Genomic DNA, 57,671 nt, shown 5'->3' with positions numbered 1-57,671 from the left:
TTTATAAACCCCTTGATCAATGGCTTCCTTCAGTATTTGTTTTAATTGGTCATATAAAGGTGTTGAAATTGAATTGTTTAATTTCATCGATAAAATTCCTTTCGAGCCAATAGGTCATTATATAATATTATATAATAAGTATACTTCGATGTATAGAAATATTTGATAACATTTATCATATTTATAAAATATTGGATTTAATAATATCCCGTTCACAGCAAATTTGGCAAACCGCTAGTCAACTTTGATTAAACGTTTGTTTTAATTTAAACTAAGTAAAAATGGAGAATTGTGTGTGGTGAGATAAATGGAAAAACCAGAAGAACAAACATATGAAGTTATGGAGGTCTGCTTATTAGCTGGGAAAATCATGCTTCAAAGCGGCGGGGAGACCTATCGGGTAGAAGATACGATGATGCGCATAGCCGCAGCCTTTGGTATTGAAAGGACGCATAGTTATGTAACTCCAACCGGAATTATTTTTTCAGCAGAAGGAACAGAGCCAACGAAGACCAAGCTTATTAGAATATCGGAGCGGTCAACAGACTTGAAAAAAGTCTCTATGGTAAATAGCATATCTAGAAGTATTAGTAGTGGTGAGGTCAATTTAAAAGAAGCCCTGGAGCATTTAAAGGAAATTGACTCTTTAGATGTAACATTTCCATTTAGGTTCCAAGTGGCCGCTGCGTCACTCGCCAGCGGTTGTTTTATGATTATGTTTGAGGGGGGCTGGAATGATTTTATTCCAGCGATGATTTCAGGCGGAATGGGTTATCTAAGCTTTGTATATTTTCATCGCTTTGTCCCAATCAAGTTTTTCTCGGAGTTTTTAGCATCGTTCGTGATTGGATTGCTTTCATTTTTATTTGTGAAAATTGGAGTCGGTCAGCAATTAGATAAAATTATTATTGGCTCGGTGATGACCTTAGTTCCTGGACTCTTAGTGACCAATGCGATTAGAGATTTAATGGCGGGACACTTAGTATCGGGGTTATCAAAGGGTGCGGAAGCTTTTCTAACGGCCTTTGCGATTGGGACAGGGATTGCGGTCGTATTATCTTTTATGTGAAGTGAGGTGTATTTATTGTGGCTGTTCTTGCTCAGGCACTAACAAGCTTAATTGCAACAGGTGCCTTTGGAATTCTATTTAATGCACCGAAAGAATCCTTAGTGAAGTGCGGACTGATAGGAATGGGTGGCTGGTTAATTTATTTCCTGCTAGAAGACTACTCAAATAACGCCATTTTAGCAACATTAGCTGCGACCATTTTTATTGCCGTCATCAGTCAACAATTAGCAAAGTTCTATAAAACGCCAGTGATTATTTTTAGTGTAGCAGGAATTATTCCGCTTGTGCCTGGAGGTCTGGCCTATGATGCGATGCGGAATTTTGTTGAGAACGATTATAATTCAGCGATAGCATTGGCGGCAAAAGTCCTCATGCTGGCTGGATCCATCGCCTTTGGCTTAGTTTTTTCAGAAGTAATCAATCAAGTAATTCGAAAAATTAACGATAATAGGGTACGAATCTAAACCTATTCCCTTTAGTGCAAACTACTAAAGGGAATTTTTTAAGGAAAACTTAAGCTTTAAAGATTATCATTCATTGGAAAATTCTTTCCTTTATTGTTTTTTAGTAAGGTAATATAGTAGTATATTACTATTACCAATTGTCATTCAGCAAAGTCTATTACAAGGAATGGTACATTCATATATGAAAAAAATACTAATTGCGATTTTAGTTGTCTTACTATTATTTATTAGTGCTAAAACGATTTTAGCTGTAAAGTTTGATCGTCAAGAAGCGATACAAGTCACCGAGGCTGCTCCATTAAAAACCCGGATAGTGGCACTTCTCGCAAAAGAGGCACCGAGTATTCCAGATAGTATCATCCTAGATGTACCATTAATAAATCAAATGGATCAACCCATACTTTACAACGGCTGTGAGGTAACAAGCCTTGCGATGATTCTTAATTATCACGGTGTAAAAGTGACTAAAAATGAGTTAGCAGAAAAGATTAAAACAGTTCCGTTAAACTATAGTAACGGTAAAAAGGGTAATCCGAATGCCGGATTTGTAGGCGATATGGCACATGGACCAGGACTAGGAGTTTATAACGGTCCCGTATTAGAACTCGCCCAAAAATATGTCGGTGATAAAGCAATTAATTTAACAAATCATTCGTTTGATGATGTATTAGAAAAAGTAGGTCAAGGACTTCCTGTTTGGGTCATTACCACGTCCAGCTTTGCTCCAGTTTCTGTTTTTCAAACGTGGAATACCCCGCAAGGACAAATCAAAATTACCTTTAGTGAACATAGTGTAGCGATTACAGGTTACGATGAAAATTATATTTATATTAACAATCCTTACGGTGAAAAGAATCAGAAATTAAATCGCGCCAGTTTTATTAAAGCTTGGGAGCAGATGGGTAAACAAGCGATTGTTATCGAAAAATAAAATGAAAAAGGCCTGATACCGATTCAGGCCTTTTGTTTTGGACTTTTTGGAAGTAAAATTAGTAAATATGTTCTAAAATGGGCGAAGGCAGAGGAATGAAATATCCCTCTGCCTTCTTAGTTTTATTCATTTAATGAATACGTATCGTAACTTGTGATTGGTTGTACTTCTTGTTAGCAATCGCAAGGTAAAAACTTATATAATAATCATTGTTTATAAAAACAAGTTTGCCGCGGTTATTTTTCCACCTGAAGGTTTTATACCTAAACGACGTAAGCCCTACCTCTCTTACATCCTAACGGCTCCGAAGCCGATCCAGTGTGAATAAGTTTTAATTTTAAAACATAAGCAGAATGCCAGAAAAATTCTTACTTTGCGTTATCTTATCATTTACAAGTTACAATTAAATATGAAGCACAAATATTAATATTACAGGACTGGTTCCTATTTGTCAACAAAAATAATAATACTATTTTCTTTAAAGGAATAACCAAAGAGATAACAGAAATATAATTCATAGAAGTTTTATTTAATCACGCTAAGAAAGAATGGAGGATATCCATGATACTTTTTCGAAGGTTGTTTCTTACAGCAGCTAAGTATCGGTATCGTACGGTGCTGTTATTTACGACATTTTATATTTTTATAAACGCTGGGGTTATGAGGATACTAGAGCCTAAAACATTTGAAAATACTTTCCATGCTATTTGGTGGATTCTTACCACGATGACCACGGTTGGCTACGGAGATGTGTACCCAACAACACAGCTAGGGAGAATTTGGGCGATGGTCATCGTCTATACTCTGGGAATTGGGCTTTTTGGTGTGGTAATTGGGATGATTGTCGATGCTGTGTCACAGTACAAACGGATGAAGGAGGAAGGAAGAATGTCTTTTAAAGGAGAAAATCATTACGTTATTATCGGCTGGACTGCCAAAAGCAAAAATACGATAAAAGAGCTGTTTATTGGAGATGAAAAAACAGAAATCGTACTAATTGATGAATTAGAGAAGACGCCATATGAACATGAGCGGTTTTTATATATCCAGGGGAGCCCCACAGATGAAGAAACATTGAAAAGAGCAAAAATTGAAAGATCAAAAGCAGTTTTGCTCTTTGCCCCAGATGGGATCGACAACCCAGATTTAGCGGATGGTAAAACGCTTTTAACCGCTTCCTCCATCGAGCGCTATGATGAAGGTACGGAAAAAAATATTTATACGATTGCAGAAATTCTAAATGAAAAGCATGTCGGCAATTTTAAACATGTCAAAATTGATGAATTTATCCTTTCTCATGAATCGGTGTCCAACCTGATGGCAAAATCGGCGCAGACAAAAGGGGCAAGTCATCTTTTTACTCAGTTATTAAGCCGAAAGGATGGAGACGGGGGCAGTGATTTATGGGAGGTTGAAGTTAAATCCGACTGGAAAACATACGGAGATGCGTACGAGCACTTAAAGAAAAAAGGGGCCCAGCTCATTGCGGACCGGAGTGACTTAAATATATTGAAGAAATGGAATGAACCCATTCCAAAAGATGCTCGCTTATTTGTGATTTGCGACAAGAAGACATATCAATCGCTTTGAAGTAAAAAAACGCATCTTGAGGATGCGTTTTTTTAGTAGGTTAAGCAACCAGCAATGACGATACCGATGGAAACCGACAGCAGCATTAGAAAAAGGCCGACTGCCTGGTTATCTTCCTCGATGCTTTGACTGACGTTAAAACGAGGTGTAAGCCATTCAGCCAGGTAAAAAACCACAATTTGAGCCACGATTCCGATGGCACCCCATATGGCCATATCCGTAAGAGAAATAGAATTGGCAGCAGTAGAATACAAAACAATGGCAAGACCTAGAAGCCTTCCCCCAAGGACATAGCTTGCTGCCTTATTTCCTTTTGCCATTAAGGAGAACTCTTTGACCTTTGTTGTTACTTCCATAAGAAACAGTCCTACGAATAAAAGACCAAGTGAAACTGCTAAATATAATAAGAAATTCGTCATTTCCATTCCCCCTTGTTTTTTATACCCACTGGTAAGAAATAAGATTCGTTGCCAGTGATCTTTCCACCTGCACGAATGCCGATACCTCCGGCCTTTCCGGCAATAAGAAAAGATCCGAATACTAATGAAAGTTCCTCGATTCCCTTTTCTGTTTCCAATGTAACAGTAGGGAGAGGGACGTACTGTTGAAAGACCGAAACTTCCTCTTTATAGGTTTGAAAGGAATTTTGAGCGGTAATATTGGAGTGTTGATCCCAAATTGTCACCGTATCTCCTTCTCTGCCGAAGGATGGTTTTTGAACATAGTCAAGCTGTCCCTTAAATGCATCTGCTTCAAGATAGGTAGGCAGCATATATTCCATAATCCATCCTTGCTCTTCTTTTGTATAAAAAGCTCCCTGTTCTGCTAATCCCCAAATTAAACATTGAATGGATTTCGGCTGCAACAAAAAGGCTGAGACAGGATTTAAAATAGAGAGTTTGCCTTCTTTGACTAGTTGCAATAATTCGATTCCAACCGGGTCACCTGTTATAGGATCCCGATCGTCAACCAAATGTTCAAGAGGATAGGTTTGGCGGTACAACACATCAATAGGTATACCCTCATCGTCGACAAGGGTACCGTCTGTAATCCGGAGAGTGGACAATGGAACGATCCGATTTTTAACCTGACATAACTTACTTAAATATTTAATGGTATTCCAGTCTTCGGTATGATCATTGTGGGCTGTGAACACAATGTTAGCCTTCCTTTTTCCTTTTGATGCTTCGATTACTGCGCGTGTAATACCGGAAGAAAGCAGGCGTGCTCCTCCTTCATTTGGGTCCAAGTAACCAAACTCTGAACAAACCATTCCGTTCATATGAAAACATTCCACAATAAATGTCGGTGTATCACTATTGAATTCAATTAATTTGAATCCAGCCGCGGTCAACACAAAATCGAACCGAGCGATAATGGTTTCAGGGGAGAAGTTTTTCAACCTTAAAAATGGAAGACTTACAGGTGGATACCCAAGTTCAAGGAGTTGTTCATCAGTAAGACTCCGTAACAGGCGGGCGGTTTTGAAAAAAATGTGACCCATGCGTTCTGTTGCTTCTTTTAAAAGGCAGGATGTATGTTTCGTTATCGAATAAACTTGGTAAAGACTATATTCGCTCTCGTATAAATCTGACCAAAAGGTTGGGAATTGCGAATAAAACACCTTTCGATTCGTTGAATAATTCGACATTTCTAACCTCCAAATCCACCCTTTGAACCACTGCCGAATCCTCCTTTAAAGCTTGAAGAGGATTTGTATGACTTGTAAGAGGAGGATTTCAAGAGTGATGATTTATTTCGATAATAGCTTCCCCCGTAAAAAAAATGGCCATAATGAGACGAGTGAGTATCATCACATTGCCATACCCCTTGGTCATCATCCCAGTCCCAGTCTCGGCACCTGCTGTCATCGGGCTTTGGGGGGCGGTCGTCTGAACAGGCAGAAAGTGTTCCGGCTATGAGGGAAGTGATAACACCAGTCACTAACCATTGGGTTTTCTTCACCGTTTCACGCTCCTTATTGAATTTATATTTTAATTATAAAAGTAAACCTTAGGAAAACAATGATAAAATGAAAGAAAAAATGAAAGAGGGATGAAATTTGAGGTTGGAATATCGATTGGATGATGAATATCAAAAGTTTCCTGCCCTTTGGAGCTATTTAGATTTAACAGTTAGTGAGGCAGTAGCAAGAATGACATGCGAATACTTCGTCAAAGAATCCGAAACGTATGTGGTAACGGCCACAGCCATAGATCCAGACGGGACGACAGTCCTTTTCGTGAAAAAAGAAAAGTCATCCTATGACGACATAACTGATGAACAGTATTCCCATATTGGTTTTGAAGTTAGAGAGCTTCAGAGAAACAGGTCCGTCCTGATCGAGAAAAAAGATGTTTGGAATCATGAAGAAGTTTTGGTTGTCCTTCACTCCGATATTATTTACATTCAGAGAGACGGAAGGTTCCTAGAATTCGCCCTTGATTCAAGGGAAATTGACGAAGACCGAAAATGTTATGTGTATTATGGGAGTTTTACAGGGGAAAGTCGACAATAATGATTAATAAATGTAATAGCCGAAATTTGAAAAAATAGAAGAGTTTCATAAAAGATACGGGAACAAGGCTAGGTACATCCGTTTCCTTAAGAATTATTGAAACATGAACGGAAAAGTCTTTTACAAGAGCAAGCCGGGAGTTGGGACGGAGGTAAGGATGGTCCTTCCTGGCAGTCAAAAAACAGCATTGGTAAATTTTTAATTCAAGGCTAACCGATTGCTAGGATGGTTGGCTTATTTTTTGATATAGTAGTAGGGAAAAGTAAAGACGAAAGGTGAGATACCATGGTCGAATTATTGCCTCTCATGCTTGAACGTGTCGGTATTCTTATCATTGTAGCGTTTCTTCTCTCGAGGATGAAATCATTCCGTCAAATCATTCATAACGAACACGGTATTACCGCAAAAATATTTATGATCGTTATTTTCGGAGCTTTTGGAGTTATTAGTAATTATACAGGAGTAGAGATTGGACATGGAACAATTACCTCCCAGGACTGGTTGACAAATATGGACAGTGAAAGTGCGATCGCTAATACTAGAATTATGGGTGTAACGATAGGCGGTTTACTTGGCGGACCCATTGTTGGAATTGGGGTCGGTTTAATTGCCGGTATACACCGATTGACCCTAGGTGGTTTTACAGCAGCTGCTTGTGCCCTGTCAACGATTATGGCTGGAGTTGTCACAGGAATCTTAAGTAAGCGCTTTAAGATTCAAGAGGGGAATTCGCCTTGGAAGGCTGTTGTCATGGGGATATTAATGGAATGTGCCCAGATGGGGATTATTCTTTTACAAGCCAGACCATTTAATGAGGCTCTGCATCTTGTGGAGGTAATTGCCTTCCCGATGATTGCGATTAATGGGTTTGGGACACTTCTTTTTGTATTAATAATCCAGGAAATTCTGCAAGAACAAGAGCGGATGAAAGCACTCCAAACACATAAAGCCTTATACATCGCCAACCAGACTCTCCCTTTTTTTCGTCAAGGATTAAATGTGGAATCTTGTACAAAAGCAGCGGAGATTATTCTCCATTGGACCAATGCGGATGCCATTTCGATTACAGATCAATCCCATGTTCTTGCCCATGTCGGTACAGGTTCAGACCACCATATTCCATCAGGAAACATGGCGACGGAATTAACGAAAAAGGTGCTGGAACAAGGGAAGATCACAATTGCAAAATCGGTTCATGAAATTCAATGTTTTAACCCAAACTGCCCGCTGAAAGCAGCCATTGTATTACCTTTACAGGTCCATGCAAAAACAGTGGGGACACTGAAGCTGTATTTCACTGATACTAGTAAACTAGACCGGGTTGAACAAGAGTTGGCAGAAGGTTTAAGCAACTTATTTTCGGTCCAATTAGAAATGGCGGAGCTGGAAATGCAAAGAAGATTATTAAAAGATGCGGAGATTAAGGCTTTGCAAGCCCAAGTCCATCCACATTTCTTATTCAATGCTATTAATACGATTTCAAGTCTTATTCGAACAGATGCCGATAAAGCTAGGAGTCTATTAATCAAACTAAGTACCTTCTTCCGAAGTAATCTACAGGGAGCAAGGCAAATGTTAATACCGCTTGAAAAAGAACTCGAACATATTGAGGCTTACCTAACCATTGAGCAAGCGCGCTTTCCAAACCGTTATAATGTGGAATTGGATATTTCACCACCGCTAGAAAGGGTACTAGTTCCGCCTTTTACATTGCAGCCGCTTGTTGAAAATGCAATTCGTTATGCTTTTCCAAAGGCGAAACATGGAACCGTAAAAGTCCGTGCCTTCCAGGAAGGGGAGAAAATGGTCCTTTTAACTGAAGATGATGGAAGGGGTATCTCAGCAGAGCTGCTTGGAACACTGGGAAACCAAACAGTGGATTCATCTGGAGGGACAGGAACAGCGCTCTGGAATATCAAAAAAAGGATTGAAGAAATTTATGGTCAAAATGCTTCTTTTCAAATTGAAAGTAGCCTTAATAAAGGAACGAAAGTATCGATTATACTTCCGTTAACACAACAAAAGTGGGGTGAGGATGTTGTTAAAGGCTTTTATTGTGGATGATGAGCCGTTAGCTAGAGATGAGCTGACCTATCTTCTTAAACGAAGCAAACAGATTGAAATAGTGGGGGAATCTGATAGTGTAGAAAGCTCATTTGAAAAAATAAGCAATCTAGAACTTGATGTTATTTTTTTAGATATCCAGCTCGCTGATGAAAGTGGAATCGAAATTGCAGCTCTTGTTAATAAACTTGATCACCCTCCATTAATTGTATTTGCGACAGCGTTTGATGAATATGCCCTTAAGGCTTTTGAATTAAATGCTGTTGATTACATCTTAAAACCTTTTGATGAAAAAAGAGTCTTACAAACAATTGAGAAGCTTTATAAACTTATCGAATATAAAAAACAAGCTATTCCCTTTTCAATTCAGAAAAATAATTTTGTTAACGAAAGGTCTGAAAAGCTTGCGATAACAATTGATGAAAAAATTGTAATCGTAAACATAAGTGACATACTCTATATCGGTACAAATGAAGGGAAAACAGTCATTGCGACAGGGAACTCAAAGTACTCTGTCAGTGATACGCTAATCACTTTCGAAAGGAAGCTGCATCATTCGTCGATCATTCGTGTCCACCGCGCTTATTTAGTTAATGTCGATGCCATTGTTGAGATAGAGCCTTGGTTTAATTCTACCTACAACTTAATTATGAAGGATGGAGAAAAGGTTCCAGTTAGCAGAACCTATACAAAAGAGCTAAAACAGCTTCTTGGTTTTTAAGAAGCTGTTTTTTGCATTTCATTCTATTATTCTTGTTATTCATCGTCTAATCCTTGCATTTTAGCTTGAAAACCCAATGTTGGCGTTTTCTTTCGCTAAGATAGAGACAAGTGAAGTATGAATATAGGAGGTTAGAATAATATGAATGCGGTTTCAATTGTAATTGGTTCGATCTGTATTTTAATGATTGCTTATCGTTTATACGGAACATTCATGGCGGCAAAGGTTTTAAAATTAGATGATTCAAAGCAAACACCGGCACATGAATTAAACGATGGTAAGGACTATGTCCCAACCAATAAATGGGTAACATTTGGTCATCACTTTGCAGCAATCGCTGCGGCAGGCCCGCTTGTAGGTCCAATTCTTGCAGCGCAATTTGGTTACTTGCCTGGTCTGCTCTGGCTGTTGATTGGGGCTGTTATTGGTGGGGCAGTTCATGATGCGGTGGTACTATTTGCATCGATGAGAAAAAAAGGAAAGTCCTTATCAGAAGTAGCGAAGGATGAACTTGGACCTGTTGCAGGTTTTTGTACGGGTCTTGCCATGTTGTTCATTATTACCATCACAATGGCAGGTCTTTCAATGGTTGTTCTTCATGCACTTGAACACAATCCATGGGGAACCTTCTCAGTGGGAATCACGATTCCAATTGCGATGTTTGTTGGGATCGCTTATAAAAAAACCGGCAACTTGAAATTAACATCTACTATAGGTTTTATTCTCGTTATGGTCGGAGTGTTTGTTGGTCCGTCCATTCAAAATACGGTATTAGGTGATTGGCTGACATTAGATACAAAAACATTAGCTATTATTCTACCAATTTACGCTTTCTTTGCAGCAGCGTTGCCAGTATGGCTTTTACTTGCACCACGTGATTACTTGAGCAGCTTTATGAAAATTGGCGTATTTATTGCACTTATCATCGGAGTATTCATTATCAATCCTGCGATTGAGATGCCTGCTTTCACAAAATTCACATCAGGCGGAGGTCCGGTATTAGGTGGTCCTGTATGGCCATTTATCTCAATTACGATTGCCTGTGGAGCGATCTCCGGTTTCCATGCCTTCGTAGGTTCAGGTACGACTCCTAAAATGCTTGATCGTTGGTCTGATATAAAAGTGGTTGGTTTTGGCGCCATGCTTGTAGAATGTGTGGTTGGAATCATGGCATTGATTGCAGCAACAGCCCTTCAGCCTGCAGACTATTTTGCGATTAACTCAACACCTGAAGTCTTTAAAACACTTGGCATGCAAGTGCAGGAGCTGCCGAAACTTGCCAATGAAATTGGCATTAATCTTGAAGGTAGAACCGGTGGTGCGGTGACATTAGCAGTAGGTATGACCTATGTCTTCACAGCCATTCCGTGGTTTGCAAAATTATCATCTTACTTCTTCCAGTTTGTTATTATGTTCGAAGCTGTATTTATCTTAACAGCCATTGACTCTGGAACACGCGTTGCTCGCTATTTAATCCAAGACTTTTTCGGTGAATTCTATAAGCCATTGAAGAAAACAGATTGGCTTCCGGGTTCAATTTTTGCCAGTGCATTAGCATGTTTTATGTGGGGTTACCTACTCTTCTCGGGTGATATTGGCTCCGTTTGGGCGCTGTTTGGTGTTTCTAATCAACTAATGGCATCCATCGGTCTAATTATCGGTGCAACAGTAATACTGAGCATTGCTGATAAACGACGATATATGCTTACATGTTTGGTACCGCTCGCTTATCTCTTTGTAACTGTAAACTATGCGGGCTACTGGATGGTGAAAAATGTTTATTTAAATTCTGAAGCAGCAGGCTATAGTGTTTTAAATGGGGTTTTATCCATCATTATGTTAGTGCTTGGTATGATTATTATGGTGACTGCTATTAGAAAATGGATCACTATGTGGAATTCACCGCGGATTAAGCTTGAAAGAAATGTAGCTTAAAAAAACGAAACAGATTACCTCGGAAGTCAATTTCTTCGAGGAATCTGTTTTTTTGTTATATAGGAAATGAATATTCGTCAAAGTGGGAATTATAATAATTATATCAGAATAGTAGAAACCTTTGAATAAAATGTTTCTGCTAGTTAATTAAAGATTAAGGTGGAGCATTTCCATTACCTTAATTTCCATGGAATAATCTTCAAATAGTTTTATTTTTCGAAAAATATTGCTTTTTTGATAAAATAATTATATTATTTCGATATACATTTTTAGCGAACTGTTTTTTCAGAACATTCCGTCATCATTTCGTGGAGGTAAACCAATGAATTTATTTAGAAAAAAATCAATAAAGGATCTTATACAAGAAGCTGGGCAAAAAGATGTAATTTTAAAGAAAGATTTAGGTGCCTTTGATTTATCCATGCTTGGAATTGGAGCTATTATAGGTACTGGAATATTTGTATTAACTGGTGTAGCAGCAGCAGAACATGCAGGACCCGCACTTATTTTATCTTTTGTTTTATCTGGATTGGCGTGCGTATTTGCTGCCCTATGTTATGCGGAATTCGCTTCCACTGTACCGGTTTCAGGGAGTGCGTATACGTATAGCTACGCTACCTTTGGTGAAATAATTGCTTGGATATTGGGCTGGGATTTAATCCTTGAATACGGGTTCGCATCATCTGCTGTTGCTAGTGGTTGGTCCGGGTATTTACAAGGCCTTCTCGCTGGCTTTGGTATTCATTTTCCTAAAGCAATCACAAGTGCATATGATCCAGCAAACGGCACATTTATCGATGTTCCGGCAATTCTTATCCTAGTAATCATCACGTTGCTATTAACACAGGGTGTTAAGAAATCTGCTCGCTTTAACACGATTATGGTAATTATAAAGTTAGTCGTTGTTTTGTTATTTATCGGTGTGGGCGCTTGGTATGTAAAGCCTTCAAACTGGACGCCATTTATGCCGTTTGGATTTTCAGGTGTGACAGCTGGTGCTGCAACGGTATTCTTTGCTTATATTGGCTTTGATGCCGTATCAACTGCAGCTGAAGAAGTGAGAAATCCGCAAAAGAATATGCCAATTGGTATTATCGTATCTTTACTAGTATGTACGGTTTTATATATTACTGTCTCTGCCATTCTAACAGGAATCGTTCCTTACCAAGAGTTAGGCGTAAAAAACCCAGTTGCATTTGCTCTTAATTATATCCATCAGGATTGGGTGGCTGGTTTTATTTCACTTGGTGCAATTGCAGGTATCACAACAGTATTATTGGTTTTACTTTATGGACAATCTCGTTTATTTTATGCGATTAGCCGTGATGGCCTATTGCCAAAGGTATTTTCAAAAGTTAATAAGAACAAGCAAACACCAATGGTGAATTCATGGATTATTTGTTTACTAGTATCTATTTTTGCAGGTTTAGTTCCATTAAACAAACTTGCAGAACTAACAAATATCGGAACTCTCTTTGCCTTTATGACGGTTTCAGTGGGGATTTTATATCTTCGAAAAAATAAACAAGCACCTAAAACAGGCTTCCGGGTTCCATTTGTACCTTATATTCCAATTCTTGCTTTTGTGTTCTGCGGGTATTTAATTATTCAGTTACCAAAAACAACTTGGATTAGCTTCGGAGTTTGGCTTGTGATCGGACTTTTCGTTTATTTCGGGTATGGGCGTAAACATTCAACCTTGAATAAAACAGTGGATTTGTTGAAAAAAGTTAACTAATTGGATCAAACAAAGAAGGGGCTTACTCTAGGTAAGTCCTTTTTTGTTTGGTTTATCGAAAAATGTCGAAATTTATCACTTTTACAAAAATAATGTAATTTAAACATAAGAAAGATGATAAAATAGGAGCAGGTTTTTTATCTAATTTAATACAAGATGATCAGATTGAGGAGAAAGTAACATGAAAGAAGGCATCAACAATACGAAGCTTTTATTTGAAGAGAGAAAGGCAATAACACTGTTTTTATGGTTATTTTACTTTATGTTTTATTCGTTTGATATTTTCTATAAATATATTAGACCTCACTTAAATGACCAGGAAAGTCAATTTAATACAGAGAGAGTTGGTCTGGGAATTTGGTTATATATATTAATCCTTGCTTTGTTGCCGATTGCTATTTACTTTATTAAAAAGGGAAATCCTTACATTGTTAAATATATCTACATCATTAGCTATATTGGTATTGATATTTTGGACACCCTTTTAGAAATTTTAGGAACGACAGCTTCTTATGCTGCAGGAAATATCGTGGAAGTATTATTTGTTCTATTTAGTCCTATTTTTGTAAATAAAAAATACTTCTGGGTTGTTTCGTTGGGGATGATAGGGAAGGAATTATTGTTAGGAATAATTTTACAAGATTTAAACGTATTAATTCCAACAGTTATCTATGTCATCTTATCAGTGATAGCCTATATTTTAGTGATACGCTTTAATTCCTATATTCAAACCTTGACAACCGTTTACGAAGAACTACGACAAAAAGAAAAGCTGGCTGTTATTGGTCAAATGGCTGCGGCAATCGGCCATGAAATACGTAATCCCCTTTCATCATTAAAGGGCTTTACACAGCTACAGCAGGAACGATATCCAAATACGAACGATTTTTATCCAATTATGATCCAAGAAATAGACCGGATTAATTCAATTGTCAATGATTTGATGTACATTGGCAAACCTAAAGTAATTAAATTTGAAAAAGCAAGTATGGAAGAAGTAATTGCTTATACGTTATCAATCACGCAACAACAAGCTGAGAGACAAGGAGTCACTGTTGAGACCATAATGGCGGGGCCATTACCACCTATTGATTGTGATGAAAAACAATTAAAGCAAGTGTTTATTAATTTGATAAAAAATGCAATCGAAGCAATGCCTGAGGGCGGTAGGATAGAAATACGTGTTAATGTATTAGAAAAACACAGAATGTCCGTTTCAATACAAGATGAAGGGGATGGAATTGCAGATGAGAACATTCTTAATCTTGGAGAACCGTTTTTTACTACAAAAAAGGATGGAACTGGTTTAGGTTTAATGGTTACAAATCAAATCATCAAGGATCACAAAGGTGAAATGAAAATAGATAGTATTATTGATAAAGGAACAAGTGTAATAGTAACATTACCGATACTACAAATAGATAAATAGTTCTACAATTATACAAAATTCATCAAAATAAAGTGTTTCAAGGGTATTCCCGATGATATATAATGTAGAGGAATACTGAAAATTAATAGATTTTGTAATTTCTTATTGTCTGGCTAATGAGATAAAGTCTTTTTTAATCTTTTCCTATAATTATCACAAAATTAGTTAGGCACCTGTGTGTTATACACCTGGAGGATTATATGATACCGAAAGAAGAGCAACGAACCGTAAAATGGTTTCTATTATTTTTTTATATAATTTTGATTGGTTATGATTTTTTTTATTATTATATTTTACCTGTTTTTATATCGGATAAGAAAAGTGGTTTCCCTAGCCACTTTTGGTTTCTCATCTATTTCGTATTATTGATATTGATACCAGTCACAATCTACTTAAATAAGGTGAATAAGCAATATTGGGTTAAATATGTGTTTTTTATAAGTTATGTATTAACTGTTTTTATTGTTGATATTTTAACCTATTACGGTAGTGACATTCATTACTCTAACGGGAATGTGGTAGAAGTGTTTTTGATTTTATCATTGCCGCTTTTCCTTAGTAGAAGATTTTTTTGGACAGTCAGTCTAGGTATTATTACAAAATACATTTTAACTGGAATGATATTAAATCTCTCATATGTTGCTATTGCGAGTATATTAATTGTTATTTTATCTGCTATGTCATACTATTTATTAGCCCGTTTTCAAGGATATGTTCGAGCGATTAGTGCTTTGTATGACAACCAGTTACAGGGAATTGTAAAAGGTGTTATTGCCACGCTAGAATTGAAAGATCCATACACAAGGGGACATAGTGAACGTGTTGCTAGCTATGCCTTATTATTAGTCCAAGAATTAGGTGGATATTCAAAAGAAGAACAAAAATCTTTCTATTATGCATGTTTATTACATGATATTGGCAAAGTTCATATTCCCGATCAAATATTAATGAAACCAGGGAAACTAACAAACGAGGAATATGAAATCATAAAATCCCATCCCGTGGTCGGTGCTGATGCCGTAAAGGATGTGGAGGGAATAAGCGACAGTATCTGTGTCATCCGTTCACATCATGAGCGCTGGGATGGTAAAGGCTATCCTAATCAATTTAAAGAGGAAGAAATTCCTTTATTAGCCAGGGTTACTGCAATCGCAGATTCTTTTGATGCAATGACCTCTTCACGATCATATCGAGCAGCAATGCCGGTTGAAGAAGCTTATCAAAGAATAATTGAGGGAAAGGGTTCACAATTTGATCCAATGTTGGTTGATGTATTTAAAAGGGTCTACCCAGCATGGGTCAAATTTCATGAAAAATATCCATGGACAAAAAAGTGGGAATTACTTAAGGAGGTAGAATGATGAAAATTCGTAAGCTAAAGAAAGTAAAAACAACATGTTGGTGGTGTTCTTGGGTAGGATATACACCATGATTGAATGGGATGCTAGCGTTAAGCTATGCATCCTTCTTTAATGGTAATTAATTTATAAGGTAAAGGGTGTTAAAATGAGGCTTACACTCGATTCGATTCTTTCGTTAGTTCCAATCAATGTTCACAGAGATAAAAAAAACTATATTGTTGAAGATAATGCATCTGGTGACTTCTATGAGATGCCTGTGGTATGCATTGAAGCAATCAAAATGATTAATAATGGACTGAAATTAGAGGAAATTGAAAAATTCTTAATAGAAAAGTATCCTAATGAAGAAATTGACTTGATTAATTTTGCCGAACAACTACTTGAGTTGAAGTTAGTTGCAAAAATTAATGGGGCAAACATTGATAGTGAGATAAAGAAAGAGAAAAATATATCCTTAGGTTTTTTATGGATTTCTCCCAAAATAGGAAATTTCTTTTTTAATAAGTATTCTTACCCTTTGTATATTGTTTTATTTGTATTAAATATCCTCCTTTTTATAATGAATCCCACTTTATTTCCTCAGCATGAAGACATATTTGTGTTTGATGTTATGGTTCTGAATGTCTTTTTGTGGATGACGTTTACGTTTCTTCTCGTGCTAATCCATGAGTTTGGTCATATTTTGGCCATGAGAGCACACAATCTTCCAACAAAAGTAAATGTTGGACACCGTCTGTTTTTTGTAGTCCTTGAAACGGATATGTCGTCGGTTTGGAAATTAGCACCTAAAGACAGAAATATTCTTTTTTTAGCAGGTATTTGTTTTGATACAGTCCTCCTTTTTATGGCCCTTATATATTTGTTTATGTTTCCAAACGGACCAGAGCTTGTCATCGGTTTGATGAGCCTTGCTGTTTTTGATATCGTTTTGAGGATAATCTTTCAATGCTGTTTTTATATGAAAACTGACCTATATTTTGTCTTTGAAAATATGTCCGGCTGCTACAATCTAATGGAAAATGCACTTCAGACAATTTTAAAGCGACTTCCATTTTTAAAAATCAAAATGCAGGAAGACGTTGTCTTTTCTGGCGAGAGAAAAACGATTTTCATTTATTCTATTTTTTATTTGCTAGGGATTGCAGTAACCATTGCTCTATATTCGATTTATTATATCCCGGAAGTTTCTCATGCAGGAAAACAGCTACTTCCTGGTTTTGTAAAGGGTCCAACAAGTCTTGCTTTCTGGGATGCAGTAGTTTTCTCACTTCAGGTCTCAATCTTCCTGCTGTTACTTTTGTATTCCTGGCGAAAAAAGTACACTCAAAGATAGGTCTTAATACTAGATGTGACAAACATTTGTCTAAAATAATATTTCTAAGGGTTTTTCCCTTCCATGATAGGGGAACTCCCTGATATTTATAACACCACCGTTTTTCTTACAATAAGAGTAAGAAAAACGGTGGTGTTATTTTTTTAGGAGGGACTAGAGGATGCAATCAAATATTGCTACAAATAAAAAAACAGGAAGCTCGGTCAATGATGCCTTTGCTTCACATTTTGCTAAATCAATGTTTTTAACTATTGCCGGACTGGCCATTTTAACGTTTATTGGCACAAGAATGTTCACGCACGTTGACTTGAATCTTTATGGATATATGGTTGGAACAATCGTCTTTATCGGCGGATTTTTCTACCGCTTTATTGCTTGGGGCGAGAGACCACCGACCAAGATTTTTATTAAAAAAGGCTTGAAGCTTTTATTTCGAAAAAGTACTCCGAAAACGGCTGTTAATCATTTAGCCATTTACGATTTTATCCGAAATCGCGGGATTTACCGATGGGTACAGCATATTTTAATCGGTTGTGGCTGTGTCCTTGCGTGCTTGGTGACCTTTCCGCTCGTATTCAGCTGGATGTATTTTACGATGGAAGACAATGGTTACTATACGATCGTGTTATTTGGAATGAACGTCATGCAGGTTAAAGCCGAAGGAATTATTGCATGGTTCTCCTATAATGCACTGAATATTGCAGCTATCATGGTGACTGCGGGTGTGTGCATGGCACTTTACCGTCGCTTAGGTAACATGCAGGCGAGAGCAGAACAAAAATTCATGTATGATTTTTTACCACTTTATCTATTGTTATTTATCTCTGTAACCGGGCTTTTACTAACCTTTCAAAACATTGTCATGCATGGCTGGATGCAGCCGCAAATGTCACTGATTCACCAATTTTCCGTAATCGTCACGTTAATTTATCTACCGTTTGGAAAGTTAGCACATATTCCATTCCGTCCAATGAGTGTATTCGCAAGAAATTACCGTGAACATTATGCTGAGCAGCAAATGAAGAAATGTAAGGTGTGCGGCGATCATTTTGTATCAGTGGAACAATCTAGTGATGTTATTCAAGTATTAGGCGCTAACGAGATCGATTTCAATATGCAAGATGGCTTTAATCTTGCTGAACTATGCCTGCCATGTCGCAGAAAATATAGAATTTCAAGATTCTCAGGCTTCGCAACTCATCAAGTGAAGGTCAAGGAGGCAAACCAGAATGCAAAAGGATAATTTTCGAAACCCAAGAGATAAATTTTTCAAAGAAGTCGAAAATGTTCGTCATCCGAATGAAACGCTCGTAAAAACGCATTGCAGTTATTGCGGGATGCAATGCGGGATGAATTTACGGGTAAATACAAAAACAAATAAAATAATTGGGGTGGAGCCTCGATATGACTGGCCAGTAACCGTTGGAAAAATGTGTCCCAAAGGGGTTACTGCTTACCAGCAAACCAACCATGATGATCGGATTTTAAAACCACTAATTCGTGATGATGCATCACTAAAGGGAACAAAAGATGGATTTCGTGAGGCAACCTGGGATGAAGCCTATGATTTAATCGTGAAAAAATTTCAAGAGCTTCAAAAAAATTATGGTAAGGATTCGCTTAGTGTCTATAGCGGTGTTTCGATGACAAACGAAAAGTGTTATTTATCTGGAAAGTTTGCCCGTGTAGGCTTACAGACTCGTTACATTGATTACAACGGCCGATTCTGTATGGCAAGTGCCGCAGGTGGCTTTCTGAGATCCCTTGGAGTCGACCGAGGATCAACCCTGCCTTGGACCGATCTTCATGAAACGGATTGCTTGTTTATTGCAGGAAGCAATACAGCAGAATGTCACCCAACTTCCATGTTCCGAGTGTGGGCAGTCCAGGAAAGAGGAGGCTACTTAATTGTAGCAGACCCGCGAGAGACACCGATTGCCAGGAGAGCAGATGTTCACTTAGATTTAAGACCTGGAACAGACTTAGCCCTTGCCAATGGAATTCTAAACTTACTTATTCAAAATGGCTATGCGGATGAAGAATTCGTAAATAACCATACAAATGGCTTTGAAGAAACAAAAGAATTGGTAAAAGAATTTACACCAGAATATACGAGTGAGCTTACTGGGGTTGCACCAGAAAAAATCATTCGTGCAGCAGAAATCTATGGTAAAGCACCAAATGCCATTGTCATGTTTGCACGAGGAATTGAGCAACAGCATAAAGGTGTTGATAACGTATCCGCATACACAAACATGGCCTTAGTCACAGGGAAAATTGGCCGCCCGAAAGCAGGAGTTGCTACATTTACTGGTCAAGGGAACGGTCAAGGCGGCCGCGAGCACGGACAAAAAGCAGATGCTCTTCCTGGTTATCGTAAAATCACAAATCCAGAGCACGTGAAGGCAGTTGCGAAAGTGTGGGGAATTGAGCCCGAAGAAATGCCAAAAGAGGGTGTATCTGCTTATGAAATGTTTGGATTAATGGAGCAGAAAACAATTCGTGGGTTGTACCTGCTTTGCTCTAATCCAGCCGTATCGGCTCCAAACTTAAATTATGTACGTGAACAAATGAAAAATCTGGACTTTATGGTGTGTGCAGACTTTTACTTATCGGAATCAGCAGAGTTTGCGGATGTAATCCTTCCAACGACAACTTGGTCTGAAGACGAAGGAACAGTAACAAACCTTGAAGGACGTTGTATTAAAATTAACAAGGCACAAGAACCGCTGGGAGAATCGAAACCAGATTGGCAAATCCAAGTGGAATTATGTGAGCGTCTAGGCAGAGGAAAATACTTCTCACATTTAAAAACAGCAAGCGATGTTGGGGATGAATTCCGTTTAGCTTCTAAAGGCGGCTATGCCGATTACTATGGTATCACATGGGATAAAATCGAAAAGCAAGACGGTGTCTTTTGGCCATGTAAAGACGAAAATGATCCAGGAACACCCCACATGTTCTTAGATAAAAAGTTCTATCATCCAGATGGAAAGGCAAAAATTTGTGCCTTGCCATATCGTCCGCCGGCTGAAGAGCCAGATGAGGAATATCCATTACGCTTAACAACAGGACGTGTCGTCTATCATTATCTTTCTGGAAACCAAACCCGCCGAATCCAATTCTTGCGCGATATGTGCCCAGAGCCGTATGTAGAAGTACATCCAGAAACAGCTGCTAAATATAACATTGAACACGAAGAATTTGTTCGCCTCTTTACTCGTAGGGGTGAAGCGGAGTATCAAGTGAAAATCACTGAAGCCATTCGAAAAGATACAGTATTTGTTCCCTACCATTTTGGTCACGATAAATCTATTAATCTATTAACAATTGCAGCGCTTGATCCTATGTCACGGATGCCGGAATTCAAAGCGTGTGCCGCTCAGATTGAAAAACTAGAAATGAAGAAGGTGCAGTAAATGAAAAAGAGGCTATATCTCGAACTTGAAAACTGTATAGGGTGCCGCTCCTGTTTGGCGGCTTGTACACAGTGCGGAGGGCATGAGGAACGTAACCGTAACTATGTTTACGATGTGAATCCGCTTGTTAACCGTCAAACGATGCCTCTGATGTGCCTTCACTGTGTGAATCCAGCTTGTGCAAGAAGCTGTCCAGCGCAGGCGATCCAAATCCATGAAACGGGTGCCGTGCTCTCGGCTCTAGTGGAAAAGTGCATTGGCTGCCAAAACTGTACAATTGCTTGCCCGTATGGAATACCGAAGTTTGATACTGAGCAAAATTTAATGTACAAGTGCGATCTTTGTATCGACCGTACAAAGGATGGCATCCCGCCAATGTGTGCAAGTGTTTGCCCGTCTAATACATTACAATGGCTGACAGATGAAGAAATTGAAGCGAAACAAAAGCAATTTAACTTAGATAACGGTAAATGGGTAACAAGTATGCCTTATTTAGAAGGCGAAACAAATGTAAAAGTGAATCTTCCTGGTATCCTGCAGGGCGTCACTAAATTGTTTTAGGAGGGATTCGCATGACAGATAAAAATAATAAAATCCCGTTCAAAGAAGATAATTACACACATAATATAAACCGCAATAATGAAAGAAAGCTCGATCGACGCGGATTTATGAAAACACTAGTTGGTGCGGCAGGTGTTTTCGCTGTTTCTTCACTTCCTTGGGGAGCCTTGGCTGCCAAAGAATTAACAGGATTGGGCGATAAAAAATATCCAAAGCAAAAAATTACCGATGTTAAATCTCTGCCTATCGGAGATGCAGTAGACTTTGCTTTTCCTGGTGAACATGATAGTGCTATTTTAATTAGACTCTCCGAAAATAAATATGTAGCCTACCAAAATGCGTGCACCCACTTAAGATGCCCTGTGTTTTGGAAAAAGGATGAGGGAGAAATGCTTTGCCCTTGCCACCACGGAAAATTCGATGTCGAAACCGGTGCGCCGATTGCCGGTCCACCGAGACGTCCGCTTCCTAAAATTTATGTGAAAGTAGAAAATGGTGTGGTTTATGCCGTGGGGGTGAAACGTTATGAAGCGTAGTTATTTGCCAGTTGCGTTACTTTTAGCCGTTTTGATGTTAAACATTATCTTTACACAATATATGGTCCATCAATACTTCTATGAAAACTATACTAATACAATAATTGCTGCAGTCATTAACGTTATTTTATTTCCAGTCGCATTCCTTATTTATAAAAAAGGTGTGAATATCAATGACTAGTGAAACCTATATTGATTTTTGTTTTGTCCGGCCAGAAGCAGGCGGCTTTAGCCATGAAATTAATGAGTTATTGAAGACCACTTTTTCGAAAAAGCGCCTAAATTGGTTTCTTGAGGAAAAAACACTCGATGGGGCAGAGATGGTCAATGCTGAAATAAAAGGAATGAGTGACTGGGGTTCTGAAGAAGAAACGATTCAATTCATCGAGGAAAATGCCGTTGAGAAGTTTTGGGAGTATTTGCAGGGCTTTAAGATGTTCATCTATCCTGTGAAGAGAGGATGTAACAGCTGTGGAACTCATTAAATTAGATGACTTGAACAAATTTGTGGGTGTGCCGGTAGCAATTGCGATTCAAGATGCGGATGGCGGAGATCAGGCGCCAGCTGTGAAGAAAACCATAAAAAAGGTGCAGTTCTGTCCTGATGGAACCCATATCCGCTTTTATTTTGATGATTTTTATTTTCTTGCGGTACCGATTTCTTGTCGAGTAAGTCAGATGGATGGACAATGGTCGGCTTTTGATTCGGAGAGCGGCTTAACGTATACTGTAAAAAAGGTACAGGTCTTTTAAAAAAGAACCTGCCTTTTTTTTATAATCGGAGGTGCGGGATGGATGTATTTAATTCAAAACAGCAGATTAGTTCTTATATTATTCATTCCCAAGAGGAAGAAATAAAACGGATTGCCATAGAGCTGCACGAAGGTGTTGGACAAAATCTATATAGTATTTTAACAGGCTTGCAGTTTATTGAATCAGGTGCAAAAGAGCCGCATATGAAAAGTTATGCCCGCGAAATGTCGCAATTGATTGAAAAGACCATTCAAGAAATTAGGCTTCATTCGGTTGAATTGCATCCGCCTACCCTAACTACTCTTGGTTTACTACCAGCCATGAGGAGCTATATTAAGTTATATACATCCACGTTTGGGATCCTTGTGGATTTAGATTCAACGGGTGAAGAAAAGTGGATATCTGAAAAAAATAGGATCACTGTATTTCGTGTATGCCAGGAGGCACTTGCCAATATTGCCAAGTATGCAGATACATCCAATGTAAAAATGAATTTTATTTGGTCAGAGCAAGAGCTGAAAATTTCCATTTATGATTTCGGCAGAGGGTTTCAACAGGACGAAAACGATTTCATTAATCCTTCATCAGGTATTGCGGCCATGAAAGAACGAATGCTTCTGACTGGCGGACGGTGTACCATTTCTTCTAAAATAGGAGAAGGAACATCCATAGTGCTAGCCCTTCCGTTAGTAAATAGGGATTAAAGGGGAGTTAAGAGTGATAAAGATTCTGTTGGTTGATGATCATGCCGTAGTTAGAATGGGTTTAAAAATGCTTTTGAACACAAATCCTGAAATGGAAGTAATTGGTGAAGCATCAGAAGGCAATGAAGGAATCAAAAAAGCCTTGAAGTTAAAACCGGATGTCGTGGTCATGGATTTAAGTATGCCACATGGAAAAGACGGCTTGTCGGCAACGACCGAATTAAAAAAGCTAAGGCCGGAAATAAATATTTTGATCCTCACGATGCATGATGATGAAGAATACCTTTTTCGAGCAATTCAAGGGGGAGCTTCAGGCTGTATCTTAAAAAGCGCCCCACATGATGAACTAATGTCAGCAATCGAATCAGTTGCAGTCGGGGATGCCTATTTACATCCATCTGCACAGAAGCGATTGATGGAAGAATATTTGAGCAGCGTAAAACAAGATGGGAATGATACGTATAATCTTTTATCCGAGCGGGAGAAAGAAGTTCTAACACTTATTGCTAAAGGGTATTCCAATAAGGAAATTGCTGAACAGCTGGTAATCAGTGTAAAAACGGTCGAAACCCATAAAGGTAACTTGATGGAGAAACTTCAGATGAAAACCAGACCTGAGTTAGTGGAATACGCAGTTAGGAAAGGTTTATTAGGTTATGGTATTTAAGGAGAGTTACTTGGGATGAAAGAGATTATGGAACTGCAAGAGGTTATCAAGGTTTGCGACAGTCTTATGGCTGTGGTAGGCTGCGAATTTGTAGCCTTGGCGTTGCAAAATGAAGTGGGCCCGGATGTTAGGTGGCATTATGCATCCGCTAATTTAAATGATAAATACAAAAGAATAACCGTCCGGTTCGGTAAAGGGATCGCGGGAAAAATAATCTCAAGCGGCAGTCCGATGATGATAACAGATTTTCCGAATGGAGTTATCGGAAAAGTAACAGATTATCCAATTATGCTTGCTGAAAAACTTGTTTCCTCCTATGCCGTCCCTTTATTTTTTAATACTGTTCCAAAAGGAGTTTTGCTCATTGGTAATAGGAGAACCACAACGTTTACTGAACAAGATCAGCAGTATGTAAGAGAATCCGCTCAAGCCATGGAACAGATATTAAAGGAGCAGATACTATGAAAGATGCAGGGGGATGCTAATGGACAAGAAAATGGACCAGCCTGCAAATAATCTCGCAGACCTTGAGATAGAATTAAAAAAATCGATGCAAGAATTGATAGATATAAAGTTTGCGCTCGATGAATCTTCTATTGTTGCCATCACAGATTCTCGGGGGATGATTACATATGTAAATGATCAATTTTGTCATATCTCGAAATATTCCAGGGAAGAACTGCTGGGTCAAGATCATCGAATTGTGAATTCCAGGTACCATTCAAAAGAATTTTTTAAAAAAATGTGGAGAACAATTGGTTCCGGTGAAGTCTGGAAAGGTGAAATTTGTAACAGGGCAAAAGATGGTACAAATTATTGGATGGATACCACGATTGTCCCTTTTTTAAATGAAAAAGGAAAGCCTTATCAATACTTAGCGATTCGTTATGAGATCACCGAGCGAAAGCGAGTCGAACGAGAACTTCAAAACATGATGACAACCATCATCAATGTTCAAGAAGAAGAACGTAAGCGCTTGTCACGTAATTTACACGATGGTATCGGTCAAAACCTTTATAGTCATTTAATAACGATCAATAGACTCCTTGCCGAAATGGATCATCCGCTTCTTTCACAGATGCAAACAGAAGCAACCCAGTTAATCGAAGAAATCCGCGAAATCTCATGGGAGCTGCGGCCGTCGGTCCTGGATGACTTAGGTTTAGTACCAGCCATTCGCTCATTTCTATCACGTTACTCTGACCACTATAATATTGATGTTTATTTTGAATGCGTGTTAAACCGCCGCTTGAACATCAGCATTGAACTTACGATTTACCGGATTATTCAGGAGGCGCTAACAAATATCCGAAAATATGCAGAAGTTACCGAAGCAACAGTGACTGTTAGAGAGCTGGATGATATCGTCAGGGTGATGGTTGAGGATAAAGGAAAGGGTTTTGAGATTAAAAATCAATCCGTGGGTGTAGGTTTGTTTAGTATGGATGAGCGTGCTCGCTCTGTCGGAGGAGAACTATTTATTAGTTCTTCCCCTGGGATGGGAACCAAACTTATCTTAGAAGTACCCATCTCTATTATAGAATAGAAAAAGAACCAGGCAATGTTTTGCGCCTGGTTCTTTACTGTTATATTTTAAAAGAACTTTTTAAGGAAACAATCCTGTTAAATACTAACTTATCGACTGTCGTTTCTTTGGGATCGACGTTGAAGTAACCGTGTCTAAAGAATTGGAATTTTTCCTGCGGTCTGCTTTCCTTCATGTTTGGTTCTACAAAACCTTGTAACACCTCAAGTGAATGTGGATTAACGTTATCAAGGAAGGATTTTTCAGCCCCGTCAGCTTCATCAGCTGTATCCAAAATAAGCGGCTCATAAAGTCGGAATTCAGCAGGAACTGCATGGGCTGCTTCCACCCAATGAATGGTTCCTTTTACTTTTCTGCCAGTAAAACCTGTACCACTTTTTGTTTCAGGGTCATAGGTACAGCGCAGTTCGACGACCTTACCATTTGGATCTTTGACAACTTCTTCACATTTAATGAAATAAGCGTTTTTAAGGCGGACCTCGTTGCCTGGGAATAGACGGAAATACTTCTTAGGTGGTTCCTCCATGAAGTCGTCTTGTTCAATATAGATTTCACGAGAGAATGGAATTTTCCTTGATCCCATCTCAGGATTTTCTGAATTGACTTCGGCATCAAGCAATTCAATTTGTCCTTCTGGATAATTCGTGATGACTACCTTTAATGGGTTGATTACACCCATGGTACGAGGTGCTTTTAATTTCAAATCTTCACGGACAAAATGTTCAAGCATTTGTGAATCAACTGCACCTGAACCCTTATGAACGCCAGTTTCACTGACAAAAGCACGAATCGATTCTGGTGTAAATCCTTTTCTTCTCATCCCGGAAATCGTCGGCATACGCGGATCATCCCAGCCATCAACAAATCCCTCGTCAACCAATTGCTTCAGCTTTCGTTTACTCATCACAGTATTGGTTACATTTAAGCGGCCAAATTCAATTTGTTGTGGGATGCTTTCCATTTCACAGTTTTCAACAATCCAATTATAAAGGGGGCGTTGATCCTCAAATTCAATCGTACAGATCGAATGAGTTACCCCTTCAATCGCATCTTCGAGTGGATGAGCAAATGCGTACATTGGATAAATGCACCATTTATCGCCCGTGTTATGATGTGTTGCATGAGCAATACGGTAAATAACAGGATCACGTAAATTAATATTTGCTGATGACATATCAATCTTTGCCCGCAGGACCTTTTTACCGTTGTCGTACATACCATTTCGCATATTTTCAAATAATTCAAGGTTTTCTTCTATGGAGCGATCGCGATAGGGGCTATTTTTGCCGGGCGCGGTAAGTGTTCCACGGTATTCACGAATTTCATCCGCTGACAGGTCATCAACATAGGCTAATCCTTTTTTAATTAAAAGAACTGCTCTCCTAAACATTTCTTCAAAATAATTCGATGCAAATAATAAGTTATCCCATTCAAAGCCTAACCATTTTACATCTTCTTTGATCGAATTTACATATTCGATATCTTCCTTTAACGGATTCGTATCGTCAAAGCGTAAATTGGTAAGCCCGTTAAATTCATCTGCCAAGCCGAAGTTGATTACAATCGATTTTGCATGTCCGATATGTAAATAACCGTTTGGCTCTGGCGGGAACCGAGTGACGATTTTGTTGTGCTTTCCGGACTCCAAATCTTTTATCATAATATCTTTAATAAAATTTGATGTATGATTTTCCACCCTTTTCAACCTCTTTCATTCTTAACTACTACTTTATAAATAACATAAATAATGATATTTTTCCATTGTTCCCTACAATTCATGTGAAAAACACACATAAAATGGAATGTTTGCTCATTTTTTTTTATATTCGGAATTGGCAAGTGTGGTTGAAAAAGACTACAATGGTTTCTTGAAGATATATAAAGGAAGGGGAAGTACAATGATTAACTTCGGTACAGTCGGGACAGGGTGGATTACTGAATCCTTTATCCAAGCAGCACAACTTAGCGGTCAATGGCAATTAACTAGTGTCTATTCCAGAACAGAGGATAAAGCGAAACAATTTGCAGATACATATAACGTTCCTAATTTTTATACAGATCTAGAGGAGATGGCGTTAAGTTCTGAAATAGAAGCTGTATACATAGCATCGCCAAATTCAGTCCATTTTGACCAGACACTAATGTTTTTGAAAAATAAGAAACACGTGATCTGCGAAAAACCGATATTTTCAAATAGTGCAGAGTTGGCTAAGGCATACCAGACAGCGGCGGAAAATGGGGTTTATTTATTTGAAGCAATTCGAAATGTGCATACCCCTAATTTCAAAATATTAAAGGACAAGCTCCCTATGGTCGGGGAGTTGCGAAGTACCATGTTACCATACATGAAATATTCCTCCCGTTATGATTTATTTTTACAAGGGGAGGAACCAAATATTTTTTCTGCTACCTATTCTGGCGGCGCACTTGTTGATTTAGGTGTTTATCCACTCTATTTAGCCGTCGGGTTGTTTGGTGAGCCCAAGCAGGTAACCTATCACCCGGTCCTCCTCCGCAGCGGTGTGGATGGAAGTGGAACACTTGTGTTAACGTATGACGATTTTGTTTGTACAATCCTTTGTTCGAAAATATCTCATTCGGAATTACCGTGTGAAATACATGGAGAAAAGGGAACCTTTGTCCTCGAAGATGCGGCCCCGATTTCAAAAATAACCTTCGTTGACAACCGTGGATTAGAGAGCGAGACCTTGAGTGTCGATCTAGATGAACAAAATATGGTTTATGAATGTAAGAATATTGCCAGGATTATTGAAACCCAAAATGATCAAGAATATCAGCAATTAAAAAGTTGGAGCGAAATTGTCCTTCGAATCACAGAAGAGGCAAGGAAACAAAATAATATTTTATTTGCTTCGGAAAAATAGAAACAAAAAAAGGCCAGGGGATACATCCTCTGGCCTTTTCTTATGGGGTTTTCTTCAATGGTAAGGAACTTAGTTGATATTTTTAAGAATGGTTATGTGAACTCTTTATGAATTCAATATTCTCAATGACTTTTATCATATTCCATGCATTGTATGTTCTTTATAGTTGATGTAACAGGATTGGAGGAAACCCTTATGAAGTCAAAAGCGTGGTATAAGAAACAGTTGAAACGTAAGCCTGTGCAAATTACAAGATATATCGTTCAGGGCTTGTTTCTGCTGTTTTTACTATATGTTGGTCTGCAGTTTTATCAATTTTATCTGCATTTTGAAACCCTTGGAAAAACCCCTTTTGTTGATCGGCCATCTGCGGTCGAAGGGTTTTTGCCAATCAGCGGCTTGGTCGCCTTAAAGGTTTGGCTGACGAGTGGAGAGTTTGATGTTATTCATCCTGCGGGTCTTGTTTTACTAGCATTTTTTGTCGGTGCAGGAATTATTCTTCGTAAGTCGTTCTGCAGTTGGATTTGTCCAGTTGGAACATTTAGTGAAATGTTTGCCTGGTTTGGCAGAAAGATGTTTAAAAGGAATTTTGAAATTCCACGATGGTTGACCTGGATTTTAACACCTATGAAATACTTATTGATGTTATTTTTTGTCTTAATGGTTGTTCAAATGCCTACTTTTACTGCTAAAAGCTTTCTCGAGGAACCGTATAATAAGGTCTCCGATGTAAAAATGCTTCTTTTATTCACAAATCTTGGCGGCTTTGCCTTGAAGTTTATTATTGTGATCTTCATCCTGTCAATATTCTTTAGAAACTTTTGGTGCCGTTTCCTCTGTCCATACGGTGCATTAATTGGTCTTGGAAGTATCTTTAGGATTACAAAAATTGAGCGGAATGAAGATACTTGTACAAACTGCGAAATGTGTACAAAGGTTTGTCCGCAACGATTAAAGGTACACAAGGTGGAGAATGTAAATTCTCTTAATTGTTCCGCTTGTATGTCCTGTGTGGAGGCATGCCCGGTAAAAGACACGCTTAACATGACGGTTGCTCGTAAAAAGGTAAATAAATGGTTTGTTCCAGTAACCTTCTTCGTGCTGTTTTTCCTTATTATTACTTTTGCAAAAATAACAGGTCACTGGGATTCAATCATCTCCTATGAAGAATGGAAACAACTAATCCCAGAAGCCAAAAACATAAAATAATGGTTTAATAGTAAAACACCGCTATTTTGAAATCGTCAAAATAGCGGTGTTTTCTATATCATGGGTTAAACACATAGCCCATATTTCATCATATAAATATAGAAAACTAAAATGGGTGAGTCATGATGTTTGAATCTAACAGAGAATTAATAACTTGGATAGTGCCATACCTCCCAGCTGGAGCAGAATTGGAATATCGAGATTCACAAGCGATGCTCCAATATATGGATATAGATGGGGATGGCCTTTATGAAATATTTGGGGTGTATCGTCTTAACCGAAAGCCCTATTTATTTGTTCTGAAAAATTACTTTGGTCATTTTATATATTATTATCCCATGCCTCCTGAGGTGGAGAAAAAGGCAGTCCGAGCGCTTTCAATTTTTCGAGAGACAAGAGCCGTCTACCTTTTCCCAGTGGTGATGAAGGAAATTGGCGGAAAGAAGTGGGGCTATATCAATGCGAAAGGGAAACAGATTCTTCCTAACAGCTATGAGCATGCCGAGGATTTTCAGGAGAATGGTTTAGCTATTGTTGGTTTAATGGACAAATCAGGAATTATTAATGCCCAAGGGTATTTTATTGTGCAGCCCAAATACGATACAATTAATCCTTTTTCAGAAGGCCGGGCCGTTGTCAACGACCCTCAAGGATTCAAGGTGATTGATGAAAGTGGCAAAGAAATCACGGATCGGGCTTATTCGATTATTGTCGGAGAGTATAAAGAGGGGCGCGTACGTGCTGTAGAAGAAGATGAGCATGGGCGGTATTTATATGGTTATTTGAATAAACGAGGGAAAGTGGTTATTCCGATAACCTTTGAAGCCGCTAGTGATTTTGATCAGGGGAAAGCAATTGTAAAAACAAAAGATGGCAGTTTTCAATTAATCGACCTTACCGGAAAGATATTACAATCGTACCCTTATGCTTATGTCAGTAATTATGGCCAAGGTTTGCTTGCATTTAAGGAAAACAAAGATGGGAAGATTGGATATATCGATGAACAGGGAAAAATCGTCATAGAGCCTAAATTTTCATCTGCAGAGTCATTTATAGACGGACGTGCCATTGTTAATTTGTCAGATAATAATAGGGAACAGTATGGCGTTATTGATCGAACTGGCCATTATGTGATTAAGCCAAACTATAACCAAATCTTATATCTAGATGAGGGACGCTTTGCCATCGGGAAAGAGATGGATCCGAAACTACCCTGTATGAGGTCTATTTACGCCTTAGCAGATTCGGGTGGTCATATCCTTACAGGATTTAACTTTAATGGAATCACGAAATTTCAGGACGGCCTTGCCTCTGTCTCCGATGCTCAGCATACTTTCTTTATTGACAAACTTGGAAAGAGGATCGAACAGCTGCCAATGGTCAGGGGCAGTGGCTCGCTTAGTTTTGAGAAAACGTTAATCAAAGGTGATGTTGACGAGCGCCTGAACTATTTTAATCAAAATGGTGAGTTGCTCTGGAAGCAAGCCACGATTGTCCCGCTAAATAATAACTACTCAGTTGTGGAGCAAAAATATAAGCCGAATAAGGATTATTTAGTCTATTTCCCGCAGATTGAAGGTATGAAAATTCATCAGGAAAAAGTAAATCATGCTTTAAAGGAACTGGCGGGGGTAAAACCCATGCCGGCACACACACAATTGGAATCGAATTATACGGGGGATTTTGAGGTTACCCTTTACGAGAAAAATTTACTGATCATTAAGATAACAGGGTATGACTACCCGTTTTGTGCCGCTCACGGTATGCCAGTGGAAAAATATGCTCATATTAACCTAAAAACAGGCTCGATCTATCAATTAAAAGACCTCTTTAAGTCTGGCAGCCCGTACGTGAAAATAATCAGTGATATGATTGGTGATCAAATAAAAAGTAATGAAAAATATTCTTCTTATCTATTTCCTGATGAGTACCATGGAATCCAAGCTGATCAGCCATTTTTTATTAGTGAGGCGGGCTTGAATATCTACTTTAATCCATATGAAATCGCCGCTTTTGCTGCTGGATTCCCTACCTTTACCATCCCTTTTGAGGACTTAAAGAACATCATTAATGGTAACAGTGAATTTTGGAAATCGTTTCATTAACAAAGGCAGGAATCAAACCTGTCTTTTTTTCATGGATTCTAATGAAAAAGAATGAAATAATGGTGATACAGTCAAGAGTAGTGTATAGAGGAGTGTATTGGAATGAAGATTTTTGATGTTTCTAGAAAGCTAATAAACGGGATGCCAGTCTGGCCGGGTGATACCACCTTTAAATACGAGGTCTCATGGCCAATGGAGGAAAGCGGCTCTGTTAATGTTGGCAGACTCGAATTAAGTACCCACACGGGAACACATGTGGATGCTCCGTTTCATTTTGATAACGCAGGAAAAAAAATCATTGAGTTGGACCTTAATCTATACATCGGTCCAGCGAAGGTTATTGATATGATTGGAAAGGAAAGCATTGGTGCAGTTGATTTAAGAGAGATGGATCTTGATGGGTGCAAACGGGTGTTGTTCAGAACCCTTGCGTGGGAAAATCCCAATCAATTCCCTGAAAAGATCCCACATATTGAGCCAAACTTAGCTCCTTTCTTAGGAAGGAAAGGGATTCAGCTTATCGGCTTGGATATTCCATCTGTTGATCCAATCGACAGTAAAGAGCTGCCTGCCCATCATAGCTTGAATGAACATGGAATTCACATCCTAGAGTCACTAATGCTCGATGAAATTGAACCAGGAGATTACGAACTCATTGCCCTGCCGCTCCCATTAGTCGAAGGAGACGGGAGTCCAGTTCGCGCAGTCCTGCGTCAGAAATGAATGGTGTCAGGCACCATTATGGATTAAAAAAGAAGCGTGAATCTCAACTAAACTGGATTCACGCTTCTTCTGTTAAAGGCCACAATCAGATTTGTTTGGTTTAAGCAATAACACATCAATTTAAAAGGAAAGAACCTCCAGAGTCTCTTCGTTCTAAGTATGTTTTCTACGAAATACTAGCCAGTAACTCCCCAGTCCGAAGATAAAAAATAAACCGGCCAAAACAGGAATAACATAATTATTAAAGGTAGGCTCAGCATCCTTCTCTTGTTTAGGAGTCGATGAGGCATGCTCCATTTGTGTCATGGTCTTTTTATTTGCTGATACTATTTTATGATTAACAGTGGTTAAGGGGATAACCTGAACTGTTTGGCTTAATAATCGATTATTTTGAGGAGAAGAGACTTCTAATCTAGAATCGTCAAAGACATTAGTTCCTAATAGAAAAAACAACATTGATGTGATAAGAGAAATCTTATTAAACATCATTTTCAACTCCACTATATTGAAATCTTCTTGTTGTTCATTCTATCACCGATTCTTGAAGGTGATATCAAATTGAAGGGATTGTTCACAAAGCTTTCGAATTTAAAACTCTTTAATCTAACCAAATGTCTGCCAAACCATAGGAATACACAGTGTATTGAGCCATATAAATCAATTTCATTAAAGAAGAATGGTGATAAACTGAAGCATAAACTTAAACTTTAAACAAAGGGGAGCGAGAACTATGTTTGAAATAGTTGATAAAAAAGCAGTCATGGATATCCGCGAGCGCATTGCAAAGGGGGAACATCCGCGGCGAGAAATAATAAACTTTGTGAAAGCTGCACCTGTAGGAACCTTATTTGAAATTCATTTGCCACATCGTGGTGAACCGCTTATTGGCAGTTTGCAATCATTAGGTATGAATGTAATTGTCAACGAAATGGAACCCATGCATTTTAGACTAATGGCAATAAAGTTAGATGAAATTAACTAATACCTGCGATCTGCTTAAGCCGGTGCAACTCTAGAATCTGTATTTGGCGGCGTCCGTCCATGCTAATCAGCTTTTGCGAAATGAACGACAACAACTTTCTGCTTACCGATTCTGGAGTTGTTCCAATATAACTAGCTAAATCCTTTTTTGTGATTGGCAAGGAAAAGGTCCCGTTTTTAGCAATCATTTTATTATGAAAGAGAATAAGTGCTCTTGCAAGCCGTTGTTCAACCTCTAGTAAACTTAGGAAACCAACCGACTCATCTGCTTCAAATAGCCTGTCGTTTACAGCCAGTAAGAATTGGTAGGACAACTCCGCGTTATTTTCCATTGTTTTAAGAAAGTCCTTTTTTTCGATATAACAAATAACCGTTGATGATCCCACGGCTTCTGCATTCATATAGTGTTTTTCATTTTTTAATAATGAAAATAATCCAAAGAAATCCCCAGGGAACAGTAATCTAACAATTTGTTCTTTCCCTTCTGGGGACATTTTTGTTAACTTGATCAGTCCTTCATTGACAACGAATAATGTTTCTGAATGTTCTCCTTCTCGAAAAATAAATTCTCCTTTCACAAAGCTTCTGCTTCTTGTTACCTTTTGCAGCTGTTGACGATCCGCTTCCTTCATTCCATTAAAAACAGGTACGGATGTAATGCACGATGATTCCTGAAAGCAGCAATGGTTACAACACATTCTTAAGTCACTCCTCCACATTTCTATTAACTTAATAGTATCTGTTTTGATCAATCTTTGTAGTGATTTACATCAATTCTGCTTTTCTTGATATAGGTCAATGTTAATGAGAACGATTCGCATTACAATAAAATAAAAACAAGAGGTGATTGTTTCGAATGAGTATCATGGAATTGGCATTGAATGAGGTCGCTTGCTCAGGATGTATCGGGAAGATTAAAAGAGAGATGCAAAGAACCAATGGGATTGAAAAAGTAAAGATCATGTCCGGTTGTGGAAAAATCAAAATAAGCTTCAATGAAAATATTATTCATTCGGAGGAAATTAATCGTAATCTGTATAAAATGACTTTGCGAACATTTGATTAAAGGCTGCTCCTTGTGGGCAGTTTTTTTTTTTTGAAAATAAAACTATATTAAGAACGGAAAATTCGTTATAATATTAACATTAAAGAAACAAGGATAAGAGGTTGTAATAATTTTCCCTTCCAGATAAATAATAAACAAAAAGGGAGGGATTTTTTTTTGGAGCGCAATCAGGATAGTAAATTTGAAGAAACCTTTCTTCCAGTGACCTCAATCGGCAGTGGAGTTGGAATGGCAGTTTTGCCTGATATTTATTGTTACACCGACAAAATCGTGAACCTAGTACTTGTAGGCAACCCGAATGAGTCGGAGGATTTTGTTCTAATTGACACGGGCATGCCTAAGTCAGCAGATGAGATAAAAGAAATGGTTGAAGAACGTTTTGGTGAGGGTGCCCTTCCTAAAGCGATCGTATTAACGCATGGACATTTTGATCATGTCGGATCAGTGGCTGAATTGTTGGAGGAATGGGAGATTCCGGTTTATGCACATGAGCTGGAACTCCCTTATTTGACAGGAAAGTTAGATTATCCGCCGGGTGACCCAAATGTTGATAGTGGACTTGTTGCAAAAATGTCGCCGATGTTTCCGAACCATGGGATTGATATAAGTGCCCATGTTCATGCGCTTCCTGCCGACGGAACTGTTCCAAATATGCCTAATTGGAAATGGGTACATACACCAGGGCATACGCCGGGCCATATTTCCTTATTCCGTGAACAAGACCGGGCGCTGATTGTGGGAGATGCATTTGTGACGGTAAAACAAGAATCTCTATATAAAGTAATGACGCAAACACAAGAGATTAGCGGTCCCCCAAAATATTACACTACTGACTGGGATGCTGCTTTTGATTCCGTAAAAAAGTTAGAAGCACTCAAGCCAGAAGTAGCAGTGACTGGTCATGGTCTTCCGATGAGTGGGGAGGACCTAGCAGAAAATCTAAATTATTTAGTGGAGCATTTTGCTGAGATTGGCCGGCCTGACAGTGGGAAATATGTGAATTAGTAATTTCTGAAGTGACTAGGGCTGTTGACTCATGCAGCTCTTTTATATCACTTATATGTTCGTTTTTGAGAACGGAAGAAAAACTCTTTGGTATCAGCATAGATATCATTAGAAATAATGGAGACTAATTGAACTAATTCATTCGAGGTGGAAATAATGAGACTCTGTTTCTTTTTACTAGTTGCTGGACTGTTGGATGCTGTTTTAACTCATTTTGGAATTGTTTCAGGTATTGTTGAAGAGGGAAATCCAATGATGAAGCTTGTAATTGAAAAAAGCTGGTCCTATTTTTACATCATAAAAATCTTTCTGCCCCTCTTGTTGCTTGGTTTGTTCTACTTGCGACCACTAAAAGGGTGGATTCGGACTCTTTTGGTTTCTACTTGTGTTCTTTATCTCTCCGTCCTGGTATATCATATGGTGTGGATTGTCCTCTACTTAAATACTGCATCATGACTTTTCCTCTATTCCCAACTAGACACTCCAAGGTTATTCAGTTAGTATCAATACGATATGGAAAGACAAATAATAAGAAAAATGATTTTTATATAAAGGAGTTCAATATGTTAAATACCTTAAAACCATACTTGCAGGAAGCCTGGGAAAAGTCAGGATTTCAACAGCCGACTTCCATTCAAGAAGCCGCTATTCCAATGATTCTTGAAGGCAAGAATTTAATTGCCGAGTCACCGACAGGTACTGGAAAAACGCTGGCTTATTTGCTGCCATTGTTAGATAAAATGGACCCAAGTCTACAATCTTTGCAAGCGGTTGTGTTAGCTTCTTCGCAAGAGCTGGTAATGCAGGTCTATCAAGAATTTCAAAAATGGTCGGAAGGCAGCGGAATAAGGGGCACTTCGATTATTGGCGGAGCCAATATGAAACGCCAGCTTGAAAAATTAAAGAAACGCCCGCATGTTATTTTTGCAACACCTGGTCGTTTATTTGAACTGATCAAACAGAAAAAGGTGAAAATGCATGAAGTAAAATTGGTTGTTCTCGATGAGGGTGATCAATTACTTATTCACGAGCATCTTAATACTGTCCAAAACATTGTAAAATCAACCATGAGTGACCGCCAAGTTGTTTTGTTTTCTGCTACAATGAAACCGGCAACAGAGAAATTGGCAAAAGAAATGACGAAAGACCCAGAAGTTCTTCGCATCGAAAAGGATGAACTTGCTTCGTCTGGAGAAGTCGAGCATATTTATTTTTCATGTGATCCAAGAGATAAAATCAAGCTCCTCGAAAAAATCACGCGCTTAGAAAATAGTAAATCGCTTGCGTTTATTAATGATATTGGTGAAATTGAAGTATTTAAGGAAAAATTACATTTTAAAGATTTATCGATCGGAATCTTGCATAGCGACATGAAAAAGCTCGAACGGCAGGCTGCATTAAAGTCTTTCCGTGATGGCAAAATGAACATGCTTATTGCTACAGATGTGGCGGCGAGAGGACTTGATATTCAAGGGGTTACCCATGTGGTCAATATCGATTCTCCGAAGGATATATCGCAATATGTGCACAGGGCTGGAAGAACAGGAAGAATGGGTGCAAATGGGATTGTAATCTCGCTTGTTACCGAAAGGGAAGAAAGAGAATTGAAACAGTATTGCCGTGAGTTAAACGTTCCGTTGCATATAAGAGTGTTTTACAAAGGTCTGATTTCTGAAGAAGGACAAAGAGACCAGAAATTACGGAGATAATGGCGAACTTACATCCAAGGAACTAGTATTATGAGCAAATGACTAAATTTAGAAAAAGCTCCAGTCCTCAAAAAAGAATAAGACTAATTATTTTCACTCATACTATCAATGTATTTCTCGAAAAAGGAGATGGTAGTGTGGGAAGACAGAAGCTTGGTAATCAAAATGCTCAGCGTAATAATAATCGCAAAAAACCAATGAGAGATAGTGAAGAACTGGTTGAATTTACAACTGGAGAAGCACTAAAACATAACCGTCCAAATAGTAAATAACAAAGTGCGCCTCCTTTTTAATAAGGGAGGCGCTTTTTTTATGGGAGGTCATCACATCTGTAGATATCTTGTTAAACACGACGAAAATCACTCTTCTGCAAGTAATTTAAGAGCTTTTTTAGCGGGGCCTTCAATAACATCGCCTGAATAAGCATAACGTGAACCATGGCACGGGCAATCCCAAGATTTTTCAGCATGATTCCATTCACACTCACAGCCAAGATGGGTGCAGGTGGTGTCGACAACATAAAGTTTACCGTTTTCATCCTTATAACCGCCGGCTCTTTTTCCGTTATACATGACAACGGAGCCTTCACCCACCTGTAAATCATCTGCGGACTTATCCGTATACTCAAGTTTGCCTTTAATTAGATGTTTAGCCACATCTGCATTGGTGGTGATGACACTCTTTAAGTCGGGATCAGCTTGGAATCGGGACGGTGTATAGAGCTCCATATATGGGTTGTCCCTTTCCATAACATAATCGGTCAACAAGTGACCCGCGAGAATCCCTGTTGTCATCCCCCATTTTTTATAACCCGTGGCCACTAAAACATTCTCACGGCCTTCAGTGTAATGTCCAATATATGGAAGTTTGTCTAGTGTAACCATATCCTGGGCAGACCAGCGATAATCGTACTCCTTAATCCCAAAAACCTCTTCAACAAACGTTTCGAGTGCTTCATAATGCTTAAGCGTGTCCATTCCTTGCCCCGTTTTATGATTTTCACCACCGATGATCAATAACTTTTCCTTTTCCCCATTAAGCGGTGTATAACGAATCGATCGAGGTGGGTTATCGGCGCTGATATACATGCCACCAGGGTAGTCCTTATCGGTTTTTATCCCGATTGCGTAAGACCTGCTCGCATACATTCTCGCAAAATAAAGCCCTGGTTTATCATAAAAAGGGAAATGGGAGGCAATAATCACATGCTTGCATGATACTCTATGACCAGACTTAGTAACAACCTTTGGTTCCGTATCATCGTCCTCAATGTCTGAAGCGACTGTATTCTCAAAAACAGAACAGCCCGCCTTAACCGCATCATCTAGAAGTGCTTTTAGAAATTTAAGGGGATGATATTGCGCTTGATTGCGCATCATGAGAGCGCCTTTTGCAGGAATATTAAAGGGGATCGTATCCTTTAAAGCCCCATCGATTTCTAGACTTTTATACGCTTCCCATTCCGTTTTAAGCTTGTCGACATACTCATCCGTTGTTGCATAAACATAGGCGTCTTGCTTACTGAAATCACAATCAATTCCCTTTTCCTCTACGCAGCTTTCGACAAATCGAATGGCATTCATATGTGATTCATAATAAAGCCGTGCTTTTTCTACTCCAAAATGATTTATTAATTCATCATAAATAATGTTATGCTGTGCCGTTAATTTTGCAGTTGTGTGGCCAGTAGTCCCATTCAAGACATTGCCTGCTTCTAAGAGGGCCACCTTTAAGCCTTCCTTTGACAGCAAATAGGCAGCGGTTATTCCAGATATCCCGGCACCCACAATCGCAACATGCACAGAAAGATCTTGTTCTAATGAATTAAAAGCAGGTAATTCTATTTCACGCCAATACGTTTTTGGAAATTTTGGGATTTTTTCAGATGAACTCATATATACTCCTCCAGCCTAAAAAATGACATCAAATTTAATTTTTCCAAAAGTGATAAAATTAATGTAGGAATGGAAATATTTCCTTAGTCGCAAAAAAAGAACCTTGCTTTATGCATGGTTCTTCCCGTTATATATTAAGAGGTTTAATAATGACGAACCCGTGGTCTACAGAATCTGAATTAACTTAGCAAGATGCCGGCGCATATGACAAACCTTAAACTTGGCTTTGACTGAATAAGAAAGAATCATTCCTCTTTATCAATTTTTAATGGATCAATACGGGTAGAGTCTTCAGTATTTAAGGCGCTTCTGACAAAATGGAAAAATGTTCCTCCGATACAACCGAGAAATAAGACAAAACCAATCGTTGTGACCCACCAAATTGCAGACATTGTATTCCCCCTTTGTCTAGCCTAAGTATTCATTTCTTAAGCTTTTCTAAAAATATATGCATAAGGGGGGAGGATTTTTCCAATGAATCACTGATGGAAATATACTATTTTGTTTTAGTCTTTTTTCTTAAGTGCGGCATAGTAGTCAACTTTTTTTATATTGACGCCGACAAAGGTTTCGATAATCGACTGGCCGCCGGCAATCGAGAAAATTAAAATAACCACATAGGTAATACGCGGAAAGAGCAAATATGCTCCCCCAAGTAAAACAGCGCTCCAAACACCAGCACACCAATAACATTTCAACAAATAACCAAACATCGATGTTGGAACTTCCTTGGTTTCCACTCCATCGTCCGTTTCTACTTTTACTTTCTTAACAAAAGGTTTACGGATAAATTCAGTAATTTTATCAAAGACAATTAAATGAGTTAAACGGTAGCTCGCTAGAATTAACATGATATAGGTCATCCATGAGATATCTTCCACGTCTTCAATCCTCCAAAATCCACTTGGTCTCTCCCTAATGGACAGCTCCATTTTATTTTTCATTTCCCTGTATATTTTGAGCCTGAAATCAAAATTATATATTCGGAGGAGGCGAAAAAATGAAAAAATCTTTTTGGTTTAGTTTTCTGTTTTTATTATCACTATTCTGTATTCCAAGTGTGTCTTTTGCCCAGCAAATTTACACCGTTCAGCCGGGGGACACACTTTGGAAAATCGCAGTTAGGTATCAAGTTGGAATTTCCGAAATTATTTCGGCAAACCGACAATTTTCGAATCCAAATTTGATTTATCCAGGTCAAAAGGTTACTATCCCAAGTTTCGATGCTGTAAAAAGTACTGAAAGCCAGGTAATCCAGTTAACCAATCAGGAGCGTGCAAAAAATGGTTTGAAGGCATTAACACCCGATTGGGAGCTCTCAAGGGTGGCTCGTTATAAAGCCAATGACATGAGAGATAAAAACTATTTCAGTCATACCAGTCCAACGTATGGCAGTCCGTTTGCAATGATGAAAAGCTTTGGGATTTCCTATCGGTCAGCTGCTGAAAACATTGCAGCAGGGCAAACGACACCGGCTTCAGTCGTTCAAGCTTGGATGAATAGCTCCGGTCACAGGGCAAATATTTTAAGCACGAGATCTACCTATATTGGGGTTGGCTACGCACAGGGTGGCTCACAAAGACACTATTGGGTACAGATGTTTATTTCTAAGTAAGACAAAAGGGTCAGTTTCTTAAGCATTTCGCTTAGGGGCTGACCCTTTCTACGTCTTAGGACCGATATGAAAATCAAGCTCAAGCGCAATTATGATAAACAATGAAAAGAGGTAAGATGAAATCAAGATAAAGAAAGGAGCAAAACAAAATGAAAAAATTTGGTTTACTGTTAGCAGGTGGAATTGCAGCGATGATCTTGCTTTCAACCATTGGTCCAATGGTGGGGTTACTCGTTAGCTTAGTACTCCTATACTTCATATTCAAACAGTTCTTAAAAGCTGAATCGACAGGAGGAAAAATTGGGCTTGGGATCATTGGATTCATTGTCCTCATCGCATCCATTCATAACGCTCCAGCAATTATAGGGGTTGCAGCAGCATATGTGTTATACCTTGTTTATAAAAAATGGAATGAGAAAAAGCACACAACCGTGAAGGAAGAAAATGACCCATTTGTTAATTTTGAAAAACAGTGGAATGAATTGAAAAATTATTAAGAAATAAGGGAGAGAATGAACATGACAAACTTATTTACAAGAATTAAAAACACGATTACAGCCGATTTACACCAGGCACTTGATCAAAAAGATAAACAAAATCCAATTGCTTTATTAAATCAATACCTACGCCAGTGTGAGCAAGAAACAGAGAAAGTTAGAAAGCTATTAGAACGTCAATACACACTGAAAGATGAATTTACAAGAGAATATCAGCAAGCGTCCCAGTTAGCTGAAAAAAGAAAGTACCAAGCTGAAATTGCTTCTAAAGCAGGCGAAACAGAACTTTATCAGTTTGCCTCAGCAGAGCATCAGCAATATGCAGACCGTGCCAGCCGCTTGAGTACATCACTTGAACAAGTAAAGAATCAACTAGTAGTATTAGAAAGAAAGTATGAAGAAATGAAACACAAGCTAAAAGATATGCACCTAAGACGGATGGAATTAATGGGCCGTGAAAATGTAACACGAGCGAACCTCCAAATCAACCAGGTGCTTGATTCTAATACGTATTCAGATAAATCCTACTCGAAGTTTAAAGATATTGAAAACTATCTTGACCGCTTAGAGCATCAAGTGAATAGCTCATACTATCGCAATACGATCGATGCTCGAGTTGCACAACTAGAAAAGGAAATGAAATTAGAAGAAAGCAAGTCCATTTAAATACAAAACATGGTATGCTAAATTAAAAAGCGGAAGCGCCCCTAGGCGCTGGAGCTAGACACTAAAGGCGTAGGATTTCTGCGCCTTTTGACCATAAACAATAGTAATACAAACTATAAAAGAGTTATCCAGATGGATATAAGGGAGGGTGGACCATGTTTAAAAATACTAAAAATGATTATATAGGCTGGCTGGTCATTATCGGTGCGATCATTTTAGTCATGGAAATACTATTTTTTAACAGTGGGCTAATTTTCTCTCTTTTTATCTCTGGAGGCATGATTTACCTCGGCCGCAAACGAGCGGGGAAAAAGAAGGGGAAAATACTTTTTATCGGCGGGATTATTTTCTTAGTCCTTAGTCTCTTAAATATGATGACGTTTAAGTTTTTACTAGTCGCGATATTACTGCACTTTTTTATTCAATTTTTAAATGCCAAAAAGAAACCTAAGAAAATCTCACCTGAAATCACGGAAATCGAACCAACCTCCCATGAAGAAACAATGATAAAGTCAGAACCTCTATTTGAAAATATCGTCCTTGGTCAGCAAAAGACCCCCCCGGGTGCCTACGAATGGAATGATGTAAATATCCAGGCAGGGATCGGTGATTCCATCATTGATCTGAGCTTTACGATGCTGCCTAAAGGGGAAACGGTTATCTTTATTCGCAATCTGATTGGGAATATTCAAATCCTTGTTCCTTATGATATTGATGTTAGTGTCCAGCATTCATGCATTATGGGTTCAACGACTGTTTTCGAGCACCACGACTCTAAACTTTTCAATCGAGTATTACACCTAAAAACACCAGGATATGAGATAGCTGAGCACAAAGTGAAAATTTTCACCTCGCTCATGGTTGGAAATTTAGAGGTGAGCCGGATATGAGCACAACCCAGCGTAAAATTTTCTGGAGTGTTGGCTTTTCCTTTTTCCTTGCTATTATTGTCAGTGCCATTTTTATCTTCGTTTTCCCACTAAGCAGTTGGGCGGAATTGTGGAGTAAACATTTCATGAATGTTCCGTTTGTAATCTTTATCCCTGCCTTTAGCATTGCCGTTGGGATTCTCTTAGGTGCAGTCTCTGGGGTGTTTTGGAGAAGGCAGTTTCTATCCATTGAACACTCCTTGCATCTATTAGAGGAAGGAAAACAAATAGAAGTAGTTAGGGAGAAACCTGTTATCTCAGAAATGCAGCTCATTGCAAACCGAATTGAGAGAATCGGCAAACAAATGTCTGAACAAGCGAAGCTTTCGCAGCGATTAGCCACTGAAAAAGTGGAAGACCTTGAAGGAAGAATCCAAGAAATTATTGAACAGGAACGGAACCGATTGGCCCGTGAACTGCATGATTCTGTCAGTCAGCAATTATTTGCTGCTTCGATGATGATGTCGGCCATCAACGAAACTAAACAGCAATCACCAGTAGAAAATGACCGCGAAGCGAAACAATTGAAATTAGTCGAAGAAATGATTCACCAATCACAGTTGGAAATGCGTGCCTTGCTTTTACATTTACGGCCAGTGGCCTTAAAAAATAAAACACTTCAAGAAGGAATTGAAGAGCTATTAATCGAATTATCACAAAAGGTTGAGATGGATATTAAATGGAAGACAGAGGTTTTTCCGTTAGATAAAGGAGTAGAGGATCATCTTTTCCGTATCCTCCAAGAGTCGATCTCAAATACGTTAAGACATTCGAAAGCCAATAAACTCGAAGTTCTGATGGTAAAACGGGATGATCTTGTCATCTTAAGGATTATTGATGACGGAATAGGTTTTGATGTAAACGAGATGAAAGCAGGTTCCTATGGAATGCAAAATATGCATGAGCGTGCAGTAGAAGTAGGCGGCACGTTAAAAGTGGTTAGTGTAAAAAATCAAGGAACAAGGCTGGAAGTGAAGGTTCCGGTGATGATTAATGGAGATGGTGCCAATGATTAGAGTCGTATTTGTTGATGATCATGAAATGGTTAGAATCGGAGTTTCTTCTTACTTATCAGCGCAGCCAGACATTGAGGTAGTTGGAGAAGCTGACGATGGAAAAAAAGGTGTGGAGCTTGTCCTCGAACTTCGCCCTGATATCATTCTAATGGATTTAGTGATGAAGGAAATGGACGGAATTGAAGCCACAAAGCAAATCATTGAACAATGGCCGGAAGCAAAGGTTATTATCGTGACAAGCTTTTTGGACGATGAAAAAGTTTATCCTGCACTTGAAGCAGGGGCAACCAGCTATATGCTGAAGACCTCTAAAGCAGGTGAAATTGCGAATGCAGTCCGTGCTACATACCATGGACAATCGGTCCTGGAACCGGAAGTAACCGGAAAAATGATGGTGAAGATGCGTCAAAAAAATACGCATTTGCCGCACGAAGACCTTACCACCCGTGAAATCGAAATATTATTATTAATGGCAGAGGGCAAAACCAATCAAGACATTGCTGATGAGTTATTTATTGCCCTCAAAACCGTCAAAACCCATGTCAGTAATATTTTGAGCAAGTTGAACGTCCAAGATAGAACGCAAGCAGTCATTTATGCATTTAAGCATTCATTAATTAAATAAATCTCCAAGGCTTTCCTAAAAAGGAAGGTCTTTTTTCTTTTTTATTATAAAATTTCAAAAATATAATTGAAAATCTTTCTCAGTTACTGGTATGATATTAATGAAAATGATTATCAATATTAAAAATTTCGGAGGAATACAAAATATGAAACTTATTAAAGTTACAGGATTTCTACTATTATCTAGCAGTCTTCTATTTGGATGTACAAATAATAGGGAGGAAACTTCAAAAACGGAAAAGGTTGAGGACACAGTGGCTACAAGCCAAGATTCACTAAATGGGGTCACAGATGAGTACAAGGCATATGCCCTAGGAGAAGTTGAAGAATTTGTAAAGGCTACAGACGCCTTTACAACAGCCGTTAAAAATGGAGAAATAGATCAAGCCAAGGCCCTTTATGGACCTGCTAGGATGCATTACGAGCGTGCTGAACCGATTGCAGAAGTATTCGGTGACCTAGACCCGAAGATTGATGCACGAGAAGGCGATGTCCCGGAGGCGGAATGGGGCGGCTACCACCGAATAGAAAAAGGCCTATGGATAGACAAGACAACCAAAGGATATGAACAATACGCAGAGCAGTTAATGAAAGATGTCAATCTTTTACGTGCAAAGGTAGATACCGTAGAAGTGACACCTGAATTATTAATAACCGGAGCAGTTGATCTATTAAATGAGGTTTCTACTTCCAAGGTAACAGGCGAAGAGGATCGTTATTCCCATACAGATTTATATGATTTTGCTGCTAATGTGGAGGGAGCAGAAAAGATTTACCAACTCCTAAATCCGGAATTAAAGAAAAAAGATGAGGACGTTTCAAAAGAAATAGAAGCGCGTTTCAATGATGTTTATAATCTACTAAACCAGCATAAAAAAGGCGAAGGCTATAAGCTCTATACTGATTTAACAGAAGCCCAGGTTAAAGAACTAAGCCAAGCGATTGATGCACTAGCTGAACCACTCTCACAAATAGGACTTGTTACGGAGGCGTCTTAATTGGCAAAGAATAAAAACATCATCGATGAATCTACATCAATCGGAAATAAGATTTCGAGAAGAGATATCCTTAAAACGGCCGGTGTTGGCGGTGTCGGAGTAATTCTGGGCGCTTCAGGACTAAGCGGTTTGCTTTCGATTTCTGAGAGCAAAGCTACCACCAAAGATGCCCATGAGATCGTGCCCTTTTATGGAAAACATCAAAGTGGAATCACGACGAAAACACAAAACCATGTTTATTTTGTTTCCTTGGATGTGACTACCTCGAAAAAGGAAGATTTGGTTCAATTATTCAAAGATTGGACAAAAGCCGCAGCCTTGTTATCTGAAGGAAAAGCAGTGGGGGATTTATCGAGTAATGAGTTCCTCCCTCCAAAAGATACGGGGGAGGCCGCTGGGTTATCTGCTTCTAATTTAACTATTACATTCGGGGTTGGTCCTAGTCTGTTCGTTAAAGATAATCAAGACAGGTTTGGTCTTAAAGCCAAGCAGCCGAAAGAATTAGTAGACCTGCCTAAATTTCCGCTTGATGCGTTGGAAGACGAATGGACAGGTGGTGACCTTTGTATTCAAGCCTGTGCTGATGATTTGCAAGTAGCCTTTCACGCGGTTCGAAATCTGATTCGAATTGCAAGAGGGAAGGCGATTTTACGCTGGGCACAAACAGGGTTTCAACGCACGAAACAAGCAGACCCCAAAAGTGAAACGCCAAGGAATTTGTTTGGCTTTAAAGATGGCACAGCCAATCCTGATGTAAACAATGAATCACAAATGAACAAACAGGTATGGGTCCAGCCTGGGGATGGCCCTAATTGGTTAGTGAATGGAAGTTACCTTGTTGTCCGTCGAATTCAAATGTTTATTGAAGTGTGGGACCGTACAACATTAAAAGATCAAGAAAATACCTTTGGCCGTTATCGTGAAAATGGTGCACCAATTGGGCAAAAAAATGAATTTGAAAAACTTGATTTGAAGCAAAAAAATGAAAAAGGCGAATATAGCATCCCTGCCGATTCGCATACACGCTTATCCCATGGGGACGGTTCCCAGCAGATTCTGCGCAGGGCCTATTCCTATTCGGATGGAATGGATCTGAAAACCGGCAGCTTTGATGCGGGTCTATTGTTCTTATGTTTCCAGCGTGCTCCTAGTAAACAATTTATCCCGATACAAAATAGATTGGCCAAGATGGATAAATTAAATGAATATATATCCCATAGAGGGAGTGCCATCTTTGCTTGTTTACCAGGAACGAAATCAAGTGGTTTTATAGGAGAAGCACTTTTTAACTAAGGTTTTTCCTTTTATTAGAGGAGAGAGACGCATGCGACGATTTAAGACAAAAAGTAAATCTATATTATTATTAATGATGTTTTTCATTCTTTTTCAAACAGTCCAGCCAGTGAAAGCGGCTGTGAATCATGATGAGCTTTTCGTTCTAATCGGCGATAGCTTAATGAAAGCCAAAGATGGCGACCATTCAGCAGTGATGAGAAATATGGAGCTGTTTGCTAACGAATGGGCATCGATTAAGAAAGAAGATAGTAAACAGGCTGAAAAGGTTGAACAAGAACTTAATGAGGTTCAAAGTTTACTAGCCAAAGAGAATGTGGAAAAAGAGGTTCTTTCAAAGGGTCTTTCCTCTTTATCAAGTGCAGTGGTTCTCTATGACCAAGAACAAAATCCACAGGATAAAGAAAAAGGAAAAGAGCAAGTAAAGCAGCTGAAACCGCTCATCGCATCTTTGAAACAATCGATTGAAGATGGGAATCAGTCTGTTTTGAAAGCCCAATATCAAACTCTGTTAAATAAATGGAATGCCTCTGAAAAAACGGTTCATGATGAAAGTATTGTCGCCTACGGTAACATTGAAAAATACATGGCATTGATCCGAATTGCGATCACTCAGGCTCCTGCTGATTTAGAGAAGGCTGAAACAAATGTAGAGAAACTAGCCAAAGAAGTGGAAAATTTCTTGGCTGGTAAGGTTTCTACTCAGGCTAAAGGGGATTATTCACTATCCGATCTAACTACATTATTGAGTAATGCAGAAACACAGATTGCAAAAGAAAACTATAAGAGTGCTTCTGACCTGTTAACTGAAATACTAAACATTTGGCCAATGATTGAAGGGGATGTTCAGACAAGAGACAGTAAGTTGTATAGTGATGTTGAAACAAAAATACCTACAGCTATTAGTCTTATAAACTCTGCTAAAGTTGATGGTCCAAAAGCAGAGGAGATCGTAAAGGAATTAAATTCCCGTCTAGCGCCGTTAATTAGTAAAACTGATTATTCTTTATGGGATGCCGCATTAATTTTGTTACGTGAAGGGTTAGAAGGGTTATTAATCGTGGCCACATTGCTTGCTTTTCTGAAGAAAATGGGTCAGGGCGCGAAACAGAAATGGATTTGGGCTGGTGTTGGAGCAGGGATCCTTGCCAGTGCTGTACTGGCCATGATTATCAATATTGTATTCTCACGAATAGTTGCTGCTTCTAGCCGAGAATATATTGAGGGAATCACTGGGGTTGTCGCTGTCATTATGATGTTAACCGTTGGTGCATGGCTCCACAATAAATCCAGTATCGGGAACTGGAATAAATATATTAATCAACAAATGGAGCAAGCGATTGCCAGAGGAAGTCTTTTTTCATTTGCACTGATTAGTTTTCTGTCAGTTTTCCGTGAAGGGGCAGAGACGATCATATTCTATACAGGAATCACGCCCTATATAAGCTTGCAGCAACTGGTTTTGGGTGTAATCCTTGCAGTAGGAATCCTAGTTATTGTTGGTTTTGCAATTATCTACTACAGTGTGAAAATTCCGATTCGCTTTTTCTTTAAGGCTGCAACCATTCTTATCTATTTCTTAGCCTTTAAAATTCTTGGTATTAGTATCCATGCTTTGCAAATTTCGAATGTGCTGCCGACTAGCACCGTACATCAGTTTCCGTTTATCGATTGGATCGGATTATATCCAACCTGGGAAACGACGATTACACAGTTAATATTAGTAACGGTTATTGTTTTATTAACATGGATGATCAGAAAAAAAACAGTAATGGTGAACGTTTAAAGGGCTGCGAGCCCTTTTTTTCATTCTCCTAAAAATTTTTCTCTAATAATCAAAGAACTTGTCTCATAAGTTTATAAAAGTGAGATGAGTATGGAGGAGAAAAAATTGGCTATTTATTATAAGGGGATATTCTTTTTAGCTGTAGCTGCTTTTTTGGGGGAAGGTATCGAAATTTTAGTAAATATGATTCTTGCTCGAGAGTTAGGACCACACGGACTAGGTCTGTATATGTCCATTTTGCCATCGATCTTCTTAATTGTGTTACTATCCAGCTTTGAGTTGCCTGTATCGATTTCAAAATTCATTGCAGAAAGGGAAGACCGTTATCACCGAAATATCCTTCATCATGCGATTACGATTACGATTGTGTTCTCGGCTGCCCTTTTTTTAGCAGCTACTGTAATCATTCCGTTTATTCCTGTGTTTGACAAATATCATCCATATGTAAGATGGCTTGTTTTGATCTTAATACCCATCATTTCCTTCACCTCCGTCGCGAGGGGATATTTTATGGGCAAGCAGCAAATGGGGAAAATAGCAGTCTCAAATTTTTTAAGGAAAACGATTCAACTTTCAGGGCTGTTCCTCCTTTTCCGTTTCTTTGCTTTCGACACAGCTGAGTCAGTGTTAATCGCGATTGGTACGTTTATAGGAAGCGAGATAGTTGTGTTCCTTTATTTAATATACATGTTTATTATCCAATTTCAGCAATTGAAGCGACAGCCCTTTTCTAATATGAAACGTAAGGTAGTTCAGAAAAATCTAATGGCAGTTTCGATTCCAACAACAGGTCTTCGCTTGTTTTCAGCTTTTACAGGTGCCATACAGCCCTTTATCATTAAGGCAGCGTTGGTTCGTTCTGGCTTGAGCGATACATTAGCGACAGAGCAATTTGGAATGCTGATGGGGGTGGCCATTTCGATAGGCTTTTTTCCGGGTTTTATTGCTCACTCGTTAATGGTCGTTCTAATCCCAGCTGTGTCCAAGACATACGCAGAGGGTGATTACCAAAGGCTCCAAAAAATGCTTCTACAGGTGATGAAGCTAACCTTTGTATATGGGGTCATATCCGTAGCTATTTTCTACTTCTTTGCACCCGAGTTAACGTCGCTATTTTTTAAATCAGAAACACCTGCCCTATTTTTACAATTACTCTGGCCATATTTCTTATTTCACTTTTTTATCATGCCGATGCAGGCCTTTTTGTTTGGACTTAATCTACTTAAAGAGACATTCATTCATATCATTTGGTCGACGATCATCTCTTTTTCACTCATTCTTTTGCTTGCAGCGATGCCTGAATGGAGAATGAATGGCGTTATTATTGGGATGAATACAGGCGCTGTTTTATTAGCCCTCATGCATTATCTAACGATCTGCAAGAAAATTGGCGTCAGTATTTTTATGAAAGGCTTCATTCAAAATACTACTGAGCGATAAACTCCTGAGAAATTTTCTGTATAACTGTAGGGGGGAATGCTGTCAATTCCGTCTAATAGAATGTAGATCATTTTAAAGATGGAAAGGATGGAGAACATGCTAGCTGGAATTGTCCCATCATTTGAAGAAGTGGTAATGGAACATGGAAGATCCATTTATAAATATATTTTGTCTTTAGTGAAGCATAAAGAACTTGCAGAGGACATCTATCAAGAGGTATTACTCTCAGCTTTTTTAGCATATCCTTCAATTAAAGAGCAATCTAAATACAAAGGCTGGTTTTTTACGATTGCAATCAACAAATGCCGTGATTATTGGCGGAAGGAAAATAAATCTAAGCAATTTTGGAAGGAAGGAGTTTATTCCTATTCAGCCTCATTCGAACCAAGCGTCATTCCAGAAGAGGAAGTCTTACATAAATTTTCTGCTGAACAGATGGCTGAAAAGGTGAACCTATTACCGGAAATTTATCGTTATCCTATTTATCTTTATTACTATCAAAATTTCTCACTCATTGAAATCGCGAAGAAAAGTAATCTGCCAATGTCGACAGTAAAAACAAGAATGAAAAGAGCGAAGGAGAGACTTCGCCCCAAAATGCAATCACTCGCATAATTGCTTCATCAAAGAATATTCTTTGCAAAGGAGAATGTTGAAGATGACAGGAAATGAAACAAAAAGGTCTCCGGTACAGTTACTTCCGTATATTTCAAAGCAATATTACAACCGTTATACGCCTATCGATCATGCGGTATGGCGTTTTGTCATGAAACAAAATCATTACTTTTTAAAAGATATCGCCCATCCCGCATATGTGAATGGCCTATACGATTCAGGAATTAAAACTGAATCGATTCCAAAAGTAGAAGACATGAATACCAGTCTAGCCAAAGTGGGCTGGGGTGCCGTCACGATTGCTGGGTTAATTCCTGGCACAGCGTTTTATGGCTTTCTGGCAAATTGTATCTTACCAATCGCAACGGAAATAAGAAAAATACAGAACATTGCCTATACCCCTGCACCGGATATGATCCATGAGGCAGCTGGACATGCGCCCATTTTATTAGATAAATCATATCGGGAATTTGTTAAGAAAATCGGCGAAATGGGAGCAAAAGCACTCTCCAGTAAAGAGAAGCTAGAGGTATTTAAAGCAGTTCGTCATTTAACAATTGTTGCCGAAGATCCAAATTCTACACCAGATCAGGTTAAAGAGGCAGAAAGACTGGTAGCAGAAGCTAGAAAGAAGGTCAAAGGTCTATCAGAGGCCGATCAAGTTTCAAGGCTTTTTTGGTGGACGGTAGAATATGGATTAGTGGGTGACCTAAAGAATCCGAAAATTTATGGAGCTGGCCTACTATCATCAGTAGGTGAGAGTCAAAGTTGTCTAGCTGATGATGTCAAAAAGATCCCATTCTCAGTAGAAGAATGTATTAAGACACCATATGATGTCACAAAGCCTCAGCCGCAACTATTTGTTTGTAAGAACTTTGATGAACTGGCAGCGGCTATTGATCAATTTGCTTCTACCATGGCATTTCAAAAAGGTGGAACGGAAAGCCTAGAAAAAGCTTTGCAATCTGATAATCTCGCAACTTTTGTCTTCTCTTCAGGGTTGCAAGTGACCGGCACACTAACAACGATTTTGAAGGATGATAAAGGGGAAGCTGTTTATATCAGAACGAAGGGACCTACAGCACTATCGCTGGATCAAAAACAATTAGTGGACCATGGCAGAGATACACATCATAAAGGCTTTGGGACACCCATAGGCAAACTTGAAGGGAAGATGGTAATTGAGAATAGCTCGCTTGATCAATTAAAGGATTTAGGCATTATTGAAGGAAGCGAAGCAGTATTGAAATTTGAAAGTGGTGTCATTGTAAAGGGGATCGTGAAGACCATTTTGTTGTCTGCAGGTAAACCTGTCTTAATTTCATTTAAGGATTGCCAAGTAAAATTCAAGGATCAAGTCCTTTTTGAACCATCTTGGGGGACCTATGATATGGCTGTGGGAGCAGAAATAACCTCTGTGTTTGCAGGCGCTGCTGATCCAGACGGTTATTTCGACTGGCCAGCAATAGATGAAACAAATGTTGTAGAGGAAACAGTAGTGCAGCAGAATTGGAATCAACTAGAAAAGCTATATGAGGAAATCCGCAGTTTACGTGAGAGTCCGGTGTGGAATGAACAGAGTTGGTCCAGCTTGGAAAAAGTAATACTAACCTTAGATAAGCAGTACCCCAATGAGTGGTTATTGAGGCTTGAAATACTAGAACTCTATAAGAAGCACAATGGCAGTCATCCCAACGTTAAGCGTATAACTGAAATGTTACTGAAAAAAAACTGGGAAAAATCAATAAAGCAGGTGATTCAGCGCGGATTCACGTTAATATATAATAGCTAAAAGTAAAAGGAGCTTGGAATCCCAAGCTCCTTTCTCATACTGTCTAGCTCCAGCGCCTAACGGCTAGTGGACTTCGCTCTCCGCCCTACGATAAGTCAACATCGGCTCGCTCCGCTCACCGTGTTTCCTTTATCTCAGTTGGAGCGCTCCAGTCCATACGCCGTTAAACGGACGCTTCCGCTTTTCTAGTTAATCCTTGCTTGAAAGAATCCCCAAAATACGAAGGATGCTGACGAAAAGGTTTATAAAATCCAAGTATAAGTTTAATGCCATCAATGGGACTTCATCGGGTCTTACACCGTAATGCTTCATTCGGCTAAAATCAAAGAGGACATACCCACTAAATACTAATACACCGATAAAGGAGTAAGCAAGCATCCCTGTAGAGCCTAATGGAAAGAAGATATTAAAAATGGAAATAGCCACTAATGCAAGCAAGGCAGCTAGCAGGAATCCTCCTAAAAAGGAAAAGTTTTGTTTTGATTTAGTCGCATAAATAGCAACACCTGTAAAAACAACCGTTGTACTGGCGAATGCCATAACCACCACGTTTGCACCTGCTGTAGCTAAGTAATAAGCTACGATAGGATAAAGGGTTATTCCAGATATAAATGTAAAAATGTATAAGAATGAATAAGAAATCGCCTTTTTGCGTCTGAAAAAGAAGGCAACCATGAGCATGACAAATTCTAAAATAGCTAATGGCATAAATAGGCCGGATGGAACAAATACTCCTGCCATTGTACCCAAGAATGCAATCGCAAGTGAAAGGGCAAATGTTCGTAAAACAGATGGCAAAAATTCAGTAGATGTTTGAGTATACAAATTTTTCACCTCAAAAATTATTTATTATTAAGTTATACGAGGAAATGGTCAAGATGTTTCATTATTTCTAAAAAAATCTTTATCTTCTTTTAATAAATCGCGAATTTCTGCTAAAAGCTCTTCCGTTCGGTCCACTTTCGCAACAACCGCTGCTGGTTCCTCTTTCTTTTTAAAACGGTTAAGAAACTTTATAAATAGGAAAATGGAAAATGAAATAATTAAGAAATCAACCACTGTTTGAATAAATTTACCATAGGCTAACTTTCCATAGGAAAGTTCAGAAAAATCAACGACTCCAATGACTAATCCAACTAATGGCATTATAACATCAGCAACAAGAGAAGAAACTATTTTCCCAAACGCTCCGCCAATAATAACACCGACTGCTAAATCGATAACATTGCCTTTCATGGCAAATTGTTTAAACTCATTCCACATAAAAACATCCTCCAAGCTTTTTGCTTAATTGTATATTGTAACCTCCAACCAAGTACAATAGCAAACCTAATATTATGAAATTAAGTTCATCTTAATTGCTTTTACCGCTGCATCAATCCGGTTTTTTGCAGCTAATTTTTGAATGATGATAGAAATATAATCACGAACCGTATAGCTGCTTAGATGAAGAATCGTTGCCGCTTCATTGATAGATGCACCCTCGGCAATCAATTTTAATACCTCTTTCTCACGTTGTGTTAAGACGCTAGTGGAGTTCACAAATTGTTGAAGTGCCTCATCTCCAATAGAGAAAAGCAATTCCCCTGCATAATGCCCAAATTTTATTAATGTGGCCAAGGTTTGAATAGAAACTTCAAATTGAGACTCTTCCCCTTTGTCCAAAAGGGCAATACCGATCAGTTTGCTTTTTGTTGGGACAAATATTGGCAATACCACTAGTGACTTTAATTTATATTCCTGGACATATTTTTTCGGTAACACTTCAGCAGCATCAGCAAAATAAAGGGGCTGAGAATGACTTAATGAATGTAAATATTTTTTTAGTAAGGGGAGCTTAAATAATTCTTCCCTAATCTGCTGAATAGTGGGATTGCTTACATTATATCCAGAAACTCCAATTCCTTTGTCCTCGTATTGATTATACATAAATAGGGCACAGCGATTAAAGGGCATATATTCGACTAAACCTTTAGTAATCGCCTTAACCGCCTCATCCGCCCCACGGGTACGTAACAAGTGCTGTAAGAAGAGGAGTGATGCATCTTTCCATTCCATCTTATTTTCAAGATGATGTAGTTTTAGCTGGCGTAAATACATCCCTCTAATAAAATCGATTTCATGATTGCTGACAAGAAAGTCTTTACGTTCCAGACCTATTAACAGGGTGTCATTCAAACAAGGAATTTGGACAATGGAAGCCCCGTCGCTGTCTGTTCCTAATAGTCTAGCAATCGCGGTTGATAAGTGGTCGATTTGACTAGCCTTTAAACCTTTGGACATTTCAATTAAAGGGGTATCTACTTGATTTAGTTCAGAACAGACAACACTATTCACCTGATAATCTTCCTGTCCCTTATTAACAACAGCTATCCAATTCATTGGAATGATGTTAGTAGCGATAATAGTTTTTACCCATTTCTCATTCCGCTTTTCTATATCTTGTGTTAACAACGTCTGGTCAAGTATTCTCGAGAAAAAGGATTGGACTGCCTGATGATCAAGAAATGTGGAAGATTTATTTTGAGATAACAGCTTATGAAATATATTTTCAATCGTAGTTAACAAGAATATCGACTCGTTTTCATCATATTTGGTGGCGAAACGATTTTTCCATTCAGAAAGAAGGGAAAGGATGAAGGAGTCTACACTAGGGATTTTATCATTAAATAACTGTTGGAAGGCAATCTGGATGATGACATTAAATTCATCCACTAAACTGTCCTTTCGGTATTTTAATGTGGATAGAACTTCCTCCCATTCTTTCATAAATGGTTCACTAAGCCCGATAAGAATGGAGAGTCCCTTTTGTATAAGCTGTTCCACTTTGTGCTCCATGTTGGTTCCACCTCCATCAATATCCGTTTTAATAATCTTCGGTGGAATATTTTTCGATATGTCCGTAGTAGTAATCCGTACCCGACATTTGACGGGGTACAAGTATTAATACGATATATTTCGTGATTGTGGCGGTGAAAAAACCGTTGTAAGGTATTAAAAAGAATATTATTAAAATTCAGAAAGTAGGAGGGCGTTTATGGAAAGTTCAATTCAGCTTGTTGAGGGGATCACTAGTAAAAGAGTTTTCTGGTCAGCTTTAGGGTCGGGAATTTTGGTATTAGCGCTGTTATTAGTCTCATTTGGGATCTCGGGGGTAGCATATGCTGTCCCAATTGCTGGTGTGGGTGACTTTTATGTAGAGTTTGATAAATTGGAGGGAAGCGGCTACACTTTTTTTCCAAAAATGGGTGAAACAAGTAGTGAGGATTCGGCTCCACAAGGCACAAATTTAATAGAAAATTTGACAATTGATAATTTGCAATTATACAAAGATTTCAAGGTTGGCGGGCAATGGATCCGAGTCAAGATTACGGCCTCCAAACCTGTACAGATTACCGGACTACAACACGATGCAGGTCTTATTGAAGCGGATGCAAAATTCCAAAACTTAGCGCTAAAAGAAAATCATAGCGATGATTGGCAAAAACAATTCCAACAAACCTCATCGAAAATTACCTTAGAGCATGCAAAGCTGAAAACACACTATCTGTTTCAGAAAACGATTAATATGAACGGGATGAGACTGACAGTTGAGAAGATTAATAAGAAATAAGAAATGGAGGAAAATTGATGGGATATACTAAATGGCGAAAGTGCCGGCCGCTGTGGGGTGCTTTGATTACAATAATCAGCGGACTCATGATTTCATGGGTGCCTTTAAACCTATATTTAAGTACATTCCTTCCAGGGTCGATAGCTATCATAGGCTTACTTTTTGGCGGACTACTTACATTGATTGGAATTGTGGCCTTATTCTTTCCAAATGCTTCTAAAATTCTAGGAATCTTTACTATTTTTCTATCAATACTTTCTGTTATTGGAGCATTGGGAGGGTTTCTTTTTGGCACGATATTTGGCATCATCGGGGGAGCATTGCTGTTGGCCTGGAGTCTGGCACCAGTCAAAGTAAAAGTATCACCCCCAACTGAGATGGAAAAAACGGCCCAGACTATCTAAAGGAGATCAAAATATGTGGTGGAAAAGAAAGATGATCTTGTTAAGCTTATGTCTCCCGTTGATGTTTTTAACAATTTTCGCTAATGGTGGAGCAGTTAAAGCGAAAGAACAAACTACAGATGGTTTTGTAATTGAGGCAGACCGAGTCGTTGGTTCGGGTATGACTGCAAACATTATTAAACAAGAAACCTCTACAAATAGTGGTAAACTAATGCTGCGTTTTCATTATAAATCCGCAATCATTTATGGAATGAAATTAACCAAGCAGGTAAATTCACCAAAGGGTCCTCTAAGTATTAGTTTAAAAGCAAATGGACCTGTTAGTGTAAGGAATATGACTGTTGATACATCGGCTTTTGTCTTTAAAGGGGCTTGTGTAAAGGCATCAGAAACTGTTCCAGAGCTTGGGATGGAGCGGGTGGTCATGGTGGCTCATTTCATGGAATCCGAGAATAGTATTATTAAGCAGTTAGTTCTTAATACGGTTTCCGGTCAATCAACTGCACCAAAGCCCGAAATGTTGAAAATTATTCAAGATTTAAGCTCTCTTCCACTTCATCAATTGGATAAAGAGCTTGATAAAATTTCAAGTGGTCATATGCCTCTCACGTGTGAAGATGGTTCCAAAATTGTGGAATCACATGATGGAATTGGTAAAATCACTGAACCGGTTGAAGATGTGTTTGAAGTGGTGACTCATCCATTGAAGACGGTTCCAAAACCATTGGAATCGGTAGTAGAACCACTCAAGCCAATATTGAAACCTTTAGAACCTGTAACAGAACCGCTTGAGCCAGTATTGAAACCGCTCGAGCCTGTAACAAAACCGCTTGAGCCAGTTTTGAAGCCACTTGAGCCTGTAATAAAGTCGCTTGACCCTGTCGTCAGCGGAACTACGGAAAAGGTGGAACAGATCATAAAATCCGATTGTGAACAAATGGAGGATGCAAAAGGGGTAATTAATAAGGAACTGGCCTTGTCATTAATTGATGAAGCCATTGAAAAGAACATACCTTTGAGTAGTGTCTGCCGAGGTGACTCATCACTAACAAAAGAACTTCAAAGCTGGGAAGAGGGTTTATTGAAATCACTCGGTCTTATTGATTTAATAGGGAAAGTCGTACCTGAGGATCCTATTAAACAGCTGAATAAAATGCATGAAATAATTGCAAAAGAAAAGGAGGGAGCCATTATCTTTTCACCATAGAAAAAAGAGCAGGGAGTCCTGCTCTCAGGCTGTCGAGAAACTTTCGACAGCCTCTTATTTTCTACAATAACTTTAACAATTCACCGCGTTAATTCGTTATAATATTATTAATATATAGGCTTTGCAACATGTCTGTTGATTTGCGCTCCAGGCACTTCGCTTTCCGCGGGCGTGCCGGGGAGCCTCCTCGGCGCTGAAGCGCCTGCGGGGTCTCCCCTGCCCCGGACTCCCGCAGGTGTCTGCGTGCCTTCCGCGCAAA

Annotated in this window: 61 protein-coding genes (1 of these 61 running past the window's edge); 48 read left to right on the top strand and 13 right to left on the bottom strand. The window is 38.8% G+C overall.

Annotated features, from left to right (window positions below; translation table 11 throughout):
- A protein-coding gene (locus J7E63_RS07095) for a GntR family transcriptional regulator (RefSeq protein WP_215010812.1) crosses the window boundary here: on the bottom strand, positions 1–87 show its beginning. It extends 642 nt beyond the left edge of the window; only the first 87 of its 729 coding nucleotides appear in the window; its start codon is at positions 85–87; its stop codon lies beyond the left edge, outside the window.
- Between the two features lie 220 nt (positions 88–307).
- On the opposite strand from J7E63_RS07095, the gene J7E63_RS07090 reads away from it, so the two are divergent.
- From J7E63_RS07090 to J7E63_RS07075, 4 genes are all read left to right on the top strand, one after another.
- Positions 308–1,069 (top strand): threonine/serine exporter family protein, encoded by a 762-nt coding sequence (locus tag J7E63_RS07090; RefSeq protein WP_215010811.1) that lies wholly within the window; start codon positions 308–310, stop codon positions 1,067–1,069.
- Positions 1,070–1,086: 17 nt separating this feature from the next.
- Positions 1,087–1,533, top strand: coding sequence for a threonine/serine exporter family protein (locus tag J7E63_RS07085; protein WP_215010810.1), 447 nt, complete (start codon positions 1,087–1,089; stop codon positions 1,531–1,533).
- Positions 1,534–1,714: 181 nt separating this feature from the next.
- The gene (locus J7E63_RS07080) at positions 1,715–2,464 is read left to right on the top strand and encodes a C39 family peptidase (RefSeq protein WP_215010809.1); all 750 of its coding nucleotides are present in this window, start codon (positions 1,715–1,717) and stop codon (positions 2,462–2,464) included.
- Between the two features lie 561 nt (positions 2,465–3,025).
- Positions 3,026–4,054, top strand: coding sequence for a potassium channel family protein (locus J7E63_RS07075; RefSeq protein WP_215010808.1), 1,029 nt, complete (start codon positions 3,026–3,028; stop codon positions 4,052–4,054).
- 32 nt (positions 4,055–4,086) lie between these two features.
- Here the strand turns inward: J7E63_RS07075 and J7E63_RS07070 are convergent, their stop codons facing one another.
- Genes J7E63_RS07070 through J7E63_RS07060 form a run of 3 tightly spaced genes read right to left on the bottom strand, consistent with a single transcriptional unit; the run spans position 4,087 to position 6,019 of the window.
- A complete protein-coding gene (locus tag J7E63_RS07070) occupies positions 4,087–4,473 on the bottom strand; it encodes a DUF350 domain-containing protein (RefSeq protein ID WP_088085752.1) in 387 nt (128 codons plus the stop codon).
- Positions 4,470–5,705 (bottom strand): glutathionylspermidine synthase family protein, encoded by a 1,236-nt coding sequence (locus J7E63_RS07065; protein WP_215010807.1) that lies wholly within the window; start codon positions 5,703–5,705, stop codon positions 4,470–4,472. The genes J7E63_RS07070 and J7E63_RS07065 overlap by 4 nt, the downstream gene beginning before the upstream one ends.
- A gap of 2 nt (positions 5,706–5,707) precedes the next feature.
- Positions 5,708–6,019: a hypothetical protein gene (locus tag J7E63_RS07060; protein ID WP_088085754.1), complete on the bottom strand. Its 312-nt coding sequence runs from the start codon at positions 6,017–6,019 to the stop codon at positions 5,708–5,710.
- A 97-nt stretch (positions 6,020–6,116) separates the two neighbouring features.
- Here J7E63_RS07060 and J7E63_RS07055 point away from each other — a divergent pair, with 97 nt between their 5' ends.
- The 19 genes from J7E63_RS07055 (at position 6,117) to J7E63_RS06965 (ending at position 25,339) form a co-directional block, all read left to right on the top strand.
- A complete protein-coding gene (locus J7E63_RS07055) occupies positions 6,117–6,572 on the top strand; it encodes a hypothetical protein (RefSeq protein WP_215010806.1) in 456 nt (151 codons plus the stop codon).
- A 285-nt stretch (positions 6,573–6,857) separates the two neighbouring features.
- Positions 6,858–8,636 (top strand): sensor histidine kinase, encoded by a 1,779-nt coding sequence (locus J7E63_RS07050; RefSeq protein WP_215010805.1) that lies wholly within the window; start codon positions 6,858–6,860, stop codon positions 8,634–8,636.
- Entirely contained in the window at positions 8,611–9,357 is a 747-nt protein-coding gene (locus tag J7E63_RS07045; protein ID WP_215010842.1) for a LytR/AlgR family response regulator transcription factor, read from the top strand. Before J7E63_RS07050 ends, J7E63_RS07045 begins: the two co-directional genes overlap by 26 nt.
- 141 nt (positions 9,358–9,498) lie before the next feature.
- On the top strand, positions 9,499–11,292 hold the full coding sequence (gene cstA / locus J7E63_RS07040; RefSeq protein ID WP_215010804.1) for a carbon starvation protein CstA: 1,794 nt from the start codon (positions 9,499–9,501) through the stop codon (positions 11,290–11,292).
- Between the two features lie 322 nt (positions 11,293–11,614).
- The gene (gene bcaP / locus J7E63_RS07035; RefSeq protein ID WP_215010803.1) at positions 11,615–13,030 is read left to right on the top strand and encodes a branched-chain amino acid transporter BcaP; all 1,416 of its coding nucleotides are present in this window, start codon (positions 11,615–11,617) and stop codon (positions 13,028–13,030) included.
- A 181-nt stretch (positions 13,031–13,211) separates the two neighbouring features.
- Entirely contained in the window at positions 13,212–14,459 is a 1,248-nt protein-coding gene (locus tag J7E63_RS07030) for an ATP-binding protein (RefSeq protein WP_215010802.1), read from the top strand.
- 200 nt (positions 14,460–14,659) lie between these two features.
- On the top strand, positions 14,660–15,820 hold the full coding sequence (locus tag J7E63_RS07025) for an HD-GYP domain-containing protein (RefSeq protein ID WP_215010801.1): 1,161 nt from the start codon (positions 14,660–14,662) through the stop codon (positions 15,818–15,820).
- A gap of 145 nt (positions 15,821–15,965) precedes the next feature.
- Positions 15,966–17,153: a hypothetical protein gene (locus J7E63_RS07020; RefSeq protein ID WP_215010800.1), complete on the top strand. Its 1,188-nt coding sequence runs from the start codon at positions 15,966–15,968 to the stop codon at positions 17,151–17,153.
- Between the two features lie 160 nt (positions 17,154–17,313).
- Complete coding sequence (locus J7E63_RS07015; RefSeq protein ID WP_215010799.1) at positions 17,314–18,396, top strand: hypothetical protein; 1,083 nt, start codon at positions 17,314–17,316, stop codon at positions 18,394–18,396.
- A complete protein-coding gene (locus J7E63_RS07010) occupies positions 18,383–20,572 on the top strand; it encodes a molybdopterin oxidoreductase family protein (RefSeq protein WP_215010798.1) in 2,190 nt (729 codons plus the stop codon). The genes J7E63_RS07015 and J7E63_RS07010 overlap by 14 nt, the downstream gene beginning before the upstream one ends.
- Positions 20,573–21,133: a 4Fe-4S dicluster domain-containing protein gene (locus tag J7E63_RS07005; protein ID WP_007086371.1), complete on the top strand. Its 561-nt coding sequence runs from the start codon at positions 20,573–20,575 to the stop codon at positions 21,131–21,133.
- 11 nt (positions 21,134–21,144) lie between these two features.
- A complete protein-coding gene (locus J7E63_RS07000; protein ID WP_215010797.1) occupies positions 21,145–21,669 on the top strand; it encodes a QcrA and Rieske domain-containing protein in 525 nt (174 codons plus the stop codon).
- Positions 21,659–21,850 carry a hypothetical protein gene (locus J7E63_RS06995; RefSeq protein ID WP_214715297.1) on the top strand — a complete coding sequence of 64 codons (192 nt, stop codon included), beginning with the start codon at positions 21,659–21,661 and terminating at the stop codon, positions 21,848–21,850. Before J7E63_RS07000 ends, J7E63_RS06995 begins: the two co-directional genes overlap by 11 nt.
- Positions 21,843–22,154, top strand: coding sequence for a hypothetical protein (locus J7E63_RS06990; protein WP_215010796.1), 312 nt, complete (start codon positions 21,843–21,845; stop codon positions 22,152–22,154). The genes J7E63_RS06995 and J7E63_RS06990 overlap by 8 nt, the downstream gene beginning before the upstream one ends.
- The gene (locus tag J7E63_RS06985) at positions 22,141–22,422 is read left to right on the top strand and encodes a hypothetical protein (RefSeq protein ID WP_215010795.1); all 282 of its coding nucleotides are present in this window, start codon (positions 22,141–22,143) and stop codon (positions 22,420–22,422) included. Before J7E63_RS06990 ends, J7E63_RS06985 begins: the two co-directional genes overlap by 14 nt.
- A 38-nt stretch (positions 22,423–22,460) precedes the next feature.
- Positions 22,461–23,126 carry a sensor histidine kinase gene (locus J7E63_RS06980; protein ID WP_215010794.1) on the top strand — a complete coding sequence of 222 codons (666 nt, stop codon included), beginning with the start codon at positions 22,461–22,463 and terminating at the stop codon, positions 23,124–23,126.
- A 13-nt stretch (positions 23,127–23,139) separates the two neighbouring features.
- Positions 23,140–23,793: a response regulator gene (locus tag J7E63_RS06975; protein ID WP_308161922.1), complete on the top strand. Its 654-nt coding sequence runs from the start codon at positions 23,140–23,142 to the stop codon at positions 23,791–23,793.
- Positions 23,794–23,808: 15 nt separating this feature from the next.
- Positions 23,809–24,258 carry a GAF domain-containing protein gene (locus J7E63_RS06970; RefSeq protein WP_215010793.1) on the top strand — a complete coding sequence of 150 codons (450 nt, stop codon included), beginning with the start codon at positions 23,809–23,811 and terminating at the stop codon, positions 24,256–24,258.
- Positions 24,259–24,277: 19 nt separating this feature from the next.
- Positions 24,278–25,339 carry a PAS domain-containing sensor histidine kinase gene (locus J7E63_RS06965; protein ID WP_251033405.1) on the top strand — a complete coding sequence of 354 codons (1,062 nt, stop codon included), beginning with the start codon at positions 24,278–24,280 and terminating at the stop codon, positions 25,337–25,339.
- A gap of 40 nt (positions 25,340–25,379) precedes the next feature.
- Here J7E63_RS06965 and J7E63_RS06960 read toward each other — a convergent pair whose 3' ends face one another.
- Complete coding sequence (locus J7E63_RS06960; protein ID WP_215010792.1) at positions 25,380–27,035, bottom strand: glutamine--tRNA ligase/YqeY domain fusion protein; 1,656 nt, start codon at positions 27,033–27,035, stop codon at positions 25,380–25,382.
- 205 nt (positions 27,036–27,240) lie between these two features.
- On the opposite strand from J7E63_RS06960, the gene J7E63_RS06955 reads away from it, so the two are divergent.
- The 4 genes from J7E63_RS06955 (at position 27,241) to kynB (ending at position 32,261) form a co-directional block, all read left to right on the top strand.
- Entirely contained in the window at positions 27,241–28,224 is a 984-nt protein-coding gene (locus tag J7E63_RS06955) for a Gfo/Idh/MocA family protein (RefSeq protein ID WP_215010839.1), read from the top strand.
- Between the two features lie 195 nt (positions 28,225–28,419).
- Positions 28,420–29,433 carry a 4Fe-4S binding protein gene (locus J7E63_RS06950; RefSeq protein WP_215010791.1) on the top strand — a complete coding sequence of 338 codons (1,014 nt, stop codon included), beginning with the start codon at positions 28,420–28,422 and terminating at the stop codon, positions 29,431–29,433.
- A gap of 122 nt (positions 29,434–29,555) precedes the next feature.
- Entirely contained in the window at positions 29,556–31,538 is a 1,983-nt protein-coding gene (locus J7E63_RS06945) for a WG repeat-containing protein (RefSeq protein WP_251033403.1), read from the top strand.
- Between the two features lie 102 nt (positions 31,539–31,640).
- The gene (gene kynB, locus J7E63_RS06940; protein ID WP_215010790.1) at positions 31,641–32,261 is read left to right on the top strand and encodes an arylformamidase; all 621 of its coding nucleotides are present in this window, start codon (positions 31,641–31,643) and stop codon (positions 32,259–32,261) included.
- Between the two features lie 153 nt (positions 32,262–32,414).
- Here kynB and J7E63_RS06935 read toward each other — a convergent pair whose 3' ends face one another.
- Positions 32,415–32,750: a hypothetical protein gene (locus J7E63_RS06935; protein ID WP_215010789.1), complete on the bottom strand. Its 336-nt coding sequence runs from the start codon at positions 32,748–32,750 to the stop codon at positions 32,415–32,417.
- Between the two features lie 241 nt (positions 32,751–32,991).
- Between J7E63_RS06935 and J7E63_RS06930 the strand changes: the two genes are divergently transcribed.
- Complete coding sequence (locus J7E63_RS06930; protein WP_215010788.1) at positions 32,992–33,243, top strand: amino acid decarboxylase; 252 nt, start codon at positions 32,992–32,994, stop codon at positions 33,241–33,243.
- Here the strand turns inward: J7E63_RS06930 and J7E63_RS06925 are convergent.
- Positions 33,236–33,940, bottom strand: coding sequence for a Crp/Fnr family transcriptional regulator (locus J7E63_RS06925; RefSeq protein WP_215010787.1), 705 nt, complete (start codon positions 33,938–33,940; stop codon positions 33,236–33,238). The genes J7E63_RS06930 and J7E63_RS06925 overlap by 8 nt on opposite strands.
- 158 nt (positions 33,941–34,098) lie before the next feature.
- Here J7E63_RS06925 and J7E63_RS06920 point away from each other — a divergent pair, with 158 nt between their 5' ends.
- The 5 genes from J7E63_RS06920 to J7E63_RS30065 all read left to right on the top strand — a co-directional run bounded on the left by J7E63_RS06920 (position 34,099) and on the right by J7E63_RS30065 (position 37,294).
- On the top strand, positions 34,099–34,308 hold the full coding sequence (locus J7E63_RS06920) for a cation transporter (RefSeq protein ID WP_215010786.1): 210 nt from the start codon (positions 34,099–34,101) through the stop codon (positions 34,306–34,308).
- 156 nt (positions 34,309–34,464) lie between these two features.
- Positions 34,465–35,313 (top strand): MBL fold metallo-hydrolase, encoded by an 849-nt coding sequence (locus tag J7E63_RS06915; RefSeq protein ID WP_251033402.1) that lies wholly within the window; start codon positions 34,465–34,467, stop codon positions 35,311–35,313.
- Between the two features lie 156 nt (positions 35,314–35,469).
- Complete coding sequence (locus J7E63_RS06910; protein WP_215002912.1) at positions 35,470–35,769, top strand: DUF5658 family protein; 300 nt, start codon at positions 35,470–35,472, stop codon at positions 35,767–35,769.
- A gap of 107 nt (positions 35,770–35,876) precedes the next feature.
- Positions 35,877–37,022 (top strand): DEAD/DEAH box helicase, encoded by a 1,146-nt coding sequence (locus tag J7E63_RS06905; protein ID WP_215010785.1) that lies wholly within the window; start codon positions 35,877–35,879, stop codon positions 37,020–37,022.
- A gap of 137 nt (positions 37,023–37,159) precedes the next feature.
- Positions 37,160–37,294: a hypothetical protein gene (locus tag J7E63_RS30065; protein ID WP_282599650.1), complete on the top strand. Its 135-nt coding sequence runs from the start codon at positions 37,160–37,162 to the stop codon at positions 37,292–37,294.
- Positions 37,295–37,381: 87 nt separating this feature from the next.
- On the opposite strand, the gene J7E63_RS06900 is transcribed toward J7E63_RS30065, so the two are convergent.
- From J7E63_RS06900 to J7E63_RS06890, 3 genes are all read right to left on the bottom strand, one after another.
- A complete protein-coding gene (locus J7E63_RS06900) occupies positions 37,382–38,917 on the bottom strand; it encodes an FAD-dependent oxidoreductase (protein ID WP_215010784.1) in 1,536 nt (511 codons plus the stop codon).
- 245 nt (positions 38,918–39,162) lie between these two features.
- Positions 39,163–39,309, bottom strand: a complete 147-nt coding sequence (locus J7E63_RS06895; RefSeq protein ID WP_214715314.1) for a hypothetical protein — start codon at positions 39,307–39,309, stop codon at positions 39,163–39,165.
- 114 nt (positions 39,310–39,423) lie between these two features.
- Positions 39,424–39,798 carry a DUF1360 domain-containing protein gene (locus J7E63_RS06890; RefSeq protein WP_210427110.1) on the bottom strand — a complete coding sequence of 125 codons (375 nt, stop codon included), beginning with the start codon at positions 39,796–39,798 and terminating at the stop codon, positions 39,424–39,426.
- Between the two features lie 119 nt (positions 39,799–39,917).
- Between J7E63_RS06890 and safA the strand changes: the two genes are divergently transcribed.
- The 12 genes from safA (at position 39,918) to J7E63_RS06830 (ending at position 52,188) form a co-directional block, all read left to right on the top strand.
- Positions 39,918–40,532, top strand: coding sequence for a SafA/ExsA family spore coat assembly protein (gene safA / locus J7E63_RS06885; RefSeq protein WP_214715316.1), 615 nt, complete (start codon positions 39,918–39,920; stop codon positions 40,530–40,532).
- A gap of 149 nt (positions 40,533–40,681) precedes the next feature.
- The gene (locus tag J7E63_RS06880; protein ID WP_215010783.1) at positions 40,682–41,029 is read left to right on the top strand and encodes a lmo0954 family membrane protein; all 348 of its coding nucleotides are present in this window, start codon (positions 40,682–40,684) and stop codon (positions 41,027–41,029) included.
- Positions 41,030–41,050: 21 nt separating this feature from the next.
- Entirely contained in the window at positions 41,051–41,695 is a 645-nt protein-coding gene (locus J7E63_RS06875) for a PspA/IM30 family protein (RefSeq protein ID WP_215010782.1), read from the top strand.
- 155 nt (positions 41,696–41,850) lie between these two features.
- Complete coding sequence (liaF, locus tag J7E63_RS06870; RefSeq protein ID WP_215010781.1) at positions 41,851–42,585, top strand: cell wall-active antibiotics response protein LiaF; 735 nt, start codon at positions 41,851–41,853, stop codon at positions 42,583–42,585.
- The gene (locus J7E63_RS06865) at positions 42,582–43,640 is read left to right on the top strand and encodes a sensor histidine kinase (protein WP_215010780.1); all 1,059 of its coding nucleotides are present in this window, start codon (positions 42,582–42,584) and stop codon (positions 43,638–43,640) included. The genes liaF and J7E63_RS06865 overlap by 4 nt, the downstream gene beginning before the upstream one ends.
- A complete protein-coding gene (locus tag J7E63_RS06860) occupies positions 43,633–44,265 on the top strand; it encodes a response regulator transcription factor (RefSeq protein WP_215010779.1) in 633 nt (210 codons plus the stop codon). The genes J7E63_RS06865 and J7E63_RS06860 overlap by 8 nt, the downstream gene beginning before the upstream one ends.
- Positions 44,266–44,410: 145 nt before the next feature.
- A complete protein-coding gene (gene efeO, locus J7E63_RS06855; protein WP_215010778.1) occupies positions 44,411–45,262 on the top strand; it encodes an iron uptake system protein EfeO in 852 nt (283 codons plus the stop codon).
- On the top strand, positions 45,263–46,555 hold the full coding sequence (gene efeB / locus J7E63_RS06850; protein WP_215010777.1) for an iron uptake transporter deferrochelatase/peroxidase subunit: 1,293 nt from the start codon (positions 45,263–45,265) through the stop codon (positions 46,553–46,555).
- 31 nt (positions 46,556–46,586) lie between these two features.
- Entirely contained in the window at positions 46,587–48,341 is a 1,755-nt protein-coding gene (locus J7E63_RS06845) for an FTR1 family iron permease (protein WP_215010776.1), read from the top strand.
- 105 nt (positions 48,342–48,446) lie between these two features.
- Positions 48,447–49,781: a polysaccharide biosynthesis protein gene (locus tag J7E63_RS06840; protein WP_215010775.1), complete on the top strand. Its 1,335-nt coding sequence runs from the start codon at positions 48,447–48,449 to the stop codon at positions 49,779–49,781.
- An 87-nt stretch (positions 49,782–49,868) separates the two neighbouring features.
- Positions 49,869–50,396, top strand: a complete 528-nt coding sequence (locus tag J7E63_RS06835; RefSeq protein ID WP_251033401.1) for an RNA polymerase sigma factor — start codon at positions 49,869–49,871, stop codon at positions 50,394–50,396.
- A 43-nt stretch (positions 50,397–50,439) separates the two neighbouring features.
- Positions 50,440–52,188, top strand: a complete 1,749-nt coding sequence (locus J7E63_RS06830; protein WP_251033400.1) for an aromatic amino acid hydroxylase — start codon at positions 50,440–50,442, stop codon at positions 52,186–52,188.
- 189 nt (positions 52,189–52,377) lie between these two features.
- Here J7E63_RS06830 and J7E63_RS06825 read toward each other — a convergent pair whose 3' ends face one another.
- The 3 genes from J7E63_RS06825 to J7E63_RS06815 form a co-directional block, all read right to left on the bottom strand.
- Positions 52,378–53,013 (bottom strand): Bax inhibitor-1/YccA family protein, encoded by a 636-nt coding sequence (locus J7E63_RS06825; protein WP_215010773.1) that lies wholly within the window; start codon positions 53,011–53,013, stop codon positions 52,378–52,380.
- A gap of 48 nt (positions 53,014–53,061) precedes the next feature.
- Positions 53,062–53,451, bottom strand: a complete 390-nt coding sequence (mscL, locus tag J7E63_RS06820) for a large-conductance mechanosensitive channel protein MscL (protein WP_215010772.1) — start codon at positions 53,449–53,451, stop codon at positions 53,062–53,064.
- 72 nt (positions 53,452–53,523) lie between these two features.
- Positions 53,524–55,026, bottom strand: a complete 1,503-nt coding sequence (locus J7E63_RS06815; RefSeq protein ID WP_215010771.1) for a response regulator transcription factor — start codon at positions 55,024–55,026, stop codon at positions 53,524–53,526.
- A 199-nt stretch (positions 55,027–55,225) separates the two neighbouring features.
- Here J7E63_RS06815 and J7E63_RS06810 point away from each other — a divergent pair, with 199 nt between their 5' ends.
- Genes J7E63_RS06810 through J7E63_RS06800 form a run of 3 tightly spaced genes read left to right on the top strand, consistent with a single transcriptional unit; the run spans position 55,226 to position 57,412 of the window.
- On the top strand, positions 55,226–55,801 hold the full coding sequence (locus J7E63_RS06810; RefSeq protein ID WP_215010770.1) for a DUF6230 family protein: 576 nt from the start codon (positions 55,226–55,228) through the stop codon (positions 55,799–55,801).
- A gap of 17 nt (positions 55,802–55,818) precedes the next feature.
- Entirely contained in the window at positions 55,819–56,205 is a 387-nt protein-coding gene (locus tag J7E63_RS06805; protein ID WP_215010769.1) for a DUF6114 domain-containing protein, read from the top strand.
- Positions 56,206–56,218: 13 nt separating this feature from the next.
- Positions 56,219–57,412 (top strand): hypothetical protein, encoded by a 1,194-nt coding sequence (locus J7E63_RS06800; RefSeq protein WP_215010768.1) that lies wholly within the window; start codon positions 56,219–56,221, stop codon positions 57,410–57,412.
- The last annotated feature ends 259 nt before the right edge of the window (positions 57,413–57,671 follow it).

The organism is Bacillus sp. ISL-75 (genome assembly GCF_018613095.1).
This window is presented reverse-complemented; position numbering and strand designations above follow the sequence as displayed.

Excerpts from the sequence above, each read along its gene's own strand:
- J7E63_RS07050 (WP_215010805.1), top strand. The coding sequence starts at position 6,858 with ATGGTCGAATTATTGCCTCTCATGCTTGAACGTGTCGGTATTCTTATC.
- J7E63_RS06945 (WP_251033403.1), top strand. The coding sequence starts at position 29,556 with ATGATGTTTGAATCTAACAGAGAATTAATAACTTGGATAGTGCCATAC.
- J7E63_RS07025 (WP_215010801.1), top strand. The coding sequence starts at position 14,660 with ATGATACCGAAAGAAGAGCAACGAACCGTAAAATGGTTTCTATTATTT.
- J7E63_RS07065 (WP_215010807.1), bottom strand. The coding sequence starts at position 5,705 with ATGTCGAATTATTCAACGAATCGAAAGGTGTTTTATTCGCAATTCCCA.
- J7E63_RS06950 (WP_215010791.1), top strand. The coding sequence starts at position 28,420 with ATGAAGTCAAAAGCGTGGTATAAGAAACAGTTGAAACGTAAGCCTGTG.
- J7E63_RS07090 (WP_215010811.1), top strand. The coding sequence starts at position 308 with ATGGAAAAACCAGAAGAACAAACATATGAAGTTATGGAGGTCTGCTTA.
- J7E63_RS06865 (WP_215010780.1), top strand. The coding sequence starts at position 42,582 with ATGAGCACAACCCAGCGTAAAATTTTCTGGAGTGTTGGCTTTTCCTTT.
- J7E63_RS07075 (WP_215010808.1), top strand. The coding sequence starts at position 3,026 with ATGATACTTTTTCGAAGGTTGTTTCTTACAGCAGCTAAGTATCGGTAT.
- J7E63_RS06990 (WP_215010796.1), top strand. The coding sequence starts at position 21,843 with ATGACTAGTGAAACCTATATTGATTTTTGTTTTGTCCGGCCAGAAGCA.
- J7E63_RS06880 (WP_215010783.1), top strand. The coding sequence starts at position 40,682 with ATGAAAAAATTTGGTTTACTGTTAGCAGGTGGAATTGCAGCGATGATC.
- J7E63_RS06815 (WP_215010771.1), bottom strand. The coding sequence starts at position 55,026 with ATGGAGCACAAAGTGGAACAGCTTATACAAAAGGGACTCTCCATTCTT.
- J7E63_RS06845 (WP_215010776.1), top strand. The coding sequence starts at position 46,587 with ATGCGACGATTTAAGACAAAAAGTAAATCTATATTATTATTAATGATG.
- J7E63_RS06935 (WP_215010789.1), bottom strand. The coding sequence starts at position 32,750 with ATGATGTTTAATAAGATTTCTCTTATCACATCAATGTTGTTTTTTCTA.
- safA (WP_214715316.1), top strand. The coding sequence starts at position 39,918 with ATGAAAAAATCTTTTTGGTTTAGTTTTCTGTTTTTATTATCACTATTC.
- J7E63_RS07005 (WP_007086371.1), top strand. The coding sequence starts at position 20,573 with ATGAAAAAGAGGCTATATCTCGAACTTGAAAACTGTATAGGGTGCCGC.
- J7E63_RS06930 (WP_215010788.1), top strand. The coding sequence starts at position 32,992 with ATGTTTGAAATAGTTGATAAAAAAGCAGTCATGGATATCCGCGAGCGC.
- J7E63_RS07020 (WP_215010800.1), top strand. The coding sequence starts at position 15,966 with ATGAGGCTTACACTCGATTCGATTCTTTCGTTAGTTCCAATCAATGTT.
- mscL (WP_215010772.1), bottom strand. The coding sequence starts at position 53,451 with ATGTGGAATGAGTTTAAACAATTTGCCATGAAAGGCAATGTTATCGAT.
- efeO (WP_215010778.1), top strand. The coding sequence starts at position 44,411 with ATGAAACTTATTAAAGTTACAGGATTTCTACTATTATCTAGCAGTCTT.
- bcaP (WP_215010803.1), top strand. The coding sequence starts at position 11,615 with ATGAATTTATTTAGAAAAAAATCAATAAAGGATCTTATACAAGAAGCT.
- J7E63_RS06835 (WP_251033401.1), top strand. The coding sequence starts at position 49,869 with ATGGAGAACATGCTAGCTGGAATTGTCCCATCATTTGAAGAAGTGGTA.
- J7E63_RS06800 (WP_215010768.1), top strand. The coding sequence starts at position 56,219 with ATGTGGTGGAAAAGAAAGATGATCTTGTTAAGCTTATGTCTCCCGTTG.
- J7E63_RS06980 (WP_215010794.1), top strand. The coding sequence starts at position 22,461 with ATGGATGTATTTAATTCAAAACAGCAGATTAGTTCTTATATTATTCAT.
- J7E63_RS06920 (WP_215010786.1), top strand. The coding sequence starts at position 34,099 with ATGAGTATCATGGAATTGGCATTGAATGAGGTCGCTTGCTCAGGATGT.
- J7E63_RS07030 (WP_215010802.1), top strand. The coding sequence starts at position 13,212 with ATGAAAGAAGGCATCAACAATACGAAGCTTTTATTTGAAGAGAGAAAG.
- J7E63_RS06805 (WP_215010769.1), top strand. The coding sequence starts at position 55,819 with ATGGGATATACTAAATGGCGAAAGTGCCGGCCGCTGTGGGGTGCTTTG.
- J7E63_RS07070 (WP_088085752.1), bottom strand. The coding sequence starts at position 4,473 with ATGACGAATTTCTTATTATATTTAGCAGTTTCACTTGGTCTTTTATTC.
- J7E63_RS06995 (WP_214715297.1), top strand. The coding sequence starts at position 21,659 with ATGAAGCGTAGTTATTTGCCAGTTGCGTTACTTTTAGCCGTTTTGATG.
- J7E63_RS07015 (WP_215010799.1), top strand. The coding sequence starts at position 17,314 with ATGCAATCAAATATTGCTACAAATAAAAAAACAGGAAGCTCGGTCAAT.
- J7E63_RS07010 (WP_215010798.1), top strand. The coding sequence starts at position 18,383 with ATGCAAAAGGATAATTTTCGAAACCCAAGAGATAAATTTTTCAAAGAA.
- J7E63_RS06830 (WP_251033400.1), top strand. The coding sequence starts at position 50,440 with ATGACAGGAAATGAAACAAAAAGGTCTCCGGTACAGTTACTTCCGTAT.
- kynB (WP_215010790.1), top strand. The coding sequence starts at position 31,641 with ATGAAGATTTTTGATGTTTCTAGAAAGCTAATAAACGGGATGCCAGTC.
- J7E63_RS06895 (WP_214715314.1), bottom strand. The coding sequence starts at position 39,309 with ATGTCTGCAATTTGGTGGGTCACAACGATTGGTTTTGTCTTATTTCTC.
- J7E63_RS06910 (WP_215002912.1), top strand. The coding sequence starts at position 35,470 with ATGAGACTCTGTTTCTTTTTACTAGTTGCTGGACTGTTGGATGCTGTT.
- cstA (WP_215010804.1), top strand. The coding sequence starts at position 9,499 with ATGAATGCGGTTTCAATTGTAATTGGTTCGATCTGTATTTTAATGATT.
- J7E63_RS06965 (WP_251033405.1), top strand. The coding sequence starts at position 24,278 with ATGGACAAGAAAATGGACCAGCCTGCAAATAATCTCGCAGACCTTGAG.
- J7E63_RS06905 (WP_215010785.1), top strand. The coding sequence starts at position 35,877 with ATGTTAAATACCTTAAAACCATACTTGCAGGAAGCCTGGGAAAAGTCA.
- J7E63_RS07080 (WP_215010809.1), top strand. The coding sequence starts at position 1,715 with ATGAAAAAAATACTAATTGCGATTTTAGTTGTCTTACTATTATTTATT.
- J7E63_RS06810 (WP_215010770.1), top strand. The coding sequence starts at position 55,226 with ATGGAAAGTTCAATTCAGCTTGTTGAGGGGATCACTAGTAAAAGAGTT.
- J7E63_RS06925 (WP_215010787.1), bottom strand. The coding sequence starts at position 33,940 with ATGTGTTGTAACCATTGCTGCTTTCAGGAATCATCGTGCATTACATCC.
- liaF (WP_215010781.1), top strand. The coding sequence starts at position 41,851 with ATGTTTAAAAATACTAAAAATGATTATATAGGCTGGCTGGTCATTATC.
- J7E63_RS06900 (WP_215010784.1), bottom strand. The coding sequence starts at position 38,917 with ATGAGTTCATCTGAAAAAATCCCAAAATTTCCAAAAACGTATTGGCGT.
- J7E63_RS06875 (WP_215010782.1), top strand. The coding sequence starts at position 41,051 with ATGACAAACTTATTTACAAGAATTAAAAACACGATTACAGCCGATTTA.
- J7E63_RS06860 (WP_215010779.1), top strand. The coding sequence starts at position 43,633 with ATGATTAGAGTCGTATTTGTTGATGATCATGAAATGGTTAGAATCGGA.
- J7E63_RS06970 (WP_215010793.1), top strand. The coding sequence starts at position 23,809 with ATGAAAGAGATTATGGAACTGCAAGAGGTTATCAAGGTTTGCGACAGT.
- J7E63_RS07000 (WP_215010797.1), top strand. The coding sequence starts at position 21,145 with ATGACAGATAAAAATAATAAAATCCCGTTCAAAGAAGATAATTACACA.